The organism is Defluviitalea phaphyphila (assembly GCF_001466305.1).
Taxonomy (GTDB): domain Bacteria; phylum Bacillota; class Clostridia; order Lachnospirales; family Defluviitaleaceae; genus Defluviitalea_A; species Defluviitalea_A phaphyphila.
In genome coordinates this window covers 1-57,671 of the sequence record NZ_JWID01000007.1, presented here as the reverse complement: position 1 = coordinate 57,671, position 57,671 = coordinate 1, and the positions used below count along the sequence as shown (strand labels likewise).

Sequence of the window (57,671 nt, the reverse complement as noted above, 5' to 3'; positions counted from 1 at the left end):
CATTTACTAAACTCACTTCCATATGAGCTCTAAATTTCCCTTGTTCTACTTTTACTCCCATTTGTTTTGCTTTTTCTATAAAAGTATTATATATTTTTTCGGCTACATTAGGAGATGCTCCCTTAGAATAACTTGGTCTTTTACCTTTTCTTGCATCTCCATAAAGGGTAAAATTAGGAACAATAAGTAATTCTCCTCCTACATCTTTAAGAGATAAATTCATTTTTCCTTCGTTATCTTCAAAAATTCTTAAATTAATAATTTTATCAAGCATATAATCCATAACTTTTTCATCATCAGATTCTTTTATTCCTATAAGAACCATTAATCCTTTATTTATTTGACCTATGGTTACTCCATCTACTTCTACTTTTGCTTCAGATACCTTTTGTATTACTCCTCTCAATTTCATTCCTCCTAAGTAGTTACTCTTATAACATCACTTACTCCAGCAATGTTTCTTATTTTTTTAGTAACTATTTCTAATTGTTGTACGCCCCTTATTTCTAAAATTATATTAAAAATTGCTTCATGTCTTTTATTAGTCCTAGCATTTAAAGCTTTAACAGGAACCTTTTCTTCCGTAAGTACTTTAGAAATATCTATTATCATTCCCATCCTATCTTCACCTATAATTTTTATTTCTGTTTGATAGGTTCTATCCTTTGCATCTTTTTCTGCTACATACCATTCCGCTTCAATTAAACGATTTTTATCTTCATCACTTATATGAATTATATTAACACAATCAGTTCTATGGATAGAAACTCCTCTACCTCTAGTAATAAAGCCTATTATCTCATCTCCAGGAACTGGGTTACAACATTTTGAAAACCTTACTGCAACATCTCCTACTCCTTTAACTATTATGCCACTTTTTGATTTTTTAATTGGTTTTTTATAATCATCCTGTGACGAAGATATAATATTCTCATTTTGAAATTCTTGTTTCTTTTCTTTTTGATATTCTTCATATAATCTATGAATAACTTGCCCTTCTTTAATTCCTCCATGTCCTACAGCTGCACAAACCGCATCCCAATTTTGGAATCCATATTTTCTTAAAACTTTTTCAATCCATTCAGGTTTTAGTAAATCATTTAAATTAAGTCCTCTTTTTTTAGCATCTTTTTCTAAAAGTTCTTTCCCACGAACAATATTTTCAGCTTTAAACTGTTTTTTAAACCACTGATTAATTTTACTTCTTGCTTGAGAACTCTTAACTAATTTTAACCAATCTCTACTAGGTCCTCTAGAATTTTGAGAAGTTAAAATTTCAATACGATCTCCATTTTTTATTTGATAATCAAATGTTACTATTTTACCATTTACTTTTGCTCCTACCATTTTATTTCCCACTGCACTATGAATCGAATAAGCAAAATCAATAGGAGTTGCCCCATAAGGTAAACTTATAACATCCCCCTTAGGAGTAAAAGCATATACTTGATCATTAAATACATCCAAATCGAATTTAAGGGCATCCAAAAATTCTTTGTTATCTGACATTTCTCTTTGCCATTCTAGTATTTGTCTTAACCAAGCTAATTTTTCTTCAGTTTTATCTTGAGGTTTATATTTGCTTCCTTTTTTACCTTCTTTATATTTCCAATGAGCTGCTATTCCATATTCTGCTATACGATGCATTTCCCAAGTTCTAATCTGAACTTCAAAAGGTTCTCCTTCTGGCCCTATTAAACTTGTATGAAGAGATTGATACATATTAGGTTTTGGCATAGCAATATAGTCTTTAAACCTTCCAGGTATAGGTTTGTACATTTCATGTACTACTCCTAAAACTCCATAACAGTCTTTTACTGAATCAACAATAGCTCTAATAGCAAATAAATCATAAATTTGGTCTAAAGTCTTATTTTGGCTCACCATTTTTTTATAAATACTAAAGAAATGCTTTGGTCTACCTTGAACATCTGCTTTAATTCCTACTTCTTCTAACTTATTTTTTACTTCTTTTATAATCCTTTCTACATATTCAATCCTTTCAATTCGTCTTCTCGCAATTTTTTCAACTAAATCATAATAGGCTTCTGGTTCTGTATACCTAAGAGATAAATCATCTAACTCAACTTTTATTTTAGAAATCCCTAATCTATGTGCTAAAGGAGCATATATATGCAAAGTTTCATTAGCTTTTTCTTTTTGTTTTTCTGGAGGCATAAAACGAAGAGTTCTCATATTATGAAGTCTATCTGCTAATTTAATTAATATAACTCTTATATCTTGTGCCATAGCAAGAAACATTTTACGATAATTTTCTGCTTGAATTTCTTCTTTCTCCATTTCCTTATTACTAGACGCAAAATTAATTTTTCCTAATTTAGTTACTCCTTCAACTAATCTCGCAATTTCTTCGTTAAATAATTCTACTAAATCCTCATAGGTATACTTTGTATCCTCTATGATATCGTGAAGAATCCCTGCTGTTATAGATTCTATATCTAATTCTAATTCAGCTAAAATAACTCCTACTTCTAATGGATGAATAATATATGGCTCTCCTGACTTACGGAATTGTCCCTTATGAGCTTCTTTGGCAAAATTATATGCCTTTTCAATCATAGAAAAATCATCAGAGGGATGGTAAGATTTAATTGTAGAAATTAATTTTTTATAAATTTCTTGGTCGGGCATACTCTTCCCCCATTCATTGTATATAAACATATTTTCTTTATTATAGTCATTCTCAATTATAAATGCAAGATTCTCATAATTATAACCCTTTTAAATAAAATATTTCTCTATATTAAACAATTCAAATGGATAACCCTTAGGATTTAATTTAAAACTACAAAGTTTGTTAGTTTTGGGATGAAAAAAATCTAACCTAAACGCCCATAAAGCAATTTGAAACCATCCTTTTTTATTTTTAAAAAAGTCATTATACTTAGTATCTCCCCATATTGGTAACCCTGCATTAGATAATTGAACTCTTATCTGATGATGCCTTCCTGTTTTTAAATTAACCTTAATAAGACTTAAAATTTCTTCTTCAACATTCATACTATCTACTAATTCATACTCTAATATAGCCTCTTTAGCTCCTTTTGTTTCTTTGGAAACTACCTTTGAAATATTTCTTCTTTGATTTTTTATAAGATAATCTACAAGTTCTCCTTTTTCTTGTTCAGGTTTTCCACAAATTACAACTAAATATTCTTTTTTAAATTCACGGTCTTGTATCTGTTTTGATAGCTTTGCATTCGCTTGCTTAGTTTTAGCAAATACCATAAGCCCTCCTACTGGTCTATCTAATCTATGAATAAGCCCTATATAAGGATTTTTAGCTCTAGGATATTTTTCTTTTAAATAGTTTTTAATCAAACTAAGCATATCAATATTCCCTGTTTTATCTCTTTGAGAAGGAATTTTAGGAGGTTTTTCTACCACCATTATATATGAATCTTCATATATTATATTTATATCCATTTTGTTCTCCTTTTCTTGTAGAATGATTCTAAAATATAAAATTCTTTTTTAAAAATAATAGAACGCATAATATGCGTTCCAAAAAATTTTAATATTTTATAATCGAATCAACATTATATCCTTTAAGTACATCTCGTCCTTTTAAAAACTCTAATTCGATAAGATATACAAGCTTTATTACTTCTCCTCCTACTTTTTCTATCAAATCTATAATAGCCTTTGAAGTCCCACCTGTTGCTAGTAAATCATCTACAACAACTACTTTTTGCCCCTGCTTAACAGCATCTACATGCATTTCTATAATAGATGTACCATATTCTAGGCTATATTCTGTTTGAATAGTTTTATAAGGTAATTTACCTTTTTTCTAATAGGAATAAATCCTTTATTCATATTATATGCTAAAGGTACCCCAAAGATAAATCCTCTAGATTCAGGCCCTACAATTAAATCAAAATCTAATCCTTTTAATCTATCTTGCATCTGATTTATAGATTCTTTTAATCCTTCTGGACTTTGTAAAATTGGTGTGATGTCCCTAAACACAATCCCTTCTTGTGGAAAATCTAAAACATCTCTTACCATTGATTTTAAATCCATTTTACTTCCCCCTCTACTTGGTTTTTAAATACTTTCCCCAACGAATTACTTTTTGAAGTATCTTAGATGAATCTAAAGATATTTTTGTATTCGAAGGAGTTTTAAAATATACAATGTCTTTTTGAAATTTATATTCAACCAAATTCAATTCTTTAAATACATCCATACATAAAAGTATTTTAAATGGATTAGTTAGTACTTTTTTGTTACATTCTCGTATAAGAATATCTAATTCTATAGAATTAATACTTAAGCTATCTAATAATTTTAATTGCCTATATAAAGCTGCAAAATCATCTCTATTTGGAATAAGTTTTTCTATTTCATCTTTATGGTAAGTATACTTATTATCAATCCAATATAATATATTTATCTTATTCTTAAGAAAATTATAATCTAAATAATTCCAAAAATGATCATATAAAATTATCTTATTATAATTTTCAAAATTAAGCTTTTTTATTATAGGATTTATGACAATATCATACCCGTTACTTAACCCACAAATATTAGTATACCAAACTTTTGGCCTCTTAGTAAATAATCTTTCATTATTTTTAAGCCATTTATTTAATTTGTCAAAATTATACTTTGTATTTACTAAAATTATATTATTCCCTTCAACCGGTAAGGCATCTATTGATATTTTATTTTCTAACAATAAATCTGGTTGTTTTTCTTGGTTAGATATTATATCTGTTTTTTTAAATAAATTATATAAAGATATATAATATTTATAATTTATTTCATCTTCCTCTACGGGTTTTAAATCTTTTATAAAAAGTTGAGGTTTTATTATCCCATTCCATTCATTTTTTTCTAAACTTACAGCAACGGATATTTTTTGGCCACTATTTAAGTTAGCAAAATAATCTCCCAAACCAAAACCAACTGCATCAATTACTTTATAGCCTTCTTTAAAAATAATTTTTAAATGATTTTTTTCTTTACCTATAAGATTAAAATTTTGAATTTTCCCTTCAAAAGAAAATAATGGTTGAGGATTTCCTGGCCCAAAAGGCTCCATTTTTTCTAATTCTGAAACCACATCTAAATTTATGTCATGTATATTAACATTATCTTCTAAATATAATTTAGGAATTAAAGTTTCTTCATTCATATTTTTTTCTGCATATTCATTAATAGCTTTTCTAAAAACTTTGATATTTTCCACAGGCATGGATAGTCCCGCTGCCATTTCATGCCCTCCAAATTTAGTTAAAAAAGCACTGCTACTACTAATAGCTTCAAATATATTAAACCCTTCCACACTTCTAGCTGATCCTTTAGCAATTCCTTCTTCTATGGCCATCAAAATTGTAGGTCTATAAAATTTTTCAGTAATCCTAGAAGCAACTATTCCTATTACTCCATGATGCCAATTTTCTCCTGCAACAACTATTACCTTAGTGTTTTCTATATCAATTTCTTTTTCAATAATTTCCATTGCTTCTTCTAGAATTTTCTGCTCCATATCTTGTCTATTTCTATTTTCTTCATCTAATTCCTTTGCTATTAATTTAGCCTTTTCTTCATCATTAGTTATAAATAACTCTATCCCTCTTTTAGCATCTCCTATTCTTCCTGCTGCATTTAATCTAGGGCCTATTCCAAATCCTATAAGTCCTGTTGTAATATTTCCTCCTTTATATCCTGATACATCAAGAATAGATTTAAGCCCTATATTCCAAGTATTTGGAATAGTTTCGAAACCTTTTTTTACAAAAATTCTATTTTCTGATATTAAGGGGACTATATCCGCTACTGTGCCTATGGAGACAATATCTATATATTTCCAAATTTTTTCTTCTACTTTTAGTTTTTTAGCTAATCCATGAATTAATTTAAATGTTACTCCTACTCCAGCTAATAATTTAAATGGATAGTTACAATCTTCTTGTTTTGGATTAATGACTGCAAAAGCTTCTGGAATTTCTTCTTGACATTCATGATGATCTGTAATAATAAGGTCAATCCCTATTTTTTTTGCTAATTTTGCTTCTTCCACAGCAGTAATTCCCGTATCAACTGTGATAATTATATCCGTGCCACTTTCTTTTATTTTATTTACTGCATCAATATTTAGTCCATATCCTTCCTTTATTCTATCTGGCACATAATAATCTACATTTCCTCCATTTTCTTTTAAAAATAAAAAAAGAATGGAGGTGCTAGTTATTCCATCTACATCATAATCTCCATAAATGGTAATTTTCTGATTTTCATTTAAACCTTTAATAATTCTATCAACTGCTTTTTCCATATCTTTTAATAAAAAAGGATTATATAAATTATCATAATTAGGGTATAAAAAAGAAATCATATCTTTGTAAGTTTTGATTCCTCTATTAGTTAATATTTGCATTGTAATGGGAGAAAGCGAAAAATCTTGGGGGTTATGAAAATCTATTTGTTCTTTATCTTTATATATCCATAAATTTTTTGGTTTAATCATTTTATCCCTCCATAATACAACTTTTATTATAACCAAGTTATAATAAAAAGTCTATGAAATTTTCTTGTATCAAAATTCTATAGTATATGCTATAATAATATTGCAATAAATTATAGGAGTGTGAATATGTCAGAAAAATATCAAGTTGGTCAAATTGTAGAGGGTGTTGTAAACAGTATTAAATCATTTGGAGCTTTTATAACTTTAGATGAATCTACTCAAGGATTGGTTCATATATCTCAAGTAACCCATGGGTTTTTGAAAGATATTAATGAAGCTCTTTCTTTGGGGGATAAAGTTAAAGTTAAAATCATCTCTATTGACTCTGAAACAGGCAAAATTTCTCTTTCTATAAAAGATGCTGCTCCTAAAAAAAATAAAACTGTTAACAATGCTCCAGTTTCTTCTAATAAAGATCGTTTAGAAGACATGATCAAAGAATTTATGAAAAATTCTAATGAACGTCTTGCAGCATTGAATAAAAGAAATAATCGTTAAAATTTAAAACCCTTCGGACTATGCCGAAGGGTTTTTATTTACGCTTCTTTTTTTCTAAGCACATACCATAATGGACTGGCAATAAAAATAGAAGAATATGTTCCTGTTATAATTCCTACCATTATAGGAAGTGCAAATTCTTTTATGGAAGGAACACCAAGAAAATATAAAATAGTAATAGTAACTAATGTAGTTAAAGAAGTATTAATAGAACGAGAAATTGTTTGACTTATACTTCTATTTATTAATTCTTTTCTATCTCCTTTTCTTGCCACTTTTCTGTTTTCACGAATTCTATCAAATACAACTATGGTATCATTTATTGAATATCCAACTATAGTTAAAATAGCTGCAACAAATGAGTTATTAATAGCAATTCTTGCTATAGAATAAACTGAAAAAACTATTAATACATCATGTAAAAGTGCCATTACAGCACTAAGTCCAAACTTCCAATCCTTAAATCTAAAGCTAATATATATAAGCATTAATATAGATGATAAAAATAACGCTTTTAAAGCTTTTACTTGCATTTCTGTACTAATAGTTGGACTTACATCATCTACAGTTAGTAAATCTTCATTTTCATCTAAATTATATTTTTCCTTTAAAGCATTATATAACTCTGTTCTTGTTGCCGTATCAATGGATTTTGTTTTTATTATCACTTCATTTTTCCCAACTACTTTCGTAACTTGGGGGCTATCATCTCCTGTTATTTCAGTTACTATTGGAGTAATATCTTCCTTTGTATCAAATTCTTGTCCTATATTGATATGCATTAAAGTTCCGCCTATAAATTCTATATCAAAATTTAAAATTCCTTTTCCCCTTAAAGCATTAATAGGCATAGCTAATAACCCTGCAATAATAACAAGTAATGAAATAGTAAACCATATTTTTCTTTTTTCTACAATATTAAAATTCATTTCTATAGGCCTCCTTTATTTCGCACCATATAATTTGGGATTTTTAATTCCTAAATTAATAAACTGCTTAATTATTATTTTTGTTACTACTAAAGTCGTAAACATAGAAACAATAATACCTATTGCTAGGGTTTGTGCGAAACTTTTTATTAAGCCTGTTCCAAGCCAATATAACACAAATGATATAATAAGAGTTGTAACATTTCCATCTAAAATAGCTGAAAATGCTTTATTAAATCCCGCATCCACTGATGCTCTAAGGGTTTTTCCCAAATTTAGCTCTTCTTTTATTCTCGAAAATATAATAACATTTGCATCCACTGCCATTCCAACTGATAAAATAATTCCTGCAATCCCTGGTAATGTCAAAGTTGCTTCAAGTAAACTTAATATTATTAATACAGCTGAAGCATAAAAGATTAATGCTAAATCAGCAGCGATTCCAGGAACTCTATATACAACTAACATAAATAATAAGACAATAATAGTTCCTATAATTCCTGCCTTAATACTGCTTTCTAAAGCATCTGCACCTAATTTTGCTCCTACTCCATTACTTTGCAGAGGAGTTAATTTAAAAGGCAAAGCACCTGCTTTTATTCTAGCCGCTAATTCTTCTGCTTCATCTGCAGTTCCTATTCCTTCTATAATAGCTTCTCCATTAGTAATAACAGAATTTACTGTTGGTGCACTAATAATTTGGTCATCTAAAGCAATCATTATAACTTGTCCTAAATACTTTTCTGTTGCTTCTGCAAACGCCTTTTTCCCTTCGGAGTTAAATTCAAGGGCAACTACTGCTTTTGTAATGCCATTATCACTAATAATTTCTTTTCTCGCATCTTGTACTTCATTCCCAGTTAAAATAACTTCCCCTTCTGGACTAATAAATTTAAGTTGAGCTGTTGCACCAATATCTTCTACCGCTTTATTAGGGTCATCAACCCCAGGAATATCTACACGTATTCTTCTTTCTCCTTCTATTGATACTTCTCCTTCTGTATAATTATTACGGTCTAACCTCGCTTGAATTAATTCTTTTGCTGCACTCATTTCTTCATCTGTAGGATTTTCCTTATCAGCTTCATATACGATACTTACTCCACCTTTTAAGTCTAATCCTTGTCTTATATTCTCTACTCCTAAAAAATTTGTTGATCCTATACCAAAATAGGATATTCCCGCCGCTGCTCCGATAATTATGAGAACTAAAAATAAAATCAATCCACTTTTAAGCTTCATTGTGTTATCTCCCTTCCTACGAAATACCTAAATACACAAATTTAATTATATTCTTTATTATAAAGAACGTCAATATTTTTCAATTATTATGCTTTTTGACCATATTTTTTAATCTATATTTACAATAAATTTATATTTTTATTCTGCTAATTTAGCTTTTATATATATAGCACATTCAATTCTCTTCTTTTCTAATTCACAACCAATTTTATAAGGCACATTAATATCTTTATGAAATTGATATGCATTAGCAGCACATCCTCCACTACAGTAAAACTTTGCCCAGCAGTTTCTACATTCTTCTTTTGCATAAACATTACAAGACTGAAATTGTTTTTGCATAGACTTATTTTTTATTCCTTCAAAAACTGAACCCATTTTAAATTCTTCTAGCCCTACAAATTGGTGACAAGGATATAAATCCCCTTCTGGAGTAACAGCTAAATATTCTGAACCAGACCCACACCCTGCTAATCTTTTTGCAACACAAGGACCTTGGGTTAAATCAATCATAAAATGAAAGAAATTAAATCCTTTTCCTTCTTTTTTACGTTTTATTAATTCTTTTGCTAATTTTTCATATTGTTCATATAATATTGGCAGATCTTCCTCTTTTAAAGCATAATCCATTTCCTTAGGAGCTACGACTGGTTCTACTGATATTTGTTTAAATCCTAAATCTGCTAAGTGTAAAACATCTTCTGAAAAATCAAGATTTTCTCTTGTAAAAGTTCCCCTAACATAATAATCTGTTTGATTACGACTATCAGCAAGTTTTTTAAATTTAGGAACTATGACATCATAACTTCCCTTATGATTTGCTGTATAACGCATTTTATCATTAACTTCTTTTCTTCCATCAATACTTAAAACCACATTATACATATTTTTATTTATGTAATCTTGTATTTCATCATTCAACAAAATACCATTAGTAGTAATAGTAAAACGGAAATTTTTATTATAATCTTTTTCAATAGACCTTGCATATTCTACTATTTCTTTTACTACTTCAAAATTCATAAGAGGCTCTCCACCAAAAAAATCCACCTCTAAATTTCGACGATTTCCTGAAGATTTTATCAGAAAATCAATGGCTTTTTTACCTACTTCCGCACTCATAAGTGCACGATTTCCACCATATTCACCTTCTCCTGCAAAACAATATTTACATTTTAAATTGCATCCATGAGTAACATGTAAACAAAGAGCTTTAACAATAGGATTTCTCTTTTCAAATTGTTCTAAATATTCTTCATATAAATCATTAGTAAAAAGTAATTCTTCTTTCTCTAATTCTTCTATTTCTTCTAAAGCTTCTTTTATTTGCTCAATTTTATATTTTCCTTTAAATTTATTTATTAACTTTTCTTTATCATATTTTTTATAATAATCTACTAATTCATAGACAATATCATCTACAACATGAATAGCCCCACTATAGATATCCATAACTATATTAATTCCATCCATAGAAAACTTATGAATCATTTTATCATCTCCATTTTCCATTTATATCTTCAATTTAAAAAGCAGTGACACATGCCACTGCTAAGAATTAATGATTTTCGCAAGATTGGTTTGCAACAGTACAAGATGTTTTGCAAGCTGATTGACAAGATGTTTGGCATTCTCCGCATCCACTTTTTGCCATACTCTTTTTTAATGTAGCTGTATTCAAAGTTTTTACATGTTTCATTATGTATGCCTCCTTTGCATTAACTCGCCCTATTATAACATAATTAATTATACTTGAAAAGAGGATGTATTATTTTTTCATATTAATTCCAATCATTCCTCCTAAACTTCCACCTCCACTAGATAACAAAAATAAAATTATAATACTTTTAAATTGTATTTCTTCTTTTCCAATAAAATAGAAAAATATAGTGAAAATTATGGCATACACAATTCCTGATATAAGCCCCCAAAACCATCCCTTTGATTGTGAAACCTTAGCTGTATCATATCCTGCTATTAAAACTGCAATTAAAGTAGTAATAGTTGATATTAATGGTATACTAGATTCAGATAAAGATGTATAAGTTAAAAGTAATGTTGTTCCAATCAAAAATATTGCAGTAATCATATAAGCTACTATATTTGCTTTTAATATAGTAATAAATTTAAATTTATTATCTTGGTATACCATTGGTGTAGATTTATAATTTGTTTTTGCCACTTAAATCCCCCTTCTTACAATCATCTTTTGTACTATTGTACGATTTAAAATAATCATTTATGATAATAATAAGATTGTTTTTTGAAAGGTGGTTTATAAAATGAATTATATTGATCTCCATGTTCATTCTAATATTTCCGATGGCTCAATGTCTCCTGCAGAATTAGTTTCATATGCAAATGAAAAAAAAATTAAAGCTTTTGCTCTTACAGACCATGATATAGTAGATGGTATAGATGAAGCTATAAAAGAAGGAATAAAATATAATATAGAAGTTATTCCTGGCATAGAATTAGCAGCAGAATATAAAAATCGTGAAATTCATATTTTAGGATTTTTTATAGAATATAAAAATAAAGATTTTATTAAAAAATTAAACTGGATTAGAGAAGCAAGAAATATAAGAAATATGTCCATGATAAAAAAATTAAATGATATAGGCATAGATATTACCCTAGAAGATTTAAAAAAAATAGCCAAAAAAGATTTAATTACAAGAGCTCATTTTGGTAAAGTACTTCTTAAAAAGGGATATGTTAATAGTCTAGGAGATGCATTTAAATTATATTTAAATCCAGGTAAACCTGGTTATGTGCAAAGAAAAGTCTTTTCCCCCCAAGAATGTATTAATCTTATACATCAAATTTCTGGATTGGCAGTTTTAGCTCACCCTACCTTGTATAACTTATCTAATGAAGAATTAGTTAAACTAATTAATAATTTAAAAAAAGAAGGTTTAGATGGTATAGAAGCTATTTATTCCCTTTATTCTAAAGAAGAAGAAGAATATATTAAATCTTTAGCTAATAAATTTAATCTATTAATAACTGGTGGAAGTGATTTTCATGGTACTAATAAGAAAAATATAGACATGGGAGTAGGGAAAGGAAATCTTAAAATTCCTTATGAAATTTTAGATAATATGAAAAGAAAAATAAGTATATAAAAGCCACCCAAGATTATTTCTTGGATGGTTTTTCTTCTTTTTTATCTGTTTCTTCTTCCTCTTTTTTAACAGTCATATCAGGTTCTTTTATAGCTGCTATATAATTTTTTTGAACTGGAACCTTTACTCCTTTATTTAACCCTAGTTCTACAACACATATGTCATTTACTATATCTACTACTTTACCAAAGATACCTCCTGTAGTCATAATAGTATCTCCTATTTTAACACTATCTTGCATATCTCTAAAGGCTTTTTCTCTTTTTCTTTGGGGACGTACAACAAATAAATAAAGTATTATCATAAAAATCCCCATGTATACAATTGTTGAAATTATTCCCCCTGCAACTCCTACAGATTGGTCTGTAGTTTGAGCTGTTTCTGCTAATACTAAAAATTGTTCCATTCCTATTCCTCCTCTTTTTGTTTAAATCCTTCTAATTTTTGTTTTTTATAAACGGCATAACTTCCTTTATCTAAGGCTTCTCTTATTTCTTCCATCATAGTATTAAAAAAATACAAATTATGAAGAACACAAAGACGCATTCCAAGCATTTCCTTAGCTTTTAAAAGATGCCGTATATAAGCTCTACTATAAGTAGTACACGTAGGACATTTACATCCTTCCTCAATAGGTCTTTCATCCAACTCATATTTAGCATTAAATAAATTTAATTTCCCCCTGTTAGTATAAACATTTCCGTGACGACCATTTCTTGCTGGTAATACACAATCAAAAAAATCTATTCCTCTATCCACTGCTTCTAAAATATTTTCTGGAGTTCCAACTCCCATCAAATAAGTAGGTTTATTTTGCGGAAGATAAGGAACTACTTCTTCTAATATTCGATACATTTCCTCATGGGTCTCTCCTACTGCTAATCCCCCAACTGCATACCCATCTAAATCCATGTCCGAAATCACTTTTGCATGCTCAATACGAATATCCGCATATGTTCCTCCTTGATTTATTCCAAAAAGCATTTGTTTTTTATTAATTGTATCATCTAATTTATTTAAACGGTCAAGTTCTTTTTTACATCGCTCTAACCATCTAGTAGTACGAGCAACAGAATCTTCCATATATTTTCTTTCAGCAGGATATGGAGAGCATTCATCAAAAGCCATAGCAATAGTTGAGCCTATATTAGACTGTATCTGCATACTTTCTTCTGGTCCCATAAATATTTTTCTTCCATCGATATGAGAAGAAAAATAAACTCCTTCTTCTTTAATTTTTCTAAGAGATGTTAAAGAAAAAACTTGAAACCCGCCAGAATCTGTAAGTATAGGTCTATCCCATACCATAAACTTATGTAGGCCCCCTAATTTTTTAATAATCTTATCTCCCGGTCTAAGGTGGAGATGATATGTATTAGAAAGGGCAACTTGGCATTTTACATCTTTTAAATCTTTAGTAGAAAGTGCCCCTTTTATTGCTGCTACTGTGGCAACATTCATAAAAACAGGGGTTTGTATAATTCCATGAGGGGTATGAAATTCTCCTCTTTTAGCTCTTCCTTCAGTTTTAAGTAATTTGTACATAAGTCTTCTTCCTTTTGTATTAATTTATGAGTTCTAGAACAGTGTACCTTGAAAATGACTTTTTTTCAAGGGGTTCATTATATTTAGTTGCAAAACACTTTAAATAATGATACAATTTCTAAAAATTATTTCCCAAGAAAGGAGTTATATATGGCTGGTTCTATATTCGGAAAACATTTTCAAATTTCTACATGGGGCGAATCTCATGGAAAAGCATTAGGAGTCGTCATTGACGGATGTCCTGCAGGCATACCTCTTTCTGAATCTGATATTCAAAAAGATCTTGATAGAAGAAAACCTGGACAATCTCCTTTTTCTACTCCTCGTAAAGAAAGTGATAAAGTAGAAATTTTATCTGGAGTATTTGAGGGTAAAACTACTGGAACACCTATTTCTTTAATAGTATATAATACAAATCAACGACCTTATGATTATTCTGAAATAGCAAAATCCTATCGTCCTGGACATGCAGATTTTACCTATGATAAAAAATATGGTTTTAGAGATTATCGTGGTGGAGGTCGTTCTTCTGGTAGAGAAACTACGGCAAGAGTGGCAGCAGGAGCAATTGCTAAAAAAATTCTAAAAGAATTCGGTGTAGATATAATGGCATATGCTTTATCTATTGGGCCCATATCTATTGATAAATCTAAATTTCAAAGAGAAGAAATATTAAATAATTTTTTAGCTATGCCAGATAAAGAAGCTGCTTTAAAAGCCGCTGAATTTTTAAAAAAACAAAAAGAAAGTGAAGATTCTGCTGGTGGAATTATTGAATGTGTTGTAAATGGTCTCCCTGCTGGAGTAGGTGAACCTGTATTCGAAAAATTAGATGCAATGCTTGGAAAAGCAATTTTTTCTATAGGTGCTGTAAAAGGAGTAGAATTTGGAAGTGGTTTTAACGCTGCTAAATTAAGTGGCTGGGAAAATAATGACTTTTTTAAATATGACGAAAAAGGAAATCTTATAAAATTGACTAATAACTCTGGAGGAATTATAGGTGGAATTAGTGACGGTTTCCCCATAATATTTAGAGCTGCTATAAAACCTACACCATCAATCCATAAACTTCAACATACTGTAAATAAACAAGGTGAAAATATAGACCTTCAAATTGAAGGCCGTCATGACCCTATTATTGTTCCTAGAGCTGTTATTGTAGTAGAGGCTATGACTGCATTAACATTAGTAGATTATTTATTTCAAAGAATATTTTCTAGAATTGATTTAATTAAAAAGGCTCTTTTATAAAAAAGTTATTTTAAATATATAAATAACTTTATAATAAAAACCATGCATAAAAGAATTTTTCTTTTTATTTGCATGGTTTTTATTTATTAAACTACAAAAATCTAGATAAATTTTCAGAATGTTTTCTTTCTTCTTTTATTAATTTATTTAGTAACTGATAAAACTTAGTTGATATATCATTATTTGACGTTAATATTCTTCCTTGTATATCTATTAAAAGAGCTTCTTGAGATTTTTCAAAATATATAGCTTCATTAATTAATTCCTTTGGACTTGAAACAGAAGGAATATACATTTTTTGTTTAAATTCCATAATAAGTTTAAATATTTTATCATAAAAATAAAAATCAATATTTTCTTGCTCTTCTTTTTCAATTTTTTCTTTTAAGTCTATATACCAATTTACATGCCTTATTTCTTCTTTCTTTAAAACTTGTAAGACAACCTTAATTTTTTTATCATCTGTTATTTTTATAATATTATCGTACATTTTTACAGCATTTTTTTCAATAGAAATTAATTGTTCAATTACATCAATGGGTGTATATGGCATAAAAATCTCCTCTGCTTAAAAAATTTATTTTATAAACATAGCATCTCCAAAACTAAAAAATCTGTATTTCATATCTACAGCTTTTTTATAAGCATTAAGTATGATTTCTCTACTAGCTAAAGCAGATACTAGCATGATTAATGTAGATTCTGGTAAATGAAAATTTGTAATAAGTGCGTCAACTATTTTAAATTTATATCCTGGATAAATAAAAATATCTGTCCATCCACTTTTCCCTTTAATTATTCCATTTTCATCAGCACATGACTCTAAAGTTCTACAACTAGTAGTTCCTACTGCAATAATTCGTCCTCCATTTCGTTTGCACCTATTTATTTTTTCAGCTTCTTCTTTATTAACCCAAAAAAACTCTGAATGCATTTTATGTTCTTCAATATTTTCTACTTTAACTGGTCTAAAAGTTCCTAATCCTACATGAAGAGTTACTTTAGCTATTTCTATTCCTTTATCCTTTATGTTTTTTAGTAAATCTTTTGTAAAATGCAGTCCTGCCGTTGGAGCTGCTGCAGAACCTTCATGCTTTGCATAAACTGTTTGATATCTTTCTTTATCTTTAAGTTGATGAGTAATATAAGGAGGTAATGGCATTTCTCCTAACTTGTCCAATATCTGTTCAAAAATCCCATCATATAGAAGATGAACTATCCTTTTCCCATCTTCTATAATTTCCTCTATTTCTGCTTTAAGTTCTCCATTCCCAAATATAATAATATCTCCTGGGCGAGCTTTTTTCCCTGGTTTTACTAAAGCTTCCCATCTATCATTTTCTTTTCTTGTAAGTAATAATATTTCAACTTTTGCTCCAGTATTTTTCCTACTTCCTATTAAGCGAGCTGGAATAACTTTTGTATCATTTATTACAAGACAATCTCCAGGATTTAAATAATTTAAAATATCTCTAAAAAGTTTATGCTCCATTTCTCCTGTTTTTTTATCTAATACAAGAAGTCTTGATGAACTTCTATCTTCTAAAGGGTCTTGAGCAATTAATTCTTTTGGTAATTCAAAATAAAAATCATGTAAGTTCATAGTATTTCTCTCTTTCTAAATAAATTTTTAATATTATTATCCCTTTTATATAGCAGATTATTTTATTTCTAAGAAAAAGGTACTTGTTTTAAATAACCAATACTTTTTATCTACTTTTATAATATTTTGCAAATTCTTTATCCTCTTGCATAATATGTCTTGCAAGCCATCTTACTACAACTTTATTCATATTTAAGACTACTGTTAACGTAGCACCATCTTGTTCAAACTTATTTCTTAAATCTTTTAAATCCTGTATAAAATTATCATGTAAAATTTTATGCTCTTTATATTTAGGATATCCTGATTTAATCTGGCTTTCTTCTTCATCCTTAAAATGTTCAATAACATACTTTTCAAGAAAATTTAAAGTATCTCCCACTATTTCTTTTCCTCTTTGCTGAGTACAAGCTTCTAATACTCCATTAATCCTTTTTATAATTTCTTTATGTTGTATATCTATTTTCTCTACTCCTGTTTCTAAATTACTATTCCATCTCATATTAAAACCTCCTTTTTATTTTTAGTTTACCGTAGTTCCAGTATAATAATGGGATAAAATCTGTTTATAATCATATCCTGCCTCTGCCATACCCTTTGCTCCCCACTGACTCATTCCAACTCCATGTCCATATCCTTTCCCTTCAAATACAAAATCACCTTCTATAGATGTTGTTGAAGAAATAGAAATAGTATCTATTCCATTTTCTCTTTGTACATTTATTGTAGAATTTTCTAAAAATAATTTTTGAATTTCATTATTTTCTCCTATTACGGATACTTGTTTTTCACTTATATTTTCTAATACATTTTCTTTATTCATAACAGAAATTTTAAAATCTCCTGTGCTATTTCCTTTTTTAATTGTAAACATTCTACTTTCTAAATTCATACCATTACTTTTAAAAAATGTCCTTATATTTTCTTTTGTAAGAGTTTCTTCTCCTCTACTACCTATAATTTTTAATTCTTTTACTCTGCCACTTGAAGTATAACTTTCTATCTGAATATCTAATACTTCCCCTATATCTTTTCCATTATTTCTTAAAAGTTCTTCTATATCAGACTTACTAAAACTCTTAGTCCAAGTTTTAGAGTTTGTTTCATAAGGGTCTTCTACCCCTCTTAAATATGGAACTGAATTACTCCAAACATTTTCTGAATCCTCTGTATATCCACCACTACTAGCAAAGTAAACTGCTTCTATAATTTCATCATTATAATAAACCAATTCTCCTTTTGTTTCTTCTACTGCTTGATTAGAATTTATATTTTCTATCCCATATCCTTTATATACTTGACAATGTTCCATATCACATAAATTATATGGACTATCTTTATGTTTTCCCATATTTCTTATAGCATAACTTCTAGCTACTACAGCTTGAGCTTTTAAAGCTTCCATATGCCAATTAGGATTTATTTCTGCTGGAACTACCCCATATAAATATTCTTCAAGCAAAACTATATTCACTGCTGTTATACCTGAACCATTATATCTACCAAATTCCATTCTACCTCTATATTGTCTATCTCCTAAATCTATGATTTCTTCTGACGAATTAAAATCCACTCCTAAAAATTGTGGATATATTTCTTCTCCTTCTAAAACTAATATATTATCATACTTAGCTTTTAATATAGTACGAGTACTAGAAACTTCCTTTATAATAAAATCTTCATCAAATGTTTTTATTTGCTGAGCCTCATTATATGAATTAAATTCTCCTATATAAACATCCCATTTTGAAAATGTTAAAGAAGCAGGAATAGCGTTAAATCCTAAATTTTTTAATTCATCTGAATAAGTTTTTGCTTCTTCGTACGTATCAAAATTTTTATTAGTTGATACAAAATAAGAATTAGAAGGCATTATATAAAATCCCTCTGAAGATTCTAACACTGCTTCAGGAATAAAATCTCCTTTAATTTCATATCCCATAATAAGTTGCTTATTATTTATATAAATTTTATCAACATTTTTATATTTATACTCTAATCCAACTCTAATATAATCAGGAACCTCTACTAATCCTTTAGCTATATCAGGTATCAATAAAACATTAATTGCTATAATAAAACAAATAAATATGTTTAAAATTTTTATTTTTTTCACATCGCTCCTCCTCAAAACAAATTTAACTCTTTATTTCTATATATATTATAGTTATAAACATATTAAAAATCTACATATATTTTTAAATACTTAATATATATTATTCTAATATACAATATTAGAAAACTTTTTACTATTTTTATAAGAATACTTTATTTTTGTCTTAATATATTTATTAAAATTCTTTCGAATTACCTTTTAATCCACACTTTTAATTTATATCCATTAAAAAAAATTAAAAATCGCAATTTTTTAATTGAATTTTTTTACATTTATGGTATAATTCATTATTGTAACAGTTGTTTTTCGTGCTATGTTTTTACATCTATTACTATATTTATTTATTCAAAAAACTTTAAATGACAAATTAGAAAGGGGATATATTGTGAAAAATTGTATTAATGTTTTACTTGCAGATGATAATAAGGAATTCTGCGAAATACTTAAGGATTATTTTAAAAAGCAAAACGATATGAAGGTTATAGGCGTGGCTAAAGATGGATTAGAAGCTTATGATATGATTGTAGAAAAAAAGCCTGATGTTGTCATATTAGATACTATAATGCCTCGTTTAGATGGATTAGGTGTACTAGAAAAACTTCATTCTTCTTCTATATCAAAATCACCTGTATGTATTATGTTATCTGCAGTCAATCAAGACAGAGTTACACAAAAAGCTTTACGACTAGGAGCTGAATACTATATTGCTAAACCTTTTGATATGGAAACATTAATGCTTAGAATCAGACAATTAACTAATCTTTCTCCTATATCTAAAATAACTGAAAAACATTCCCAAAGCTTAGAAAATGCTAATTCTTTTATAAAACCTAATCCATACCAATTAGAAAGTGAAGTTACATATATACTTCGTGAAATAGGAGTCCCTGCAAATATAAGAGGCTATCATTATCTTCGTTATGCAATAACTATGGCTGTAAATAATATGGATATTTTAAATAGTATTACAAAAGAGTTATATCCTTCTATTGCTAAAAAATTTAATACAACTTCAAGTCGTGTAGAAAGAGCTATTAGACATGCTATCGAAGTAGCTTGTAACCGTGGTAGTGTTGATACAATGCATAAACTATTTAGTTATACTATTAACAATAATAAAGGAAAACCAACTAATAGTGAATTTATTGCTCTTATAGCAGATAGATTAAGGCTTAATCTCAAAATTGGATGAAGTTCAATTAATTCCTTCTCATATTTTGGAAAAATGTTGTAATATATAACATGTTATGTATTACAACATTTTTCATGATGTATTAATGCAGGAATTTTTATTTATAAATATTAATATTTTGAATTTATTTTTTGTAATTATCTAATTTTTTAAATATATATTTTTTACATAAAAATTTTTATTAAACATAAATATTAAGTAAGGTTTAAATTATGGAGGAACAAAGAAATATATGAAGGAAAATAAAGCAATAATAAAACATGTTTTCCCTGGAGGAAATACTCCAAAAGGATTTGTATCATTTTATGATAATATTTTATTCCAAGAAGAAGCTAATAAAATTATTATAATTAAAGGAGGACCTGGAGTAGGAAAATCTTCATTTATGAAAAAAATAAGTGAATATTTTTTTAACTTAGGATATGACTTAGAACATCATCATTGTTCATCTGACAATAATTCTTTAGATGGACTAGTCATTCCAAAACTTAAAGTAGCTATTTTAGATGGAACATCTCCTCATGTTGTCGACCCTATTAATCCTGGAGCAATAGATAAGATTTTAAACCTAGGAGATTATTGGAATGAAGAAAAAATTCGTGAAAATAAAGACAAAATAATGAATATTAATAAAGAAATAGGGAGATTATTTCAAAAAGCATACAATTATTTAAAAGCTTCCTATGTAATATATAAATCAGCAGCTAATACAGAAAACTTGGCTTTCGATGAAGCAAAAGCTAATTTTAAGGCTAATAATATTATAAATTCAATATATAAAGATTATCCTATAGCAAAAAAATTAGGAAAAGATAGACATTTGTTTGGAGCAGCTATAACTCCTAATGGATTAGTTGAATATCTTAATACTATAATAGGAAATACAAAAAAAATATATATGATTAAAGATTCTCCCGGTTCTTCTGCAAAAAGTATAATGAAGAAAATATATAAAGAAGCTTTAATAAGAGGTTTAAATGTAGAATGTTATCATTCTCCTATCGATATAGATAAGATAGAAGATATTATTATCCCAGAACTTGATACTGCTATTACAGTAGTTAATAATTATCATAAAGCTTGTGTATCTCCTACTAATATACTTGACTTTACTTCTTTCTTTAATAAAGCAATGTATAAACATCTTAAATCTGAAATTGACAGAGATATAAAATTATTTGATGACCTTTTACAAAAAGCAATTGTCATAATTAAGGAAGCAAAAAAAGCTCATGATGAAATGGAAAAATATTATATCCCAAATATGAACTTCAAAAAAATTAATGAACTTATTAAAGACACAATTGAAGATATTTTATCTATAGAAAAAAATTCATAATATCTAATTTAAAAATATAAAATAATTTTATTATTTAGTATTTTTAACACATATTTTAAAAATTTCTTCATATATATAACATTGTAATTACTAATATAAAGGAGGCTTTATATGTCTTCTACTAAAATAGTTGTTTTTAAATTAAAGGAAGTTCTTTATACATCTTTATTTGCTATTATTGGATTTATCCTACTTCTTATACTTATTTTCCAATTTATTCCTCACCAAAAACACACCGCTGCAATGTATGAAGCAGGAGTTTACACTAGTCCCATAGAATTAGATTATGCAAACTTTAATGTTTCCGTCATAATTGAAGACAATAAAATTAAATCTGTTGCATTAAAAGACTTTAATGAAGATATGGCAAATATGTATCCTCTTGTTGAGCCTACTATGGCCTACTTAAATAAAGAAATTACTAAAAAACAAGTACTAGATATTACTCCTTTTGAAGAAGCACCAGAAACATTTTCTATTTTATTAAATGGTATTAAAGAAGCTTTAAATCAAAATTAACACTTTTTATAATACCTCCTAAATTATTTCTTATCAAAAATCGTCGATTTTGATTAAAACACTCAAAATCGACGACTTTTTAATTTTTAATAATACTTAAACTTATTTTATATATTTGTATTGATAATTTTTATATACCGTTCTTAACTATATTTTTAAAAATTTTTCCTGATTTCATTACAAATTTTACTTTTGATAAAAGAGAGACATCTTCTAACGGATTTCCTTCCACAGCTATAATATCTGCCCTTAATCCTTTGCTTAAACTTCCAGTTTCTGTTTCTATTCCAAGCATTAAAGCCGCATTGCTAGTAACGCCCTGAATAGCTTTTTTAGAATCCGCTCCTAATTCTACTGCATATTCTACTTCTCTATACAAATAAGTATGATAAGCATCTGACCCTAAAGTAAATTTTACATTACCTTTTATCACACGTTTTAAACATTCTATTACTTGATTTCGTTGTTTCCTTATTTTTTCTGCACTTTTAGGAGATAAAAATTGTTCACGACTTTCATCCATAAATATACCGGGAGTTAAATCAATCCAACGATCTTCTTTTTTTATTAATTCTACTTCTTCTTCTGTTATTGCATATGCATGTTCTATTATATCTACTCCAGCCTTTATACAATTTTTAAGTCCTTGTCCACCAATACAATGTGCTGAAGTTTTTAATCCCAAAGCTCTTCCTTCTTTTACCACTGTACTTATTTCTTCTAACGTCATATAACAAGGAATGTATTCCCCTTTTTCTGGTAATGTTCCTCCAGTAACAAAAATTTTTAATAAATCTACACCTTGCGCCATATTTTCACGAGTAGCTTTCCTAAATTCATCTACTCCTGTAAATGGCATTCCTACATATCCATGTCCATGTAAAGCTCTCATCCCTATACCAGAAGCCAAAATATGAGGACCAATTAAATTTCCCAATTCAATCTCTCTTCTAAAAATAATATCCATGTAAAATCGGTCTCCCATATAACGTGCAGTAGTTACTCCAGACATTAAATCATCTTGTGCCGAATTAACTCCTAATAAAGTCAATTCAACAGCACTTTTATTCATCATTTCAAGATGATTTTTTAATCTTGCGTCTAAAGCCAGATGATTATGACAATCTATCATACCAGGCATTAAAGTGACATTTCCTAAATCAATAATTTCCCAGCCCTCATATTCCATGTTTGATAATGAAGATTGAGGTAATATATCTATAATTGTTTCCCCTTTAATAAGTATACACCAATTTTCTTTAATATCTAATTCTTTCCCTAAAAGCATACGACTTGCAAATATCGCTTTTTTATCCATATAACTTCTACCTTTCAACAATCTTTTTTCTTTTCATATTTTTTATAAATGGAAATGCGTAAGAAAATATTGTAAAACAAAAGAATATTGTAAATAAAGGACGAGTAAATAATATTAATAAATTATCGCCAAAAAGTGTTTTTACTTGTACTAAATTTTCTTCCAAAATAGGACCTAAAAGTAGTGCCAAAGCCACTGGTGAAGTTGGGAAATCATTCTTCACCATTATATATCCAATAATTCCTGAAATATACATAACAATAACATCAAATATATTTTGATTAATTGAAAATGAACCTACTGTAGCTAATACTACTATAATAGTACATAATATAGCATTAGGTATTAAAAGAATTTTCCCTGCCATTTTACAATAAATATACCCAACAAAAAACATACATATATTGATAACAAGAAATCCTACTAATAATGTATAAATTTCTTTAGCATTTTGAGTAAATAATAAGGGACCTGGACGAAGTCCATGAATTATCATAGCCCCTAAAAAAAGTGCAGCAGGAGCACTTCCTGGAATAGCCAATGTTAAAAGTGGTATAAGAGAACCACCAGTAACTGCATTATTTGCAGTTTCTGAAGCAATAATCCCTTCTTCTGATCCGTTCCCAAATTTTTCGGGACTTTTTGAAGCTTTCTTCGCTTCATTATAAGAAAAAAATGAAGCAATATCTGGTCCAGCGGCAGGAATAATACCTATAGCTACTCCTATAATAGAAGAACGAATAAAATTCACAATATTACTTGTAATATCTTTTGCTGTAATTTTTAACTTACTTAATTTATTAACTTTATTATCATCTTTATTGAGATTTTCCAACATAATAAGCACTTGTGGAATAGAAAATATACCAATTAAAACAGATACTACATCAATACCGCCTATTAGTTGGTACATACCAAATGTAAAGCGAGGATATCCCATAACAGGGTCTTGTCCAATAGTCGCTACTACTAAACTAATAAATCCTACTAATAATCCTTTTAACATGTTATCATAAGACAACATACATACAACACTTAATCCAAATATTGCAACCATAGCTTGTTCTGGAGACCCCACTTTCATTGCAATAATTGCAAGAGCTGGAGCTCCAAACAATAATGCTAAGGAACTAATTACTCCTCCAATTGTTGAACCTATAGTTGCAAGAAGTAAACTTTTACCTGACTCTCCTTTTTTAGTCATAGCCTGCCCTTCTAAAGCAGTAGGTGCAGAAGCTGGTGTTCCTGGTATCCCTATTAAAATAGCAGGAATAGTACCACCATATACTCCACCACAATAAATACCTGCTAATAATAACATGGCTGCTTCCGGTTCCATTACATAAGAAAAAGGTATAAATACTGCAACTCCCATTGTAGCCGAAAAGCCTGGTAATGCTCCAAATAAAACCCCAATAAATAAACCAACAATGCACATTAATAAATTAAAAGGTTCAAATACATTACTAATCCCTAATAAAATACTTTCAAACAAATTAAACACTCCTATCTGAGTTGATCAGAATAACCATATTCCTGAAGGTAATATTACCATTAAGAACTTAGTAAATAAAAAGTACATCAATGCTGTTGTAATAATAGGTAGTAAAATTAAGACAACTTTATTTCTTACTTTTAAAAATAATAGTGAAATAATTATAAATAATATTGTTGATATAATATAACCTATTTTATCTATAACAAATATGTAAATACCTATCATGATAATATATATAAAAATTTTTTTATAAAACTTACTTATATCTTTTTTAATTGTCTTATTTTCATTTTTTTTGTAGTTTTTAATTGACCTATAAAGGTAAAAAAGATTTAAAATAGCAGAACAAGTAATAAGAAAAATGGGGTATCCCTTTGCTTCAGCTGGCATCCCCCCAAAATTTAAAGCAAAAGCAATTAATATTAAAAAAATACTAATGCTAATAATAATATCAACTGAAAGTTTCTTAAAATTAACCATAAATAATTTCCCCTATCATAAATAAGCAAGTAGTTTATGAATAATCTTTTTATTTTCTATTTTTTAGTAATTAGTAAATAAAATATAATATTATGTATTTATTCTATGCCGCTTTCAATCATTCTCCTATACTTCTCATGATTTACTAAATAAAAATTGTCAAGTTCTTCTCCTACCATCAATTTAGAAAATACACCTGATTCTTTTGCTGCTTCTTGATATTCTGGATTTTCGTATGCAGCTTCAAAAGCATCAGCTAAAATTTCAACAACTTCATCTGGAGTTCCTGCTGGAGCAACAATTGCTCTCCACATAACATGAGTATAATCAAATCCTTGCTCCTTAATTGTTGGAATATCAGGAACTAATTCAAATCGTTCATCACTAGTTATAGCAATAGGCACAATATTTCCTGCTTCAATCTGAGCTATAGCTTCAGATACAAAAGGTACCGCTACATCACAATCTCCATTGGCAACTGCTGTTACTGCTCCTGCACCACCTTGATAAACTACACGTTTAAATTTAACATCTAACTCTTCTTCTAATGACATTCTTAAAAAATCGTGACTAGTCCAAGCACCACCTAAACCAAGAGAAACTGACTCTTCATTTTCAGCAGCCTTTGCTTTTAATTCTTCCATGTTAGTTATTCCAGATTTTTTACTTGCTACGATAATATGAGGGTCTGCTGAAAAAATAATAATGGGTTTAAAAGAATCTACATCATAAGTAATACCTTCAAATAATAAATTATCATTAGAATTAGTACTTGCAAAGTATCCTAATTTATAACCATCTGCTTTCGCTTGTGATAATTGAGTTAACCCTACAGTACCACTTCCTCCAGTAACATTATTTATTATAATTGTTTGTCCTAATTCTTTTTCTGCATATTTGGCTAAATTACGTACAGAAATATCTGCACCCCCACCAGCACCAAAAGGAACGATAATTTCTATAGTCTTTTCTGGAAATTCGTTTTTTGCTGAATCTGTTTCATTTGTTTCATTCCCTGTACTGTTAGTAGATGTATCATTACTAGTCGTGCTATTACTACATCCTACTATTGCAGTCATTAATATAGATATTATTGTTGCTGAAACTAAAATTCTTTTTAAAGTTTTCATTTTAATTTCCCCCTGTTTAAATTAATTAAAGTTTTTTATATAAAAGGTTTTACCCTTTTATTTCTTTGTAAAACATTTTCTAAACTTTTTATTTATATTCTATTAATATTTTTATCTATCACCTCTCGTTATTAAGTAATATTATATAAAAATTATTGTAAATTTATTACTATTTATAAATTATAAATTATAATCTTATAATCATTATACAATATATTTTTCATTTTGCAATAGTTTTTTATACATTTTATTAAAATGATATAAATGTAAAATCATTTTTATAAATAAAATAGTCCTAAAATATTTCATACATTAAAATTATTTGTAAAACATTGTACTATTTTTATCTTAAGCAAATTAATTTAACAATAAAAAAGTGCCAATTTTGATGTTTATAATCAAAATTGGCACTTTTTTTATTGTTAATGTCTAAAATGTCTCATTCCTGTAAATACCATAGCAATTCCATATTTGTCACAAGCTTCTATAGACTCCTTATCTCTTATAGAACCTCCTGGTTGAATTATAGCTGTAATTCCAGCTTTTGCTGCCTCTTCTACACAATCAGAAAATGGGAAAAAAGCGTCTGAAGCAAGAGCAGCTTCTTTTAACATATCCTCACCAAGATGTTCTTTACAATGGTCTATAGCTTGTTTACAAGCCCAAATTCTATTTACTTGTCCTGGACCTACTCCTAAAGATTGTTTATTTTTAGCAATTGCTATACCATTGGACTTTGCATATTTTACTACTTTCCAAGCAAATAATAAGTCTTCCATTTCTTTTTCTGTAGGCTTTCTTTTTGTAACTACTTCTAATTCTTTTTCTGGAAGAAGTACGTTATCTACATCTTGAATAAGTAAGCCTCCTGCTACTTTTTTAATATCATAAGCTCCTTTAGGCTGCTTTGTTCTAATATTATCCAGTTTAAGAATACGAATATTTTTCTTTTGTTTTAAAATTTTTAATGCACTTTCCGTATAAGATGGAGCAACTATAATTTCTATAAAAATTTTATTTATTTCCATGGCTGTTTTTTCATCAATTTCACCGTTTGATACTACTATTCCTCCAAATATAGATACTGGATCCGCACTATAAGCTTTCATATATGCACTATATATATCTTTTGAACTTCCTACTCCACAAGGATTTGCATGTTTACAAGCTACTACGGTTGGCTCTTCAAATTCTTTAAGAAGCTCTAAGGCTCCATTCGTATCATTAATATTATTAAAAGAAAGCTCCTTACCATGAAGTTGTATAGCAGAACTTAAACATCCTTCATTTTTACCTATTTCCTTATAAAAAGCAGCTTTTTGATGAGGATTTTCTCCATATCTCATATCTTGTACTTTTTCAAAAGTAAGGCTTATAGTATCAGGAAAACTTTCATCTTTTCTTTGCTTTCTAAGATAATTAGCTATAAGAGTATCATAACTAGCTGTATGTTCAAATACTTTAGATGCTAAATAGAATTTTGTTTCCTTTGAAACTTCTCCTTTTTCATTTAATTCTTCTAATACCTTATCATAATCTTTCGGATCTACTATAACAGTAACATCTTGATAATTTTTTGCAGCAGCTCTAATCATTGTAGGACCACCTATATCTATATTTTCAATAGCTTCTTCTAATGTTACATTATCTTTTAATATGGTTTGTTTGAAAGGATATAAATTAACAACTACTAAATCAATTGTATCAATATTCAACTTATTTAATTGTTCCATATGTTCTTTATTATCTCTAATAGCAAGAAGTCCTGCATGAATATTAGGATGAAGTGTCTTTACCCTTCCATCTAAACATTCTGGAAATCCAGTAATTTCAGAAATACCAATAACTTTAATTCCTGCATCAGCTATAACTTTAGCTGTTCCTCCTGTTGAAATGATTTCAAAACCTAAGTCATTAATCTTTTTTGCAAATTCTACAATACCAGTCTTGTCAGAAACACTAATTAATGCTCTTCTCATTTTCAAACTCCTTTCAATTTATATTATATAAAATAGTATTAATATATTTTTGTATTAAAAAAACCACCTGAAGCAATAGATTTTTATTATCTATTTGCCCAGGCGGTCGGCATTTTTTCTTTGTACTCCCTGTGGTTTCCCCACTTCCGCCAGTCATACAAAGAAATCTAATTTTTTTATTTAGAAACAATAAATTTTAAAATAAACACAACAGCTAAAACATACATCAATGGATGTACTTTTTTTGCTTTTCCTGTTACAGCATTGATAAATACATAGGATATTGTACCAAATACAATACCTTCTGAAATACTATATGCTAAAGGCATCATAACTAATGTTAAAAATGCTGGAATTCCTTCTCTAGCATCTGTAAAATCTATTTTACTTACAGATTGCATCATCATAAAACCTACTATAATAAGAGCTGGTGCTGTTGCAAAACCTGGTACTGCTAAGAAGATAGGAGAAAATAACAAAGCAATACCAAAGAATATAGCTGTAACTACAGCAGTTAATCCTGTTCTTCCTCCTTCTGCAACTCCAGCAGCACTTTCTACATAAGTAGTTGTTGTGGAAGTTCCAAGTAATGCTCCAGCAGTTGTAGCTATTGCATCTGCAAAAAGAGCTTGTTTAATCTTTGGAAGTTTTCCATCCTTATCTAACATGTTAGCTTGACTTGATACTCCTATTAAAGTTCCTAATGTATCAAATAAATCAACAAATAAGAAAGCAAAAACAACTATTAAAAAGTTTACAGATACTATTTGACTTAAATCAAGCTTAAAAGCAATAGGTGCTATACTTGGTGGTCCTGAAAAAAGACTAGAAGGAATTAAACTAAGCATTCCTGCTTCTGGGTCAACTACATACCAACCTGTTAACTCTGCAATAATTCCTAATACATAAGTTGTAAAAATCCCAATAAGTATTGACCCTTTTACTTTTTTAACAACTAATATTCCTGTAATAATAGTTCCTACTATAGCTAAGAATGGCACTACATCTGTTACATCCCCTAATTCTACAAGAGTTGCTGAATCAACAATAATTTTTGCATTTTGTAATCCGATAAATGTGATAAATAAACCAATCCCTGCTCCTACTGCATGTTTCATAGATTGTGGAATAGCATTAAAAATTGCTTCTCGTACATTAAAGAAAGTTAAAAGAATAAATATAATACCCTCAACAAATACTGCTGCTAAAGCTACTTTCCAACTATACCCCATCTTTAAACATACAGTATATACAAAATATGCATTAAGTCCCATACCTGGAGCTAAAGCAAAAGGATAATTTGCTAAAAATCCCATTACTAATGTTCCAATAATTGCTGCTAAAGCAGTAGCAGTAAATAATGCTCCTTTATCCATTCCTACATTTGGGTCCCCTAGTAGAATTGGGTTTACAGCTAAAATATAAGCCATTGTCATAAATGTTGTAAGTCCAGCTATAAATTCTGTTTTTACATCCGTGTTATTCTGACTGAGTTTAAACACTTTTTCTAGTAAACTATTACTTTGAGGTCCTTTACCTGCTTGTGTCATTTTTAATATCCTCCTTAAATAATTTAGATAAAAAGTCAAATAGCTTGTTTCAAATAAAAAATTCGCTCCCTCAAAATGAGGAAACGAACACACTAATCCTGCAGAATTAGAATTATATAAGCTATTCGTTTCACTCATAGCCAGACAATTTACGGTTGTCGGTAGAAACATCTAGACCATATTTCTAGATTTATATAAGTGAATAACCTTCGTTCAATTTTACTATTAATTTTTACGAACTAATTTTATCAGATTAAATAGTTTTTTGTCAACAACTTTTTTCGAACTTTATATATATTTTTTATTTAAATGTTCGGTATTAATAATTTCCACTTCCTGTTTCTCCATTTATAATTGCTACTGAAGCTGACGCTCCTATACGAGTAGCACCTGCCTTAATAAGAATTTCCGCATCTTTTCTAGTTCTTACTCCTCCAGATGCCTTTACTCCCATAACATCTCCTACAGTTTTTCTCATCAACTCTATATCATGTTTTGTTGCTCCTCCTCCTAAAAATCCTGTAGAAGTTTTTACGAAATCTGCTCCTGCTTCCTTTGCTAAAAGACAAGCTTTTTCTTTTTCTTCATCAGTTAAAAAATAAGTTTCTATAATAACTTTAACTATAGCTCTTTTATTAACTGCTTCTACTACTGTTTTTATATCATCTCTTACATAATCATATTTTTTATCTTTTAATGCCCCTATATTAATTACCATATCCACATCTGTAGCTCCATTTTCAATGGCATCTACTGCTTCTGCTGCTTTTATATTACTAGCAGTAGCTCCTAAAGGAAATCCTATTACAGTTGTAATTCCAACATCACTATCTCTAAGCAAATGTTTTGCCATGGGCACATAACAAGGATTGACACATACTGTAGCAAATCCATATTCCATAGCTTCCTCACATAATTTTTTTATATCTTCTTCCTTAGCGTCTGGCTTTAACATAGTATGATCTATCATAGCTGCTAATTCTTTATTTTCCATTTAAGTTCCTCCTATATTATGTATTATCACTTCTATGATTTGAATTATTTTATATATTATTCACTATATTATAAAATAGTATAGATCTATTTGTCTATACATCAAATTTATTATTAATGTCTAATCACATCAACTGGTATATATTTTTTATCATAAAGAACTTGGGCATGATTTTTTATTAGTAAGGTTTTACTAAGATATTTTCCTGTTTTTTATCTATTTCTATTCTATATATTTCATTATTTCTATAATACTCATCACCTTCTTTTGTAAAATAACTGTTTTCTTCTACTATGTGATAAAAATGATCTAATTCTTTATCCGTTCTTAATTCTCCACAAAGATATTTATCTGTAGTATATATAATTAACTGAAATGTTTGATTAGTATTATTAATAAACTGATAATCTAAATAATTATACATAATAGAAGTGCCCGTACCAAAGGGAACTTTCCTTTCATAATCTGGAAACATATCTATATTATCATGATGATGATGTTCTATAATTGTCAGAGGACTATGCAATATCATCCAGTGAATTAAATTAGTAAATTGACACATTCCTCCACCTATTCCGTGGTCTACTTTCCCAGCTTTTATTATTAATCCATCTTTATACCCTTTTAACTTAGTACAGGAGCCTACTAACTTCCAAAATGAAAACACTTCTTTAGGTTTAATAATAATACCATTAATCTTAGGAACTGCTAAAGCCAAATTTACTGCTTTATTTTCCTGAAGTCTCATATCTACACCCTCGAATTTTCTTCTTATTAGTGATTTATGCTCATACACTTTTATAGGTAACTTCCTTTTTTTAAACTCCTTTGCATATATATTTCTATTCATTAACCATTTTAATTTTCTAAAGAAAATTCCTTTAAAAACAGATATTTTATATGTTATGGGATTTAGTTCACAAAATAATTTTTTCGCCATTAAAATTCACTCTTTTCTAATAAAATTATTTTATATAAACAAATACTTTTACAAAAGTTACTCAAGGAATTACTAATATTTTATCATATTATAGATAATATTTTAAAAATTTACAACAAAAAATAAAATTAAAATTTTATAAAAATATAATTTAATCAAAATAATTATAAAAATAAAAATTCTAAATAAAATATTTATAATTCTTGTCTTTTACTAAAATTACTTAATAAGCATTCTTCATTTATGTTATGATTTAATAAATTAGTTAAATTATCTATTGCTTCTTCTTCACTGTCGTATATATTTAATACTCTACAAATATAAAATTTACCACTAGTATTTGAATGAATAATATAGCATCTTTTATATCCTTTAGTTAACTTATTTTTTATGTATTGAATAAACTTTAACATAATATTCATCCTTTCTTATTATGTTCAATAAATATAAATTACTGCAAATTCATAGAACTAATTCTCTTTTTTTAAAAAGCACTATTTAGTTATAATAAAAAACCTTCTTATCAAATTGATAAGAAGATTTAACTCATTAATTACTCCCACTCTATAGTTGCTGGTGGCTTACTTGTAATATCATATACTACTCTATTTACATGTTCTACTTCATTTACAATTCTATTTGATATTTTTGCTAATACATCATGGGGTATTCTAGCCCAATCTGCTGTCATAAAATCTGTTGTTGATACTCCACGAAGAGCTATAGTATAACTATAAGTTCTTTCATCTCCCATTACTCCTACTGAACGTAGATTTGTAAGTACTGCAAAGTATTGTCCTATTTCTTTATCTAAACCTGCATTTTTTATTTCTTCTCTGTATATATAATCTGCTTCTTGAAGAATAGCTATTTTTTCTCTTGTTATATCTCCTATAATACGAATTGCAAGTCCTGGACCTGGAAAAGGTTGTCTTGATACTAAAAATTCTGGAATTCCTAATGCACGACCTAGATTTCTTACTTCATCCTTAAAAAGATCTCTTAAAGGTTCTATTATCTCTTTGAAATCTACATAATCAGGAAGCCCCCCTACGTTATGATGGCTTTTTATTACTGCAGCATTTTTTGTTCCACTTTCTATAACATCTGGATAAATTGTTCCTTGAACTAAGAAATCTACTGTTCCTATTTTTTTAGCTTCAGCTTCAAATACTCTTATAAATTCTTCTCCAATTATCTTTCTTTTTGTTTCAGGATCTGTTACTTTTTCTAATCTTTTTAAAAATCTATCTTGAGCATTGACACGAATAAGATTCATATCAAATTCTTCTTTAAATACCTTTTCTACTTCGTCTCCTTCATTTTTTCTTAGAAGTCCGTGATCTACAAAAATACAAGTCAATTGTTTACCTACTGCTTTATGAATTAATACTGCTGCAACAGAAGAATCTACTCCTCCTGATAAAGCACAAAGCACTTTTTTATTCCCTATTTTTTCTTTTAATTTTTTTATAGATTCTTCTGCAAAATCTTTCATAATCCAATCTCCACTACAATTACATACATTATATAAAAAGTTTTTAATTATTTTAATTCCTTCTGGAGTATGCATAACTTCTGGGTGAAACTGAACTCCATATAAATTTCTTTTTATATCTGCCATAGCTGCCACTGGACAAGTATTAGTCTTAGCTATTACTTCAAATCCTTCTGGAGGTTCACTAATATAATAAGTATGGCTCATCCAACAAGTAGTTTTTTCTTCTACATTTTTAAATAACGGATTGTTTGTGCAAATATTAATATCTGTTTTTCCATACTCCCTTTGTTCGGCTTTAGCAACTTTTCCTCCTAGTATATACCCCATAAGTTGAGAACCATAGCAAATTCCCAATATTGGTATTCCTAAATTAAATAACTCTTTTTCTACCATAGGCGCTTTTTCTTCATAAACTACGCTAGGTCCTCCTGTAAAAATTATTCCTTTAGGCTTTTTTTCTTTTATTTTATTAAGAGAAGTATCATAAGGAAGTACTTCACAATATACATTGGCTTCTCTTACTCTTCTAGCTATAAGCTGATTATACTGTCCTCCAAAGTCCAATACTATAATAAGCTCGTGATTCATAATGTTCCTCCTAAATTTTATTTAACAAAATTATTACCTTTTTAACAAATATCATTACAAAAACTTGTTAATATAAATATCATACATGAGAAAAAATAGTATTGTCAAACATTATTATTAATCTTGTATAAAATGTTCGGACAATATTTAAATCCGGAAAGACTTTTGTCAATCCGGATTTAATATTATATTTTAATATTCTACGCTGTAATTAGGAGCTTCTTTTGTTATATGAATATCATGAGGATGACTTTCTTTTAACCCTGCTCCTGTTATTTGTACAAATTTACCATTTTCCATTAATTCAGCAATGGTTCTTGTTCCACAATATCCCATTCCAGCTCTAAGTCCTCCCATAAGTTGGAATATTGTATCTTCAACATATCCTTTATAAGCAACTCGCCCTTCTACACCTTCTGGAACTAGTTTTTTAGCATCTTGTTGGAAATATCTATCTTTACTTCCTTTTTCCATAGCAGCTAAAGAACCCATTCCTCTATATACTTTATATTTTCTTCCTTGATATAATTCTGTTTCTCCAGGGCTTTCTTCACATCCTGCGAACAAACTTCCCATCATAGTAACACTAGCTCCTGCTGCAATTGCTTTTACAATATCTCCTGAATATTTAATTCCTCCATCGGCTATAACAGGTATTCCATAGGGTTTTGCTGCTTGAGCACAATCATATATTGCAGTAATTTGAGGGACTCCCACTCCTGCAACTACTCTTGTAGTACAAATTGAACCAGGTCCAATTCCTACTTTAACAGCATCTGCCCCTGCTTCTATAAGATCTTTTGTAGCTTCCCCTGTAGCTACATTCCCAGCTATAATTTGTAAATCTGGATAAGCATTTTTTATTTTCTTTACCGTATCAAGTACTCCTTTTGAATGTCCATGAGCTGTATCAACTACTATCACATCAACTTTTGCTTCTACTAATTTAGATACCCTATCTAAAACATCAGATGTAACCCCTACAGCAGCTCCAACTAATAATCTACCATTATCATCTTTTGCGGAATTAGGATATTGAATTGTTTTTTCAATATCTTTAATAGTAATAAGTCCTTTTAAGTTTCCTTCCTCATCTACTATAGGAAGTTTTTCTATTTTATATTTAGATAAAATTTCTTTAGCTTCTTCTAATGTTGTTCCTTCTGGAACAGTTATCAAGTTGTCCTTTGTCATTACTTCTTCTATTTTTCTATTATGATTGGTTTCAAAACGCAAATCTCTATTAGTAAGAATTCCAACTAATTTACTTCCTTTAGTAATAGGAACTCCTGATATACGATATTTTGCCATTAATTCATTAGCTTCATATACATATCTATCCGGAGATAAAGAAAATGGGTCTGTAATAACTCCATGTTCTGAACGTTTTACTTTATCAACTTCTTCCGCCTGAGCTTCTATAGACATATTTTTATGAATAATTCCAATTCCTCCCTGACGTGCAACAGCAATAGCCATTCTAGCTTCTGTAACTGTATCCATTCCTGCACTCATTACAGGAATATTTAATTTTATCTTTTTTGTAAGTTGTGTTGATAAATCTACATCCTTAGGAAGAACTTGAGAATAAGCAGGTACTAAAAGAACATCATCAAATGTTATCCCTTGTTTAATTATTTTATGCATTTTTTGACCTCTCCTTAATTTTTTCGGTAAAGTGTACCAAAAGATTTTAACTTTGTCAACTATCTCTACACTAATATATAATATTTTTATAAAAATGAATAATGAGGCGCCATTAGCCCCTCTATATATTATATGTTAAATATTATATATTTATTTTTTTATATGTAATTTCCTTGGAATATAGTTTAAAATCCCTTTTAATATTTCTTCATTCGGTTCAAATATCATTTTTACTTTTTGATTTTCATACATAAATAAAGCTGCATAAGTATTTGATTTTACTTCTCCACTACTAAAATCTAAAATTTTTTCAAAATTACTAAGTTCATGTTCATAATTTTTATCCTCTACATGAGCCATTATTTCAAAATTTTTAACTGAAGTACTTAATACTCTTTTTCTACTGCTTTTATTAATAATTTTATCAATATCTAAATCTCCATTAGTAAAAACATATTCATATTCTATATTTTGTCTTTGGATAAACCAATATGCACCATATCCTGCTATTAAAATTAATATTATAAGTAATGTTAAATTTCTAATAATACTTATAGATAATAATATAATAAAAATTGCCCCCAAAATTATTAATCCACTTATAATTTTATCTTTTTTAGTTTTATTTTTATGAACTAATTGTTCTTTAAAAATATCTCCCATAATGACGCCCCTTTTGATTATTTTTAATATATGGTAACATAAAAAATTCTAAATATCAAGAAAACAGCTTGCCAAAATGGCAAGCTGTTTTCTTGCTACATTATTCTTACATCATTCCCATTCCTGGTGCTCCTCCTGCTGGGGCAGCAGGTTCTTTTTCAGGAATATCTGCTACAACTGATTCTGTTGTTAATAATGTTGAAGCAACAGAAGTTGCATTTTGAAGAGCACTTCTTGTTACCTTAGTTGGGTCAATTATTCCTTCATTAATCATATTTACATACTCTTCTTTAAGAGCATTAAATCCAATACCTTTTTCAGATTCTAATACTTTATTTACAATTACAGAACCTTCTAGTCCTGCATTAGCTGCAATTTGACGAAGAGGTGCTTCTAAAGCTTTAAGTACTATTCTTACTCCTGTTTTTTCATCTCCAGAAGTTTGTTCTTCTAATTTAGATACTTCTTTAATTGCATGGATATAAGAAGAACCACCACCAGCTACAATTCCTTCTTCAACTGCAGCTCTTGTAGCAGCTAAAGCATCTTCTATTCTAAGTTTCTTTTCTTTCATTTCAGTTTCTGTAGCAGCTCCTACTTTAATAACTGCTACTCCACCTACTAATTTAGCTAATCTTTCTTGTAATTTTTCTCTATCAAAATCAGATGTTGTTTCTTCTATTTGATTTCTAATTTGTTTTACTCTTGCATCAATTTCTTCTTTTTTACCATGTCCACCTATAATGATAGTGTTTTCTTTTTGTACTTTAACAGTTGATGCTTTACCTAACATATCCATAGTAGTTTCTTTTAAATCTAATCCAACTTCTTCAGAAATAACTTCTCCACCAGTTAAAATAGCAATGTCACGAAGCATTTCTTTTCTTCTATCTCCAAAACCTGGAGCTTTAACTGCTACACAATTAAATGTTCCTCTTAATTTATTAACTACTAATGTAGCTAAAGCTTCTCCTTCTACATCTTCAGCAATAATAAGAAGTTTTGCTCCTTGTTGAACAATTTGTTCAAGTAATGGAAGGATATCTTGAATATTAGAAATTTTCTTATCTGTAATTAAAATATATGCATCTTCAAGAACTGCTTCCATTTTATCCATATCTGTTGCCATATAAGGTGATAAATATCCTCTATCAAATTGCATTCCTTCTACTACTTCAAGTTCTGTATTCATTGTTTTAGATTCTTCTACAGTAATTACTCCATCGTTAGAAACTTTTTCCATAGCATCTGCAATAAGATTACCAATTTCTTCATCTCCAGCAGAAATAGCAGCTACCTTTGCAATATGTTCTTTTCCGTTAATTACTTGACTCATTCCTTTTATAACTTCAACTGCTTTTTCTGTTGCTTTATGCATTCCTCTTCTTATTATAATTGGATTTGCTCCTGCTGCAATGTTTTTAATTCCTTCTTTAATCATTGCTTGTGCTAATACTGTAGCAGTAGTTGTTCCATCTCCTGCAACATCATTAGTTTTTGTAGCAACTTCTTTAACAAGTTGAGCACCCATATTTTCAAATGGGTCTTCTAATTCTATTTCTTTTGCAATAGTAACACCGTCATTAGTAATTAATGGTGTTCCATATTTTTTATCTAAAACAACATTACGTCCTTTAGGTCCTAATGTTACTTTTACTGTATTAGCTAACTTATCTACACCAATTTCTAAGGCTTTTCTAGCTTCAGCTCCGAATTTAATTTCTTTTGCCATATCTTAATCCTCCTTTATTATATTTATTATTGTTCTACAATCGCTAAAATATCACTTTGCTTTAAGATTATATACTCTTCAGAATCAATTTTTACTTCTGTACCTGCATATTTAGAATAAATTACTCTATCTCCAACTTTAACTTCCATTTTAACTTCTTTACCATCTACTACTCCTCCAGGACCTACTGCTACAACTTCTGCTTCCTGTGGTTTTTCCTTAGCTTGATTTGGAAGAACTATTCCTGATTTTGTTTTTTCTTCAGCTTCTAACTGTTTAATAACAACTCTGTCTCCTAATGGTCTTAATTTCATTTTATGACCTCCTTCAAATTATGTACTTTTTCTATTTTTTCAATTTTATTAGCACTCATCATGATTGAGTGCTAATTACAAAATTAATATTAATAAAAGCACTAATATTATGCAAGGGGATTTTTACCTTGTATTATCCCCTTATATATTATTTCCATCATTTATTATAAGTATTCTCTGTTTTTCTTTCAATTACTCTTTATTTTATATAATATTAAAAATTTGTCCAAAATAAAAATTAATTTTTGCAATAATTTTTTGAATAAAAGGAAGATAATATATAAGAGGGATTAATATTGCAGGAAGTAAATTCCCAACTTTAATCTTTTTAATTTCTAACATATTTAATCCTATAGAAAAAATTAAAATACCTCCTACTATAGAAATTTCACGAATCATATCCACTGTCATATATGGTTCTATCCACTTTGCAAGTAAAGTTATACTCCCTTGATAAATAAGTACTGATATTCCAGATAGAGCTACTCCTATACCTAAAGTAGAAGATAGTATAATAGATGTAACTCCATCTAATATAGATTTTGCAAATAAAGTTTTATGACCTCCTTGTAATCCACTTTCTAATGCCCCCATAATTGCCATGGTTCCAACACAAAAAAGTAAACTAGCAGATACAAAACCCTGAGCTATGTTTGATTCTTTTTTTTCTTTTTGTATCTTTTTTTGAATTAAATTCCCTAATTTTTCAAGCCTTAATTCAATATTCCACCATTGTCCTAAAAGCCCACCTATAATAAGACTAATAATAAATAAAATTGGATGACTTCCTGGTTCTGTCATATTGCTGATAGTTCCAGATATTCCAATAAATAATACAGACAAAGAAATGCCTTGAAAAACAATATTTTTATATTCTTCTTTTAATCCATTTTTTATAAATATACCTAAAAAGCTTCCACAAAAAATAGCTAACACATTTACAATTGTTCCTATCATATAATTCTCCCCTATTTCCCAAGTTTTAGTTCTCTTGCATAATAAAATAAATACTGTTGTGCATAACCTGCTAATTCTCCAAAGTATTTTTTTGCAAAATTTTGAATATCTTTTAATTGTACATTTTGATTAAAATAAAAATATTCCATAACTCGTTTAACCCAGACATCTACAGGAAATGCTTCTCTCTTTCCTATACTAAAAAGTAAAACACAATCTGCAATCTTAGGCCCTACTCCTTTTATTTTCATCAATTCCTTTTTAGCTTTTTCGTAAGATAAATCTTTAAGATTTTCTAAATTAACTTCTCCATTTTTTATTTTTATACATGCATCTATTATATAAGGAGCTCTAAACCCTGCTTTACATTCTCTTATATCTTCTTCTGTAGCTAACATTAACTTTTCAACTGTTGGAAAAGTATAATACTCTTTATTTTCAATGCTAGAAATCGGTCTACCAAATCTTTTACTTATGTTCTCAACAATCTTTTTTATATGAGGTATTTGCTTATTTTGCGAAATAATAAATGAAATAAGGCATTCCCAAGGATCTTGATTTAAAATACGAATCCCTGGAGCAAATTTAACCGCATTAAATAAATATTTATCAATTTTTGCCAAACGTTGTTTAATTATATCATAATCTCTTTTTAAATCAAAGTAATCTATCCATAAATTCTCAAATTCTTTAATTGAAGTTGGATAAAAAATAATCTCATCCTCATTTTGTACAATGTTTAATACTCTTTTCTTGGCAATAACAATATAATTATGCTTAGCAATTTTGTAAAATCTAAAACACTGCCCACATTCTAATGTCTGTTCTATATCAAAACTACCTATTTTTTTAAGTATAACCTTATTTTCAACTTGTTCATAAAACATATTATTCTTCCTTCCTAAATATATTCATGAATACAAAGCAATTTATAAAGTAATATTAATGAGAAAAAAATTATACTATACCTCTTATGGTGTTTTTTTAAAAACTAAATGTCCTTTTTGTGCCCTTTATCATATTTTGAAAAAAGAAAATATTGAATTATAATTGCGTCTTCTTATATATATATAACGATATTTGTATAGAAACTAATAAAATGAACTTTTGTTTAAATCATTTTTATATACTTATTAATATTAACGAAAAATTTTTAAACAAAGACTAATACATTAATTTTACTCAAATTATAATTCCTATTCAACTTAAGAATTTTAAAAATTAGAAAAACACATCATTAGTTTACTGAAAAATTTAATTATAGATTTAAAAATGAGTCTTGTAAAACTCAAAATATTCTATCTAATAAGTGAATTTGAAAACTTTCTTGCATGAATGTTGAACATTAATATTTTAAAATTTATAATTATAAAATTTTCATTAGATATTTTTATTATAAAAAGAATTATATAAAATAAATATTTTTTATTTCTTTAAATAAATACAAAGTTTAAATTTTTTTATTATTTAAAAAAAGGATTTTTAAAACTTTTATAGAATTAAAAAATTAGTGCTAAATATATTTTATATTTTAATAAATTAATGGGGGGAATAAAAAATGGCACAAAAAGGATTACCAGATGGGGCATATAAGTTAAATAAAGGAGAAAAATATACTCCTTATATCCCATCTAATAAAATCATGCCTGAGTTTACTATTTTATCTATTGTATTAGGTGTATTATTATCTGTAGTATTTGGAGCAGCTAATGCGTATCTTGGGCTAAAAGTAGGCATGACTGTTTCTGCATCAATACCAGCAGCTGTTATTTCGATGGCTATAGTTAGAGTACTTCTAAAACGAAAATCTATATTAGAAAATAATATGGTTCAAACCATATCTTCGGCTGGAGAATCTCTTGCAGCAGGAGCAATATTTACTCTCCCAGCATTATTTTTGTGGGGAGAAAATCCTAGTGCCTTAACTATGACACTTATTACTTTATTTGGTGGTGCTTTAGGTATATTATTTATGATACCTGTAAGAAGATATTTGATTGTTCAAGAACATGGAAAACTACCTTATCCAGAAGGAACAGCTTGTGCTGAAGTTCTTGTTTCTGGGGAAGAAGGCGGAAAAGGTGCAAGACTTATATTTGCCGGTGGCGGAATAGGACTTTTATATAAATTTATAGGAGATGGTTTAAAACTTTTCCCAACTGAAATAGAAACTAAAATTAAAGGCTTTAGTGGAGCAGCCATTGGTATGGATGTATTACCTTCTTTATTAGGAGTTGGATTTATAATTGGTCCTAAAATATCTGCTTATATGCTTGCTGGTGGAATTTTAGGATGGCTAATACTTATACCAATGATTACTTTTATAGGAAATGATTTAACTAGTACAATTCTTCCAGCAACTGATTTAATTAAGGATTTAGGATATTGGGGAATATGGTCTAATTACATCCGATATATTGGAGCTGGTGCTGTTGCCACTGGTGGAGTAATTAGCTTAATTAAATCTCTACCTATTATGATTTCATCTTTTAAGGATGCTATGAAAGGATTTGGTTCTAAAAGTAATACAGCTAGTGAAAGAACCGATACAGATCTTAAAGGAAAATTTGTTATCATTAGTGTAATAGTTTTAATAGTACTTATGGCTATTCTTCCTATTATACCTGTTGGAATAATGGGAGCTATATTAATTGCAATATTTGGTTTCTTATTTGTAACTGTATCTTCAAGGATAGTTGGCCTTCTTGGAAGTTCATCAAATCCTGTTTCTGGTATGACAATAGCTACTCTTTTATTTACTACAATAATTATGAAAGCTACTGGTGCTTCTGGAAAACCTGGAATGATAGCAGTTCTTTGTGTAGGTGCTGTAATATGTACTGCTGCCGCTATTGCTGGAGATGCTTCTCAAGATTTAAAAACAGGTTATCTTTTAGGCGCTACTCCTTGGAAACAACAAATTGGTGAATTTATAGGAGTATTAGCTTCTGCAGTAGCTATTGGATTTATCATGATTTTATTAAATGACCAGTATGTTTTCGGTTCAAAAGAATTAGGAGCACCTCAAGCTACTCTTATGAAGCTTGTTATAGAATGAATTATGGAAGGAAATCTTCCTTGGAATCTCGTATTTATCGGAATTTTTTCATCATTAATATTTGAAGTATTAGGAATTTCTTCTCTTCCTGTAGCTATTGGATTATATCTTCCAATACATTTATCAACTCCTATAATGGTTGGAGGACTTATAAAAGGATCTCTTGATACTTTTATTAAAAAATCTGACGATAATAAAGTTAAAACTGAAAAAGGCGTATTATATAGTTCTGGATTAATTGCTGGAGAAGGATTAATGGGTATAATCTTAGCCGGCTTTGCCGCATTTAATGTAAATCTTGCTTTTGAAGGATTTCCATTAGGACAATTAGGCTCAATTATAATATTTACTTTATTAATCTTCTCATTAATATATATTGTTTTTTCAAAAAAATCATCTAAAAATATAAATGTAGATGAAAACACATCTGTATAAAAAATAAAGAAGGAATCTTAAATTTTCTTTAAGATTCCTTCTTTTATCTGTAATTACACATACTGTGGAGGGAAACAATGAAAAAATCTAAAAATATTCTTAATATGATACCTATAAAAAATGAAAGAATCCTTTGGGAAACTAAAAATGGGCTAGTAACACTTATAATATTAAGAAATCGTCCTTTTGATAAATTTATGCATAAAATATTTAAAACTCCTTTAAAAACTACTATTGAACTAGATGAAATTGGGTCATTTGTTTGGAATGAATGCGATGGAACTAAAACTATAAACGATATTGCAGAAAACCTTGAAGAAAAATTTGGAAAAAGAGTTCAGCCTGTTTTAGAAAGACTTTTAACATATATAAGAACACTTATTAATAATAGTTTTATCATATTGAAATAGAATAATATATTTAGACTATATATTATTAATTTTTAATGTTTATTTTATTTGACTTATTGACCTATCTTATCTGTCATAGTATTATATTTATAAATATAAATAACAAAAAACAGCAAACCAATAATTGATTTACTGTTTTATTTAACAATAATATTCACTCCATCGAGTGGGTTTTTAATTCAGTACTGTTCGCACTCCATCGAATGAGAACAAAATACTGTATTATTATACTCAAAAAAAATTTTTTTGTCAATGAAGAGGGATAGAAATTTATTTCATCTATTAAAATTAAACTATTTTTTGATGAAAAGGGTTAGTTGAAAATAAGGCACAGTTTAGGCACAAAACCGTTGCTTTTTTAGGCACATTTTCAACAACCCGCTTATTTACTAAGCTGCTAACGGGACTTGAACCCGTGACCTCCGCCTTACCAAGGCGACGCTCTACCTACTGAGCCATAGCAGCATAATATTAAATTTTACTCAACGCCTAAATATATTATCATTTTTTATTTCTTAAGTCAAGCATTTTATTAAATGGAAATCATACTCTAAGTTAAATTAAATCCTACATATTAAAAAAGGCTCTTTTAAAATTATAAATTTAAATTAAACTTAAGAGCCTTATTTATATGTTTAAGGATTTTTAATCTCATATATGACCTATCTCTATAATTTTTTGATATTATATTTACTTTTGTTACGAACCAATTATTTATGACACTAAAAATAATTTTTTAATTATATAATTTTTCTTTTATAAATTTTTCTAACTTTCTTTTTACCCTCTGAAGAGCATTATCAATAGACTTTATGTCTCTTCCCATCTCTTTAGCAATCTCATAATAAGCTTTCCCTTGAAGATATAAGGATAATACTTGACATTCAAGAGAACTTAATATTTCTCCCATCTTATTTTCTATTAAGGCTAAATTTTCTTGACCTATAAGAAGTTCTTCCGGATTTGAAATTTTCCCTCCTACAATAACGTCCATTAAAGTTATTCTTTCGCTTTCTCCATCAAATATAGGTTTATTAAGAGATATATAAGAATTTAAAGGGATATGTTTTTGACGGGTTGCAGCTTTAATAGCAGTAAGTATTTGACGGGTTATACATAGCTCTGCAAAAGCTTTAAAAGAAGATATTTTTTCTTCTTCATAATCTCTTATAGCTTTATATAAACCTATCATTCCTTCTTGAATAATATCTTCTTTATCTGCACCTATTAAAAAATAAGTCCTAGCCTTTGCCCGAACAAAATTTTTATATTTATTAATTAAATAATCAACTGCTTGTCCATCTCCTCTTCTTATTAAATCTATAATTTCTTCATCTTCTAATTCTTCATAAGATAATGTATTGTTGTTTTCCTTGATATTTAAACTCATTATACTACCACCCCTAAATTATGATTCATTTCCCTTTATTTCTTCTCATTTTTTCCATCCACTCTATGACTTCAGGCTTCATAAACGATTCTAATGTATTTCTTTCTACTTTATTTTTTTTAATATGTTTTTCTCTTATTATATTTTCTACTTGAATAACTTCATCTAATAATTCTCTTGCAGAAATTCTTGTAGCTCCCTTTCCTAAAATTATAATTTGCTCTAATCCATCTGAAGTAGCTACTCTGATTCTATAAGTTTGTCCAATTTCATGGGTGGTTCTTTCGATATAATTATCAGCTGTTTCAGCTTCTTTTGTAAATACAACATCTAGTTGATTATATTTATAAGTTTTTCCTATATTCCCTTTTACCTTGTGAGCATCAAATACGACAATTACTTTAATCTTTTTAAACCCTTGATAATTGGACATAATTTCTAATAATTTGTCCCTTGCCTGTTCAAGATTCTCTTCTGCTAATTCTTTTAAGTTTTCCCATGCATGTATAATATTGTATCCGTCTACAAGCAAATATTCAATGTCCAATTATCACCCCTCCTATATCTTGTATAAATAACATACATAATAATAACTCTTTTATTAAACTTTTAAAATCTTTACTTCATAAAATTTTTCTGTCTAACTATTTCATACATCAATATTCCTGCTGCTACAGAAGCATTTAAAGATGTAATTTGTCCATACATAGGAATTTTTACTATATAATCACATTTTTCTTTTACAATTCTACTTACGCCTTCTCCCTCACTTCCTATAACTAAAGCTATAGCTCCTTTTAAATCTGTGTTATACATTTCTGTTCCATCCATATCGGCACAGGCTATCCATATTCCTTGTTTTTTTAAAGCTTCAATAGTTCGTGCAATATTAGAAACTTTTGCAATAGGAGTATATTCTACTGCTCCTGCTGAAGATTTAGCAACTACTGCACTAATTCCCACAGCTCTTCTTTTAGGAATTATTACTCCATGGGCTCCTGATATATTAGCAGTTCTTATAATTGCTCCTAGATTATGTGGATCAGTTATTCCATCTAATATAATAATAAATGGTTTTTCCCCTTTTTGTCTAGCATTTTGTAAGATATCTTCTACTTCTACATATTTATAAGGTGATATATATGCAATTACTCCTTGATGTTTTTTAGTTTGTGATAATTCATCTAATTTTGCTTTAGCAACTGTTTTTATTACTATTTTTTTATTTTTTGCTTCTCCAATAATCTTTTTTATAGACCCTTCTATTCTTCCTTGTTGAATTAAAATTTTATCTATTTCTCTTTCTGTTCTTAATGCTTCTAATACCGCATTTCTTCCTTCTATATACAAGTTATTTTCTTCATATTTTTTCATATGAAAATCCTCTCTTTTTTAAATCTTTTTAAAATAAATTTACATAATTATCTAAGAACTAAAAATGTTAAATTTCTTTAAAATACTTAATATTTTGTTTCCCTGAGGAAGCATAGAAAAATCTTCTTCTGAAATAGCTCCTGTCATAATCAACATACTCACATATACTATAACTCCAACTAAAATTGAAGCTAAAGTAGAAATACTATTTCCAGTAAAACTACTTAATAATCTGTAAAATCCAAAAGTTACTCCTGTCATTATTAAAGCTGATATAGTTGGTTTTAAAATTACATGAGTAAAATTCAATTTAAATTCTCCATATTTCCTTACTGCTAAATAATTTAATACAGCAAATATACCATAGCCTACAATAGTTCCTATGGCTGCTCCATTTATACCTAATGGTCCTGGAACTAACATATAGTTTATAATCCCTTTTCCTATAGCTGCAATAACTAAATTTACCACCGGTATATATAAATGTCCCATTCCTTGAAGAATTCCTGTTAAAGTTTGTCCTAGTATTATAAATACCAGACTTATACTCATTATAGATAAAACTTCTGCTCCTGCATCATATTTCCCATAAATTAAACTCATAGCAGGTTGAGCTAACACACATAAACCTGCTGCAGAAGGAAGTCCTAATAAAAGAGCAAATCTTGTTCCTAATTCTATTTTATCTTTTAATTCTTGTTTATCTTTTTTTTCTACGGCTTCTGCTGTAGCTGGAACTAACCCTACAACTAATGCCATAGCAAGAGCTAAGGGAATACTAATAAATGTAGAAGCTTTTCCCATCTGTCCAACTAAATCTGCAGCGTTACTTCTTCCTCCATAAATTAGCCTCTTAACTACCAAAGCAGAATCTACACCATTCATAACAGAAAGAACAGAAGCTCCAATAGAAATAGGAAAAGTAATCTTTATAATATTTTTAGATACATTAAAAAATGTTATATTTGTATTGGTATTTTTTGATTCTTTTACTTTTTTTAAAATATCTTTTCTTTTCTTTAAATAAGTCCATACTAAAACAATGGTTCCTGCTACCCCTCCTGCTACTCCTCCAAAAGCTGCTCCTCCTGCTGCAATTGCAACTCCATATCCTAATTTCATAATAATATATGCAGCTCCTAAACCTATTATAGTTCTTGAGAAACTTTCAGCAATTTGAGAAGTAGCTGTTGGAAACATTTCCTGCATCCCTTGAAAGTATCCTCTAAAAACTCCCATAATTCCTATGAAAATAGGACTTAGAGCAAGTCCCCAAATAGAATATTTTACCTCTGGAAACCAATTTTGAGACTCAATAAGCCAATCTGCTCCAAAAAACATAAATAATGTAACTATTCCACTAACCATAAAAAGTAATAAGAGAGTATACTGAAATACTTTATGGGCTTCATAATATTTTTTATGAACTAATTTGCCAGATATTATTTTGGATATTGTTGATGGAATTCCCACATAAGAAATAGAAGTCATCATAGTATATATGGGATATGGTATTTGATAATATCCAAGTCCTGTATCTCCTATTAAATGGGTTAATGGTATCCTAAAAAAAGCACTTAATATTTTTGCAATTATTCCTCCAATTGAAAGAATTATTGCCCCCTTTACAAATTTTTTACCGTGTTCTGACATTGTTTTTCCTCCAACTCTATCCTTGTGACTTTTTAATTTCTATTCCTAAATTTATAAGATATTGCAATCTATCTATTTTTCCATCTAAATATAAATATCCACAAAGTGCTTCTAATCCAGTAGCATATTTATAATCTAATAAATCAGCATTTTTAGGAATTGTAGAAGATTTTGCATTTCTTCCTCTTTTAAATACCGCTATTTCTTCTTCTGTAAGATATGATTTTATATTATTATACATGGCAGCTTGAGAAGAAGCCTTTACATACTCTTTTGCTTGCTTATGGAGTTTATTAACTGGAGCATTCCCCTTAGATACTATTTTTGTCCTTATAAACATTTCAAATACGGCATCTCCTATATATGCTAAAACCAAGGGAGAATACTCCCTCGGATTTATTTTACATTCATTATTTAATTTTGTAAAAAGTTTTTTTGTATTATATGTGTTTTCTGTATTATTTTTCATATTATATCCTCTTCCATTTAACTCCTTGTGGAGTATCTTCTAGTATAATACCTCTTTCTTTTAAATCATCTCTAATTTTATCTGCTAATGCCCAATTTTTTTCTTTCCTTGCTTTTTGTCTCTTATTTATTAATTCTTCTATCTCTTTATCTATTATATTTTCCTCTTCTTTTTCTAACAATCCTAAAATATTACATAAATTAATAATTTTTTCCTTAATAGTAAGAGCAAATTTCTTAGAAGATTTTGAATTAGCGTGGATATTAGTAAATCTCACTAATTCAAAAATCACTGATATAGCATCAGCTGTATTAAAATCATCCTCCATAGCTTCTTCAAATTTTTTAACAAAAGATTCTATTTTATCTATTAGAGAAATTTCTTCTTCTAACATATCGTCTTTATCAGCATGATTTATTATATGATCTAAATTTAAAACAGCATTTTTTATTCTTTCTAAACTACTTTGAGCTGATTCCATAAGCTGTCTACTAAAATTAATAGGACTCCTATAATGGGCAGAAAGCATAAAAAATCTAATCACTTCATATGGAAATTCTTCTGCTACTTCTCTTAGAGTAAAAAAATTACCCTTAGACTTTGACATTTTTTTATTATCTACATTAATAAATCCATTGTGCATCCAATATCTTACAAAAGGTTTGCCGTTAGCAGCTTCACTCTGAGCTATTTCATTTTCATGATGTGGGAAAATAAGGTCTTCTCCTCCTGCATGAATATCAATAGTATCTCCTAAGTATTTCTTAGCCATGGCAGAACATTCTATATGCCATCCTGGCCTTCCATCTCCCCAAGGACTTTCCCAAAAAGGTTCTCCTTCTTTTTTTGGTTTCCATAAAACAAAATCCATGGGATGCTTTTTATTTTCATTTATTTCAATTCTAGCTCCAGCTTCTAGGTCTTCTTGATTTTTATGAGATAATTTACCATAAGATTTAAAGGCCTGGGTATCAAAATATACAGTTCCTTCAACTTCATATGCAAAACCTTTTTTAATTAATTTTTCAATCATAGCTATAATCTCAGGAATTTCTTGAGTTACTCTTGGATGTACTGTAGCTTTTTTTACATTAAGTCCTTCTGCATCTTTTAAAGCTTCAGCTATATACTTTTCTGCTATTTCCATTGCTGTCTTATTTTCTTCATTTGCTTTTTTTATAATTTTGTCATCTATATCTGTAAAATTTTGAACATACTTCACTTCATAACCCTTATATTCAAAATATCTTCTTACTGTATCAAATATAATATAAGGTCTTGCATTTCCTATATGAATATAATTATATACTGTTGGTCCACATACATACATTTTAATAGTATTTTTTTCTAAAGGAATAAATTCTTCTTTTTTCTTAGTTAATGTATTATAAATTTTCATTTTTCTCACTTCCTTTTGAATTTTTTTCTAATTGAGCTAATTTTTCTTCTAATATTTCTATTTTTCTACGAAGTTTACATATTTCCATCTGTATGGGATCAGGCAGTTTTATTTGATCTAAAGATTTACAAGGATCTATTTTTTTATCATCTCTTTTTACAATTCTTCCTGGCACTCCTACACAAGTAGAATTTGGGGGAACTTCGCTTAATACAACTGTACCAGAACCTATCCGAGCGTTATCTCCTATTTTAAATGGTCCTAATATTTTTGCGCCTGCTCCGATCATCACATTATTTCCTATAGTAGGATGTCTTTTCCCTTTTTCTTTTCCTGTTCCTCCCAAAGTAACTCCTTGATATATTGTTACATTATCTCCTATTTCACAAGTTTCTCCTATTACAACTCCTATTCCATGATCTATAAATAATCCTTTCCCAATCTTTGCTCCAGGATGAATTTCTATCCCTGTTAACCATCTAGATATTTGAGATATAAATCTTGCTAAAAAATACCATTTTCTTTTATATAATTTATGTGCTACTCTATGAAATAAAATAGCATAAAAACTAGGATATAAAAATATCTCTATATTTTTTTTAATAGCAGGGTCTCTTTCTCTAATTACTTTAATTTCTTCTTTTATAAATCTCATATATTTTTAGCTCTCCCTCCCTCTTTTATTATTCCATAACAAAAAAACTTCATCTCTTTTCAGAGACGAAGTTCATCCGCGGTTCCACTCTGTTTAAAGCTTAACGCTTTCTACTCAAAACATATTAACGGTATGTCTCCGAAATGAACTACTATATTTCATTCATTTAGCTCCAGGATGCACTTCATTCTCTTGCTACTTTAAAACCACTCTCAGCTTATGTGATTTCTCTCTGTAAAGACAAGAGAACTACTCTTCCTATCATAGCTTTTATATATATTTAATTTTAATACTTATAGTATACTATAATAAATTTTCTATGGTATAATTTATTCTATTTATTACTTTATCTTTTCCTAATATAGATATTACTTCATATATATCTGCTCCATGACATTGTCCACTTAAAGCAACTCTAATAGGCATAAATAAATTTTTACCCTTAATTCCTGTTTCTTTTTGAATAGATTTTAAAATATTTTTAACTTCTTTAGAAGATAATTCATCTACACTATTAACCTTTTCTTTAAGTAATAAAAGCATATCCTTTACATGTTCAAGTTTTAACATAGCCTGTGCTTCTTCATTTTCTGGTTCTATTTCTTCTTCAAAAAATACTTTGACATGCTCTGTAATTTGTTCTAAATAATCAAATTTTTCTCTTGTAGCATTTACCATTCTTTCTATTAAAGGACGTTTTTTAACTGCTTCTTCTTCTGTTATAAAACCTGCTTTCACAATAAATGGAATAGCTAAATCTGTAAGTCTGGAAATATCTGCTTCTCTTATATATTTTCCATTTATATAATTAAGTTTATTAATATCAAATACAGCAGGATTTTTTGTCACTCTATCTATTGAAAACATTTTTTCTAATTCTGATAAACTAAAAATTTCTTCTTCTCCTTCTGGAGACCAACCAAGAAGAGCAAGAAAATTAACTATAGCTTCGGGAAGATATCCTTTATTCCTATATTGATCCACATGGGTTGACCCATGACGTTTACTCATCTTACTCCTATCTTCCCCAAGTATCAAAGAAACATGAGCAAATTTAGGAACTTCAAAGCCTAAAGCCTCATAAATTAAAATTTGTCTTGGAGTATTGGATAAATGTTCTTCTCCTCTTATTACAGTTGTAATTCCCATTAAATAGTCATCAACAACTACTGCAAAATTATATACTGGTATCCCATCGGATTTTACAATTATAAAATCTCCAATACCATCACTATCAAATTCTACATCTCCTCGAATTTGGTCATGAACTACTATTTTCTTTCCTTCAGGAACTTTAAATCTTATAACTGGCTTTCTTCCTTGTTTTTTATATTCTTCAATTTGTTCTTGAGTTAAATTTCTACACTTCCCTGTATACTTCGGAACTTCATTTTTTGCTCTTTGTATTTTTCTTTGTTCTTCTATTTCTTCTTCACTACAATAACAATAATATGCTTTGCCTTCATCTAAAAGTTTTTTAATAAATTTATCATATAAATTTATTCTTTCCATAGAACGATAAGGCCCATTTTCTCCTCCTACTTCAATTCCCTCATCCCAATTAATACCAAGCCAATGAAGATCTTTTATAATAACTTCTTCAGATTCTTTTGAAGAACGAGCAAGATCTGTATCTTCTATACGAACTAAAAATTTACCTCCTGTTTTTTTAGCATACAAATAATTAAATAATGCTGTTCTTGCACCTCCAATATGCAAATATCCTGTAGGACTTGGTGCAAATCTAACCTTTTCTATTTTATTCATGTAAATTTCCTCCTATTAACTTTTTGTTTATGCTTTTATAGTAATATTTTTATTTTCTTTTAAATATTCTAAAAAAATATTAACAACATATTCATCAAATTGACTCCCTTGATTTTCAACTAAAATATTAGCTGCTTCTATAAAATCCATACCTTTTCGATAAGGTCTATCCGAAGTCATTGCATCAAAAGCATCTGCCACTGCAATAATTTTAGCTTCTAAAGTAATTTGATTATCTTTAAGTCCTTCTGGATATCCTTTTCCATCAATGCGTTCATGATGCTGTTTTACATAAATACTTATATCTTTAAGAGCAGGAATATCCTTAATAATTTCATAACCCTTTAATGGATGAAGTTTTACAACTTTAAATTCATCTTTTGACAATTTATCAGGCTTGTTTAATATATCATCAGGTATACCTATTTTACCAATATCATGAAGAACAGCTGCTATTTTTATCTTTTCTAATTGATTGTTTGAAAAGTTCATCTTTTTAGCAATTTCTACACAATACTCTGTAACTCTATCAACATGACCTTTAGTATATGTATCTTTTACTTCAATTGCATTAGCAAGTACTTTTATTGTATCCACAAACATTTTATTTATATCTTGATAAAGCTTTGCATTTTCTAAAGCAATTCCTAATACATTTGAATAACAGCTAAACAAATACTTTTCATTTTCATCAAAATATTCACTTAATAAAATAATAATTGCTATTATTTCTTTTTTATTGTTGAAAATAGGGATTATTGCCAAAGATGAGATCTCTTTGTTTAGCTTACTTTTAATTACTTTATGCAAATTTATTTTTTCTTCTATTCTAGAATAAATATATACATCATTTATAGATAATTTATGTCTTAGATAACCTTCTTTATTTATAAATCTTTTAAATAAAGGATAAATAATAGAGTGTATACTATTATTTTTATAATATACATCAATTAATTTGAAATAATTTGACTTTGTTGATATTAAAACTAATCCAAAAGAGCTATTTGTAAAAGATGCAATATCTTTTAGTCCAAATTTCAACAATTCATATTTATCAAAAATTGAAGTAACTTCTTGGCTAAATTGAAATAAGTTTTTTAATTCTTCTACTTTTTTATTAAGTTCTAAATTTATTCTTTCGATTTCTTCTGTATAAGCTTTAAGTTGTGAATGTGCTGCTTCTATTTCTGATTGCCTATTAAATAACTCTTTATTTTTACATTTTAACTGTTTTGTATATTTTATAATTTCCATTTCATCTTCTTCTAACTGTAATTCCTTTTCGTAAAGCATTGAAAGTATATTATTTAATTTATTTTTTAAAATCTTTATACTCCCTGTATAAGTTCCTTCAATTAAAAAATTTTTTTTATTTTTATCTTCTTTTAAATATTGGCTTATCAAAGATATCTCATCTAAAAGGCAATCCAATTCTTCTTTTAGCATATATTACTCTCCCTTAATTATACATCTAGTAGTTTTTTATATAAAAACGTTTCTTAAAATTTTTATAAATATATTAGATATAAAATATTTTTATCCCGGCTTTTAGCTTGGATTACCATCTTTTCATTATATCGTAACACATATAAATATAGATATGATTATTTTTATATTTCATTAATATTTTCTAATCAATATTATTTACTTCATTTTATCATTATACTTACTGTGTTTCAATGGCTAATCATAATCATTTTCATCCAATTAAACATATAGCATAAGATGCTATTCCTTTTTCTTCTCCTGTAAAACCTAATCCTTCTTCAGTTGTAGCTTTTATATTTATCTGATCTACATTAATTTCTAACACGTCAGCAATATTTTTTCTCATATCTTCAATAAATGGAGCCATTTTAGGTTTTTGTGCAATTATAGTTGAATCAATATTATATATAGAAAATCCTTCTTTGTCCAATATATTTTTTACTTCCTTTAATAATTTAATGCTTGATACTCCTTTATACTTATTATCTGTATCTGGGAAATGTTTTCCAATATCCCCTTTTGCCGCAGCTCCTAAAAGTGCATCCATTATAGCATGTAAAAGAACATCTGCATCTGAATGTCCTAAAAGCCCTTTTTTATAAGGAATAGTTACTCCTCCTATAATTAATTTTTTGTTATCTACTAAACGATGTACATCATATCCCATACCAATTCTCATAACCAAGCTCCTTTTTTAATAAATTTATATTTAAACATATTATATGAATTATTGAGATTTTTTTACAAGTATTGTATACTTTAATATGTATTATATGTATATTATACTCGGAGGGATTTTTTTGAAACCAAAAATTTTAATCTGTGATGATAATATTTTAGAAAGAAAAAATTTAATTGATTTTTTAAATGAACTTAAATTTCCTCTAGATATTTATGAATCTGCTAATAATAAAAAAATTTTAAATATAGCTCAAAATCAAAAACTTGATATTATTATTACTGATATTATAATGGAAAAAGTAAATTCAATGGAAATTATAAAAAAAATTCAAGAAATTAATCCATATATATATATAATATTTGTAACCGCATATAAAGATTATATAATGCAAGCAGTTACTGAATTTCACTGTTATGATTATATATTAAAACCAGTTAATAAAGAACATTTTCAAAATACAATAAATTTAATTATTAAAAAACTTAAAAAAGAAAACGATAATTTAATTAAAGAAAAACCAAAAAAATTAATAATTCATTATAATAATCAATCATTTATAATACCTATAGATACTATTCTTTTTATTGAGCAGCAAAAATATCTTTCTATTATCCATACAACTAATGGAATATATAAATGTGTATCTACTTTAGTAAATTTATATAATGAATTAAATGAAGACTTCTTTTTAAGTCATAAAAGTTTTTTAGTTAATATGCAAAATATTTCCCATGTATCTTATAATAGAAAAAGCTCAGGAGATATATTTTTTTATAATTATGATAAATCTGCCCTTTTAAGTACTCGTAAAAAATCAGAATTAAGGAAACTTTTAACAAAGTATAAATTAAAATAAAATTCGACTTTTTTCTTGTTGATTGATATTATAAAATAATAAATGCATTAAAATAAATAAGATTTTCTTTACTTAACAGGAATCTTTTGTAAAATAATTAATATCATTTATCCAATTTCTCTTTTATTTTTATTTAAAATATTTATAATTAAATTAAACAAGTTAGGAGTGCAACAATGTTTATATTTTCTCTACTTCAATTAATTGAAGGTTTTGCTCTTTACCTAATTATTACCACGTTAGCAGGATTGAAAGGCAAAATATCTTTGTTAAAAATTGGATTTCTTTCTATTTTACATGGAATAATATATTACATTGTTAATGACATTTTTCCTTTTGGTATTCACGGAATCATTTTAATAATATTATCTATTCTTATTAGTTCATTAGTATTAGAATTAGATTTTGTTTTATCTTTAATTAGTACAATTATATCTATTTTAATTATTATAACATTAGATTTTATTTTAACCATGTGTTTTTTATCATTTTCTCATTTAAATATTAATAAATTTATGAACAATATTTATATGAGAAATTGGTTAACCTTTGTTATGCAAATAATTTTTTTAATAATTTCTATCTTAATATATAAAAAGAACATTAATATACCTAAAAAATTTTTCCTTAATAAAAAAACAAGCCTTTTAATTTCTTCGCTCTTTTTCATTATATGTATTTTTGCAATTTTTACATCAATTATTAGTATTTATATTGAAAGTTCTGCATTCTCAAAAATATATATATTTTTAGTTATTACTTTTATTTCTTTTTCATTAATGATCTATAAATTAAATCAATATATTATCTCTATGACAGCTAAAGAAATACAATTAGAAGATCAAAAAATATATATTGAATATATTAAAGAATTAATGAGTCATTTAAAAGCTCAAAGACATGAATTTATTAACCATATTAATGTATTATATGGCCTTGTTCAAATAAAAGACCTAAAACGTTTAGAAGCAGCTAAAGAATATATTGAAAACCTAAATATTACTATTCAAACTACATCCCATATTATGTCCACAGATGAACCTGTTGTTTCTGGACTCCTTTTTACAAAGACAGCTATTGCAGAACAGAATAATATTGAAATGGATGTACATATAGTAGATAAAATTACTGATACCCCATTATCACTTACAGAAATTTCTATAGTGCTTAATAATCTTATAAATAATGCCATAGAATTTTCACAAACCCTTCCTGAAGAAAATCGTTACATATCTATTGAAATTATGGGGGATGAAAAAAATATTTACATAGACATTTGTAATGAAAACAACGGACAACCTATACCTGATACAGATATTATTTTTAAAAAAGGCTTTTCTACTAAATCCCTAAATAAAGATTCTAGGGGATTTGGTTTATATAATGTAAAAAGCATTATAGAAAAGCACCATGGCACAATTAAAGTAGACTCTGACTTGCAAGAAACTAGTTTTAAAATCACTCTACCAAAAAAATAATTTTATTAATGGAGGGGTTTTTATGAAAAAAAATATGCCATCTATTTTAAAGTGGATTGGAAGTGCTTCCCTTGTTTTTGCTGGAATGATGTCTAATGCTGCTTGCTTTATCTTTCTTTCTCAACCTAAATGCCCAAAATCTTTACAAAAATAATACAAAAAAATAACAGGTCTAAGACCTGTTATTTTTTTGTATAAACCATATATAAAATACTCAAAGCCTCAATAAATATAACATTTATACCTATGTATTTCCATGGACTAGAAAATATATAATATAATACAAAAATCCAAAATATTAATACACCAAGAGCTATAATATGTATTTTTTTTCTTCTTATTTGACTAATTATTGGTTGATTTTCATGATCAGCAGGAGCAAATATATATATTATTATAAATGCAATTATCCCTTGAATAAAAAATAAAATATTACTTTGAACATATAATCCAAATAAAATACTCAAATATATAATTATTGCAGTAATTATAAAGCATCTGAAATAACTATTAGCATGATATCCTCCAGCCCAAATCCTAAGAGAACTAAATATTACCATTGCCAATAAACCATACTTAAAATGTCCTGTTAAAATTAAAATTATACACATCAAGAATATTTTTAATGTTTCACTTATAAATCCTTGTAGTCCATATTGAATTTGCCTAATTTGAGTATGACTATAAAGTTGTTTCTTATACATACTATAACATATCATCGCCGCTAATCGATCAATCATCTTATCCCCTCTTTAAAAATTTTTATATTTAGTAATTATATGTATATAATACAATAATTACAAGAAAAAAGCTAGTGTTTATGTTAATTTTTTATTTATTGTATTGTTTTGTATTATATGATAAAAAAATATTTTTAAAAATTATATTAAAAAATAATGGGGTAGGACTTTAATTATCCTACCCCAATTAATAAATATAAAATAAAAGCTAGCATTAAAGCTAACTTTTTTATAGATAGCGGAGGACGGAATCGAACCGCCGACACTACGGGTATGAACCGTATGCTCTAGCCATCTGAGCTACTCCGCCATATTTAATTGTATATAATGGGCGCAACAGGGCTCGAACCTGTGACCCCCTGCTTGTAAGGCAGGTGCTCTCCCAGCTGAGCTATGCGCCCAAAAATAAAATATGACGACCCAGAAGGGACTCGAACCCTCGACCTTCGGCGTGACAGGCCGACGCTCTAACCAACTGAGCCACTGGGCCATATATAACAGGGGCAGCAGGACTCGAACCCACGACATTCGGTTTTGGAGACCGACGTTCTACCAACTGAACTATGCCCCTATATCAACTCCCCGAGTAGGATTCGAACCTACGACCCTCCGGTTAACAGCCGGATGCTCTACCGCTGAGCTATCGAGGATCATATTCT

At 28.2% G+C, this 57,671-nt stretch carries 52 protein-coding genes, 6 tRNA genes, 2 pseudogenes, 2 riboswitches and 1 other annotated feature (1 of these 63 running past the window's edge); of the genes and pseudogenes, 11 read left to right on the top strand and 49 right to left on the bottom strand.

What is annotated here, in order from left to right; all coding sequences use genetic code 11:
• The 5 genes and pseudogenes from dtd to recJ all read right to left on the bottom strand — a co-directional run.
• Nucleotides 1-412, bottom strand: the 5' portion of a protein-coding gene (dtd, locus tag OM90_RS06665; protein WP_334292083.1) for a D-aminoacyl-tRNA deacylase. Its footprint begins 44 nt before the window's first position; the window shows 412 of its 456 coding nt (coding positions 1-412); the start codon lies at nucleotides 410-412; the stop codon falls past the left edge of the window.
• A 5-nt stretch (nucleotides 413-417) separates the two neighbouring features.
• A complete protein-coding gene (locus OM90_RS06660; protein ID WP_058486120.1) occupies nucleotides 418-2,652 on the bottom strand; it encodes a RelA/SpoT family protein in 2,235 nt (744 codons plus the stop codon).
• A 90-nt stretch (nucleotides 2,653-2,742) separates the two neighbouring features.
• On the bottom strand, nucleotides 2,743-3,447 hold the full coding sequence (locus tag OM90_RS06655; RefSeq protein WP_058486119.1) for an RluA family pseudouridine synthase: 705 nt from the start codon (nucleotides 3,445-3,447) through the stop codon (nucleotides 2,743-2,745).
• Between the two features lie 88 nt (nucleotides 3,448-3,535).
• Nucleotides 3,536-4,047: pseudogene (locus OM90_RS13455) on the bottom strand (adenine phosphoribosyltransferase).
• Between the two features lie 13 nt (nucleotides 4,048-4,060).
• Complete coding sequence (gene recJ / locus OM90_RS06645; RefSeq protein ID WP_058486118.1) at nucleotides 4,061-6,502, bottom strand: single-stranded-DNA-specific exonuclease RecJ; 2,442 nt, start codon at nucleotides 6,500-6,502, stop codon at nucleotides 4,061-4,063.
• A gap of 126 nt (nucleotides 6,503-6,628) precedes the next feature.
• Between recJ and OM90_RS06640 the strand changes: the two genes are divergently transcribed.
• Nucleotides 6,629-7,000 carry a S1 RNA-binding domain-containing protein gene (locus tag OM90_RS06640; protein WP_058486117.1) on the top strand — a complete coding sequence of 124 codons (372 nt, stop codon included), beginning with the start codon at nucleotides 6,629-6,631 and terminating at the stop codon, nucleotides 6,998-7,000.
• Between the two features lie 38 nt (nucleotides 7,001-7,038).
• Here the strand turns inward: OM90_RS06640 and secF are convergent, their stop codons facing one another.
• From secF to OM90_RS06620, 5 genes are all read right to left on the bottom strand, one after another.
• Nucleotides 7,039-7,929 carry a protein translocase subunit SecF gene (gene secF / locus OM90_RS06635; RefSeq protein ID WP_058486116.1) on the bottom strand — a complete coding sequence of 297 codons (891 nt, stop codon included), beginning with the start codon at nucleotides 7,927-7,929 and terminating at the stop codon, nucleotides 7,039-7,041.
• Nucleotides 7,930-7,944: 15 nt separating this feature from the next.
• Nucleotides 7,945-9,171, bottom strand: a complete 1,227-nt coding sequence (gene secD, locus OM90_RS06630) for a protein translocase subunit SecD (protein ID WP_058486115.1) — start codon at nucleotides 9,169-9,171, stop codon at nucleotides 7,945-7,947.
• A 138-nt stretch (nucleotides 9,172-9,309) separates the two neighbouring features.
• Complete coding sequence (scfB, locus tag OM90_RS06625; RefSeq protein WP_058486160.1) at nucleotides 9,310-10,662, bottom strand: thioether cross-link-forming SCIFF peptide maturase; 1,353 nt, start codon at nucleotides 10,660-10,662, stop codon at nucleotides 9,310-9,312.
• A 67-nt stretch (nucleotides 10,663-10,729) separates the two neighbouring features.
• Entirely contained in the window at nucleotides 10,730-10,870 is a 141-nt protein-coding gene (scfA, locus tag OM90_RS12280) for a six-cysteine ranthipeptide SCIFF (RefSeq protein ID WP_064505512.1), read from the bottom strand.
• Between the two features lie 69 nt (nucleotides 10,871-10,939).
• Nucleotides 10,940-11,353 carry a TIGR04086 family membrane protein gene (locus OM90_RS06620; protein ID WP_058486114.1) on the bottom strand — a complete coding sequence of 138 codons (414 nt, stop codon included), beginning with the start codon at nucleotides 11,351-11,353 and terminating at the stop codon, nucleotides 10,940-10,942.
• Between the two features lie 100 nt (nucleotides 11,354-11,453).
• Between OM90_RS06620 and OM90_RS06615 the strand changes: the two genes are divergently transcribed.
• The gene (locus OM90_RS06615; RefSeq protein WP_058486113.1) at nucleotides 11,454-12,299 is read left to right on the top strand and encodes a PHP domain-containing protein; all 846 of its coding nucleotides are present in this window, start codon (nucleotides 11,454-11,456) and stop codon (nucleotides 12,297-12,299) included.
• 13 nt (nucleotides 12,300-12,312) lie between these two features.
• On the opposite strand, the gene yajC is transcribed toward OM90_RS06615, so the two are convergent.
• Both yajC and tgt read right to left on the bottom strand, forming a co-directional pair.
• Entirely contained in the window at nucleotides 12,313-12,705 is a 393-nt protein-coding gene (yajC, locus tag OM90_RS06610; protein WP_058486112.1) for a preprotein translocase subunit YajC, read from the bottom strand.
• Nucleotides 12,706-12,707: 2 nt separating this feature from the next.
• Nucleotides 12,708-13,844: a tRNA guanosine(34) transglycosylase Tgt gene (tgt, locus tag OM90_RS06605; protein ID WP_058486111.1), complete on the bottom strand. Its 1,137-nt coding sequence runs from the start codon at nucleotides 13,842-13,844 to the stop codon at nucleotides 12,708-12,710.
• Nucleotides 13,845-13,994: 150 nt separating this feature from the next.
• Here tgt and aroC point away from each other — a divergent pair, with 150 nt between their 5' ends.
• Complete coding sequence (aroC, locus tag OM90_RS06600) at nucleotides 13,995-15,095, top strand: chorismate synthase (protein ID WP_058486110.1); 1,101 nt, start codon at nucleotides 13,995-13,997, stop codon at nucleotides 15,093-15,095.
• Nucleotides 15,096-15,186: 91 nt separating this feature from the next.
• Here aroC and OM90_RS06595 read toward each other — a convergent pair whose 3' ends face one another.
• From OM90_RS06595 to OM90_RS13150, 4 genes are all read right to left on the bottom strand, one after another.
• Entirely contained in the window at nucleotides 15,187-15,648 is a 462-nt protein-coding gene (locus tag OM90_RS06595) for a ferritin family protein (protein WP_058486109.1), read from the bottom strand.
• A gap of 24 nt (nucleotides 15,649-15,672) precedes the next feature.
• Nucleotides 15,673-16,698 (bottom strand): tRNA preQ1(34) S-adenosylmethionine ribosyltransferase-isomerase QueA, encoded by a 1,026-nt coding sequence (gene queA / locus OM90_RS06590; RefSeq protein ID WP_058486108.1) that lies wholly within the window; start codon nucleotides 16,696-16,698, stop codon nucleotides 15,673-15,675.
• Between the two features lie 106 nt (nucleotides 16,699-16,804).
• Nucleotides 16,805-17,200 carry a bacteriohemerythrin gene (locus OM90_RS06585; protein WP_058486107.1) on the bottom strand — a complete coding sequence of 132 codons (396 nt, stop codon included), beginning with the start codon at nucleotides 17,198-17,200 and terminating at the stop codon, nucleotides 16,805-16,807.
• A gap of 21 nt (nucleotides 17,201-17,221) precedes the next feature.
• Nucleotides 17,222-18,814, bottom strand: coding sequence for a SpoIID/LytB domain-containing protein (locus OM90_RS13150; RefSeq protein ID WP_058486106.1), 1,593 nt, complete (start codon nucleotides 18,812-18,814; stop codon nucleotides 17,222-17,224).
• Between the two features lie 385 nt (nucleotides 18,815-19,199).
• Between OM90_RS13150 and spo0A the strand changes: the two genes are divergently transcribed.
• From spo0A to OM90_RS06565, 3 genes are all read left to right on the top strand, one after another.
• Nucleotides 19,200-20,006, top strand: coding sequence for a sporulation transcription factor Spo0A (spo0A, locus tag OM90_RS06575; protein ID WP_330381843.1), 807 nt, complete (start codon nucleotides 19,200-19,202; stop codon nucleotides 20,004-20,006).
• 232 nt (nucleotides 20,007-20,238) lie between these two features.
• Entirely contained in the window at nucleotides 20,239-21,345 is a 1,107-nt protein-coding gene (locus OM90_RS06570; RefSeq protein WP_058486105.1) for a hypothetical protein, read from the top strand.
• 111 nt (nucleotides 21,346-21,456) lie between these two features.
• Nucleotides 21,457-21,864: a hypothetical protein gene (locus OM90_RS06565; protein WP_058486104.1), complete on the top strand. Its 408-nt coding sequence runs from the start codon at nucleotides 21,457-21,459 to the stop codon at nucleotides 21,862-21,864.
• A 130-nt stretch (nucleotides 21,865-21,994) separates the two neighbouring features.
• Here the strand turns inward: OM90_RS06565 and OM90_RS06560 are convergent, their stop codons facing one another.
• The 16 genes from OM90_RS06560 to OM90_RS06485 all read right to left on the bottom strand — a co-directional run bounded on the left by OM90_RS06560 (nucleotide 21,995) and on the right by OM90_RS06485 (nucleotide 40,042).
• Nucleotides 21,995-23,182 (bottom strand): amidohydrolase family protein, encoded by a 1,188-nt coding sequence (locus tag OM90_RS06560; RefSeq protein WP_058486103.1) that lies wholly within the window; start codon nucleotides 23,180-23,182, stop codon nucleotides 21,995-21,997.
• 7 nt (nucleotides 23,183-23,189) lie between these two features.
• The gene (locus OM90_RS06555) at nucleotides 23,190-24,677 is read right to left on the bottom strand and encodes a tripartite tricarboxylate transporter permease (protein WP_064505511.1); all 1,488 of its coding nucleotides are present in this window, start codon (nucleotides 24,675-24,677) and stop codon (nucleotides 23,190-23,192) included.
• A gap of 24 nt (nucleotides 24,678-24,701) precedes the next feature.
• Nucleotides 24,702-25,160 (bottom strand): tripartite tricarboxylate transporter TctB family protein, encoded by a 459-nt coding sequence (locus tag OM90_RS06550; RefSeq protein ID WP_058486101.1) that lies wholly within the window; start codon nucleotides 25,158-25,160, stop codon nucleotides 24,702-24,704.
• A gap of 98 nt (nucleotides 25,161-25,258) precedes the next feature.
• Nucleotides 25,259-26,290, bottom strand: a complete 1,032-nt coding sequence (locus tag OM90_RS06545) for a tripartite tricarboxylate transporter substrate binding protein (protein ID WP_058486100.1) — start codon at nucleotides 26,288-26,290, stop codon at nucleotides 25,259-25,261.
• Nucleotides 26,291-26,712: 422 nt separating this feature from the next.
• A complete protein-coding gene (gene purH, locus OM90_RS06540) occupies nucleotides 26,713-28,269 on the bottom strand; it encodes a bifunctional phosphoribosylaminoimidazolecarboxamide formyltransferase/IMP cyclohydrolase (RefSeq protein WP_058486099.1) in 1,557 nt (518 codons plus the stop codon).
• Between the two features lie 89 nt (nucleotides 28,270-28,358).
• A riboswitch (ZMP/ZTP riboswitch) is annotated at nucleotides 28,359-28,436 on the bottom strand.
• Between the two features lie 9 nt (nucleotides 28,437-28,445).
• Nucleotides 28,446-29,819, bottom strand: a complete 1,374-nt coding sequence (locus tag OM90_RS06535; protein ID WP_058486098.1) for an NCS2 family permease — start codon at nucleotides 29,817-29,819, stop codon at nucleotides 28,446-28,448.
• 117 nt (nucleotides 29,820-29,936) lie between these two features.
• Nucleotides 29,937-30,037, bottom strand: a riboswitch (purine riboswitch).
• Nucleotides 30,038-30,138: 101 nt separating this feature from the next.
• Nucleotides 30,139-30,813, bottom strand: a complete 675-nt coding sequence (deoC, locus tag OM90_RS06530) for a deoxyribose-phosphate aldolase (protein WP_058486097.1) — start codon at nucleotides 30,811-30,813, stop codon at nucleotides 30,139-30,141.
• Between the two features lie 178 nt (nucleotides 30,814-30,991).
• Nucleotides 30,992-31,753, bottom strand: a complete 762-nt coding sequence (locus OM90_RS06525; RefSeq protein WP_242860872.1) for a VanW family protein — start codon at nucleotides 31,751-31,753, stop codon at nucleotides 30,992-30,994.
• A 194-nt stretch (nucleotides 31,754-31,947) separates the two neighbouring features.
• Nucleotides 31,948-32,166, bottom strand: coding sequence for a hypothetical protein (locus OM90_RS06520; protein WP_058486096.1), 219 nt, complete (start codon nucleotides 32,164-32,166; stop codon nucleotides 31,948-31,950).
• Between the two features lie 140 nt (nucleotides 32,167-32,306).
• Nucleotides 32,307-33,842: a glutamine-hydrolyzing GMP synthase gene (gene guaA / locus OM90_RS06515; RefSeq protein ID WP_058486095.1), complete on the bottom strand. Its 1,536-nt coding sequence runs from the start codon at nucleotides 33,840-33,842 to the stop codon at nucleotides 32,307-32,309.
• Between the two features lie 192 nt (nucleotides 33,843-34,034).
• On the bottom strand, nucleotides 34,035-35,489 hold the full coding sequence (gene guaB / locus OM90_RS06510) for an IMP dehydrogenase (protein WP_058486094.1): 1,455 nt from the start codon (nucleotides 35,487-35,489) through the stop codon (nucleotides 34,035-34,037).
• A 150-nt stretch (nucleotides 35,490-35,639) separates the two neighbouring features.
• Complete coding sequence (locus OM90_RS06505) at nucleotides 35,640-36,152, bottom strand: DUF6106 family protein (RefSeq protein ID WP_058486093.1); 513 nt, start codon at nucleotides 36,150-36,152, stop codon at nucleotides 35,640-35,642.
• Between the two features lie 106 nt (nucleotides 36,153-36,258).
• A complete protein-coding gene (gene groL, locus OM90_RS06500; RefSeq protein WP_058486092.1) occupies nucleotides 36,259-37,884 on the bottom strand; it encodes a chaperonin GroEL in 1,626 nt (541 codons plus the stop codon).
• Nucleotides 37,885-37,910: 26 nt separating this feature from the next.
• On the bottom strand, nucleotides 37,911-38,198 hold the full coding sequence (gene groES / locus OM90_RS06495) for a co-chaperone GroES (protein ID WP_058486091.1): 288 nt from the start codon (nucleotides 38,196-38,198) through the stop codon (nucleotides 37,911-37,913).
• A 204-nt stretch (nucleotides 38,199-38,402) separates the two neighbouring features.
• A complete protein-coding gene (locus OM90_RS06490) occupies nucleotides 38,403-39,155 on the bottom strand; it encodes a DUF554 domain-containing protein (protein WP_058486090.1) in 753 nt (250 codons plus the stop codon).
• A gap of 11 nt (nucleotides 39,156-39,166) precedes the next feature.
• Nucleotides 39,167-40,042 carry a DNA-3-methyladenine glycosylase family protein gene (locus OM90_RS06485; RefSeq protein WP_058486089.1) on the bottom strand — a complete coding sequence of 292 codons (876 nt, stop codon included), beginning with the start codon at nucleotides 40,040-40,042 and terminating at the stop codon, nucleotides 39,167-39,169.
• 671 nt (nucleotides 40,043-40,713) lie between these two features.
• Between OM90_RS06485 and OM90_RS06480 the strand changes: the two are divergent.
• Both OM90_RS06480 and OM90_RS06475 read left to right on the top strand, forming a co-directional pair.
• Nucleotides 40,714-42,648 (top strand): annotated as a pseudogene (locus tag OM90_RS06480) (OPT family oligopeptide transporter).
• 77 nt (nucleotides 42,649-42,725) lie between these two features.
• Nucleotides 42,726-43,058, top strand: a complete 333-nt coding sequence (locus tag OM90_RS06475; protein ID WP_058486088.1) for a PqqD family protein — start codon at nucleotides 42,726-42,728, stop codon at nucleotides 43,056-43,058.
• A 392-nt stretch (nucleotides 43,059-43,450) separates the two neighbouring features.
• Here the strand turns inward: OM90_RS06475 and OM90_RS06470 are convergent.
• The 11 genes from OM90_RS06470 to ispF all read right to left on the bottom strand — a co-directional run bounded on the left by OM90_RS06470 (nucleotide 43,451) and on the right by ispF (nucleotide 53,935).
• Nucleotides 43,451-43,523, bottom strand: a tRNA-Thr gene (locus OM90_RS06470).
• Nucleotides 43,524-43,794: 271 nt separating this feature from the next.
• On the bottom strand, nucleotides 43,795-44,448 hold the full coding sequence (gene sigH / locus OM90_RS06465; protein ID WP_058486087.1) for an RNA polymerase sporulation sigma factor SigH: 654 nt from the start codon (nucleotides 44,446-44,448) through the stop codon (nucleotides 43,795-43,797).
• Nucleotides 44,449-44,473: 25 nt separating this feature from the next.
• On the bottom strand, nucleotides 44,474-44,995 hold the full coding sequence (locus OM90_RS06460) for an NYN domain-containing protein (protein WP_058486086.1): 522 nt from the start codon (nucleotides 44,993-44,995) through the stop codon (nucleotides 44,474-44,476).
• A gap of 71 nt (nucleotides 44,996-45,066) precedes the next feature.
• The gene (rlmB, locus tag OM90_RS06455; protein WP_058486085.1) at nucleotides 45,067-45,822 is read right to left on the bottom strand and encodes a 23S rRNA (guanosine(2251)-2'-O)-methyltransferase RlmB; all 756 of its coding nucleotides are present in this window, start codon (nucleotides 45,820-45,822) and stop codon (nucleotides 45,067-45,069) included.
• A 51-nt stretch (nucleotides 45,823-45,873) separates the two neighbouring features.
• Nucleotides 45,874-47,475 carry a putative polysaccharide biosynthesis protein gene (locus OM90_RS06450; protein WP_058486084.1) on the bottom strand — a complete coding sequence of 534 codons (1,602 nt, stop codon included), beginning with the start codon at nucleotides 47,473-47,475 and terminating at the stop codon, nucleotides 45,874-45,876.
• A 16-nt stretch (nucleotides 47,476-47,491) separates the two neighbouring features.
• Nucleotides 47,492-47,944, bottom strand: coding sequence for a Mini-ribonuclease 3 (locus tag OM90_RS06445; RefSeq protein WP_058486083.1), 453 nt, complete (start codon nucleotides 47,942-47,944; stop codon nucleotides 47,492-47,494).
• Nucleotide 47,945: 1 nt separating this feature from the next.
• Complete coding sequence (gene cysS / locus OM90_RS06440; RefSeq protein ID WP_058486082.1) at nucleotides 47,946-49,343, bottom strand: cysteine--tRNA ligase; 1,398 nt, start codon at nucleotides 49,341-49,343, stop codon at nucleotides 47,946-47,948.
• Nucleotides 49,330-49,998: a serine O-acetyltransferase gene (gene cysE, locus OM90_RS06435; RefSeq protein ID WP_058486081.1), complete on the bottom strand. Its 669-nt coding sequence runs from the start codon at nucleotides 49,996-49,998 to the stop codon at nucleotides 49,330-49,332. Before cysE ends, cysS begins: the two co-directional genes overlap by 14 nt.
• Nucleotides 49,999-50,056: 58 nt before the next feature.
• Nucleotides 50,057-50,272, bottom strand: a binding site (T-box leader).
• A gap of 29 nt (nucleotides 50,273-50,301) precedes the next feature.
• The gene (gene gltX, locus OM90_RS06430) at nucleotides 50,302-51,765 is read right to left on the bottom strand and encodes a glutamate--tRNA ligase (protein ID WP_058486080.1); all 1,464 of its coding nucleotides are present in this window, start codon (nucleotides 51,763-51,765) and stop codon (nucleotides 50,302-50,304) included.
• A gap of 27 nt (nucleotides 51,766-51,792) precedes the next feature.
• Entirely contained in the window at nucleotides 51,793-53,214 is a 1,422-nt protein-coding gene (locus OM90_RS06425) for an HD-GYP domain-containing protein (RefSeq protein WP_058486079.1), read from the bottom strand.
• A gap of 253 nt (nucleotides 53,215-53,467) precedes the next feature.
• Nucleotides 53,468-53,935, bottom strand: a complete 468-nt coding sequence (ispF, locus tag OM90_RS06420) for a 2-C-methyl-D-erythritol 2,4-cyclodiphosphate synthase (RefSeq protein WP_058486078.1) — start codon at nucleotides 53,933-53,935, stop codon at nucleotides 53,468-53,470.
• A 121-nt stretch (nucleotides 53,936-54,056) separates the two neighbouring features.
• Here ispF and OM90_RS06415 point away from each other — a divergent pair, with 121 nt between their 5' ends.
• The 3 genes from OM90_RS06415 to OM90_RS12380 all read left to right on the top strand — a co-directional run bounded on the left by OM90_RS06415 (nucleotide 54,057) and on the right by OM90_RS12380 (nucleotide 56,426).
• A complete protein-coding gene (locus OM90_RS06415; protein ID WP_058486077.1) occupies nucleotides 54,057-54,794 on the top strand; it encodes a LytR/AlgR family response regulator transcription factor in 738 nt (245 codons plus the stop codon).
• A gap of 176 nt (nucleotides 54,795-54,970) precedes the next feature.
• Entirely contained in the window at nucleotides 54,971-56,272 is a 1,302-nt protein-coding gene (locus tag OM90_RS06410; protein WP_058486076.1) for a sensor histidine kinase, read from the top strand.
• Between the two features lie 22 nt (nucleotides 56,273-56,294).
• Complete coding sequence (locus tag OM90_RS12380) at nucleotides 56,295-56,426, top strand: cyclic lactone autoinducer peptide (protein ID WP_084757988.1); 132 nt, start codon at nucleotides 56,295-56,297, stop codon at nucleotides 56,424-56,426.
• 28 nt (nucleotides 56,427-56,454) lie between these two features.
• On the opposite strand, the gene OM90_RS06405 is transcribed toward OM90_RS12380, so the two are convergent.
• The 6 genes from OM90_RS06405 to OM90_RS06380 all read right to left on the bottom strand — a co-directional run bounded on the left by OM90_RS06405 (nucleotide 56,455) and on the right by OM90_RS06380 (nucleotide 57,662).
• Nucleotides 56,455-57,012, bottom strand: a complete 558-nt coding sequence (locus tag OM90_RS06405) for an accessory gene regulator ArgB-like protein (RefSeq protein ID WP_058486075.1) — start codon at nucleotides 57,010-57,012, stop codon at nucleotides 56,455-56,457.
• A gap of 236 nt (nucleotides 57,013-57,248) precedes the next feature.
• Nucleotides 57,249-57,322 (bottom strand) — tRNA-Met (locus tag OM90_RS06400).
• Between the two features lie 18 nt (nucleotides 57,323-57,340).
• Nucleotides 57,341-57,413 (bottom strand) — tRNA-Val (locus OM90_RS06395).
• A gap of 15 nt (nucleotides 57,414-57,428) precedes the next feature.
• Nucleotides 57,429-57,502: transfer RNA gene (locus tag OM90_RS06390), tRNA-Asp, on the bottom strand.
• A gap of 8 nt (nucleotides 57,503-57,510) precedes the next feature.
• Nucleotides 57,511-57,583, bottom strand: a tRNA-Trp gene (locus tag OM90_RS06385).
• A 7-nt stretch (nucleotides 57,584-57,590) separates the two neighbouring features.
• Nucleotides 57,591-57,662: transfer RNA gene (locus OM90_RS06380), tRNA-Asn, on the bottom strand.
• Nucleotides 57,663-57,671 lie beyond the last annotated feature (9 nt).

Coding starts and splice junctions, on each gene's coding strand:
- scfB (WP_058486160.1), bottom strand. CDS start 10,662: ATGATTCATAAGTTTTCTATGGATGGAATTAATATAGTTATGGATATC.
- cysS (WP_058486082.1), bottom strand. CDS start 49,343: ATGAAAATTTATAATACATTAACTAAGAAAAAAGAAGAATTTATTCCT.
- sigH (WP_058486087.1), bottom strand. CDS start 44,448: ATGAGTTTAAATATCAAGGAAAACAACAATACATTATCTTATGAAGAA.
- OM90_RS06615 (WP_058486113.1), top strand. CDS start 11,454: ATGAATTATATTGATCTCCATGTTCATTCTAATATTTCCGATGGCTCA.
- OM90_RS06410 (WP_058486076.1), top strand. CDS start 54,971: ATGTTTATATTTTCTCTACTTCAATTAATTGAAGGTTTTGCTCTTTAC.
- OM90_RS06595 (WP_058486109.1), bottom strand. CDS start 15,648: ATGCCATATACACCCATTGATGTAATTGAACAATTAATTTCTATTGAA.
- groES (WP_058486091.1), bottom strand. CDS start 38,198: ATGAAATTAAGACCATTAGGAGACAGAGTTGTTATTAAACAGTTAGAA.
- OM90_RS06485 (WP_058486089.1), bottom strand. CDS start 40,042: ATGTTTTATGAACAAGTTGAAAATAAGGTTATACTTAAAAAAATAGGT.
- secF (WP_058486116.1), bottom strand. CDS start 7,929: ATGAATTTTAATATTGTAGAAAAAAGAAAAATATGGTTTACTATTTCA.
- guaB (WP_058486094.1), bottom strand. CDS start 35,489: ATGCATAAAATAATTAAACAAGGGATAACATTTGATGATGTTCTTTTA.
- queA (WP_058486108.1), bottom strand. CDS start 16,698: ATGAACTTACATGATTTTTATTTTGAATTACCAAAAGAATTAATTGCT.
- OM90_RS06545 (WP_058486100.1), bottom strand. CDS start 26,290: ATGAAAACTTTAAAAAGAATTTTAGTTTCAGCAACAATAATATCTATA.
- OM90_RS06445 (WP_058486083.1), bottom strand. CDS start 47,944: ATGAAAAATAATACAGAAAACACATATAATACAAAAAAACTTTTTACA.
- tgt (WP_058486111.1), bottom strand. CDS start 13,844: ATGTACAAATTACTTAAAACTGAAGGAAGAGCTAAAAGAGGAGAATTT.
- OM90_RS06660 (WP_058486120.1), bottom strand. CDS start 2,652: ATGCCCGACCAAGAAATTTATAAAAAATTAATTTCTACAATTAAATCT.
- OM90_RS06490 (WP_058486090.1), bottom strand. CDS start 39,155: ATGATAGGAACAATTGTAAATGTGTTAGCTATTTTTTGTGGAAGCTTT.
- guaA (WP_058486095.1), bottom strand. CDS start 33,842: ATGAATCACGAGCTTATTATAGTATTGGACTTTGGAGGACAGTATAAT.
- OM90_RS06405 (WP_058486075.1), bottom strand. CDS start 57,012: ATGATTGATCGATTAGCGGCGATGATATGTTATAGTATGTATAAGAAA.
- gltX (WP_058486080.1), bottom strand. CDS start 51,765: ATGAATAAAATAGAAAAGGTTAGATTTGCACCAAGTCCTACAGGATAT.
- OM90_RS06560 (WP_058486103.1), bottom strand. CDS start 23,182: ATGGATAAAAAAGCGATATTTGCAAGTCGTATGCTTTTAGGGAAAGAA.
- OM90_RS06505 (WP_058486093.1), bottom strand. CDS start 36,152: ATGGGAGATATTTTTAAAGAACAATTAGTTCATAAAAATAAAACTAAA.
- cysE (WP_058486081.1), bottom strand. CDS start 49,998: ATGAGATTTATAAAAGAAGAAATTAAAGTAATTAGAGAAAGAGACCCT.
- OM90_RS06565 (WP_058486104.1), top strand. CDS start 21,457: ATGTCTTCTACTAAAATAGTTGTTTTTAAATTAAAGGAAGTTCTTTAT.
- OM90_RS06525 (WP_242860872.1), bottom strand. CDS start 31,753: ATGGCGAAAAAATTATTTTGTGAACTAAATCCCATAACATATAAAATA.
- OM90_RS06425 (WP_058486079.1), bottom strand. CDS start 53,214: ATGCTAAAAGAAGAATTGGATTGCCTTTTAGATGAGATATCTTTGATA.
- OM90_RS06520 (WP_058486096.1), bottom strand. CDS start 32,166: ATGTTAAAGTTTATTCAATACATAAAAAATAAGTTAACTAAAGGATAT.
- OM90_RS06475 (WP_058486088.1), top strand. CDS start 42,726: ATGAAAAAATCTAAAAATATTCTTAATATGATACCTATAAAAAATGAA.
- OM90_RS06585 (WP_058486107.1), bottom strand. CDS start 17,200: ATGAGATGGAATAGTAATTTAGAAACAGGAGTAGAGAAAATAGATATA.
- OM90_RS06640 (WP_058486117.1), top strand. CDS start 6,629: ATGTCAGAAAAATATCAAGTTGGTCAAATTGTAGAGGGTGTTGTAAAC.
- groL (WP_058486092.1), bottom strand. CDS start 37,884: ATGGCAAAAGAAATTAAATTCGGAGCTGAAGCTAGAAAAGCCTTAGAA.
- ispF (WP_058486078.1), bottom strand. CDS start 53,935: ATGAGAATTGGTATGGGATATGATGTACATCGTTTAGTAGATAACAAA.
- OM90_RS06570 (WP_058486105.1), top strand. CDS start 20,239: ATGAAGGAAAATAAAGCAATAATAAAACATGTTTTCCCTGGAGGAAAT.
- OM90_RS06535 (WP_058486098.1), bottom strand. CDS start 29,819: ATGACACAAGCAGGTAAAGGACCTCAAAGTAATAGTTTACTAGAAAAA.
- OM90_RS06655 (WP_058486119.1), bottom strand. CDS start 3,447: ATGGATATAAATATAATATATGAAGATTCATATATAATGGTGGTAGAA.
- OM90_RS06450 (WP_058486084.1), bottom strand. CDS start 47,475: ATGTCAGAACACGGTAAAAAATTTGTAAAGGGGGCAATAATTCTTTCA.
- scfA (WP_064505512.1), bottom strand. CDS start 10,870: ATGAAACATGTAAAAACTTTGAATACAGCTACATTAAAAAAGAGTATG.
- deoC (WP_058486097.1), bottom strand. CDS start 30,813: ATGGAAAATAAAGAATTAGCAGCTATGATAGATCATACTATGTTAAAG.
- OM90_RS06550 (WP_058486101.1), bottom strand. CDS start 25,160: ATGGTTAATTTTAAGAAACTTTCAGTTGATATTATTATTAGCATTAGT.
- yajC (WP_058486112.1), bottom strand. CDS start 12,705: ATGGAACAATTTTTAGTATTAGCAGAAACAGCTCAAACTACAGACCAA.
- aroC (WP_058486110.1), top strand. CDS start 13,995: ATGGCTGGTTCTATATTCGGAAAACATTTTCAAATTTCTACATGGGGC.
- OM90_RS12380 (WP_084757988.1), top strand. CDS start 56,295: ATGAAAAAAAATATGCCATCTATTTTAAAGTGGATTGGAAGTGCTTCC.
- recJ (WP_058486118.1), bottom strand. CDS start 6,502: ATGATTAAACCAAAAAATTTATGGATATATAAAGATAAAGAACAAATA.
- purH (WP_058486099.1), bottom strand. CDS start 28,269: ATGAGAAGAGCATTAATTAGTGTTTCTGACAAGACTGGTATTGTAGAA.
- rlmB (WP_058486085.1), bottom strand. CDS start 45,822: ATGAAAAAATATGAAGAAAATAACTTGTATATAGAAGGAAGAAATGCG.
- secD (WP_058486115.1), bottom strand. CDS start 9,171: ATGAAGCTTAAAAGTGGATTGATTTTATTTTTAGTTCTCATAATTATC.